The sequence below is a fragment of the Chloroflexota bacterium genome (assembly GCA_026706485.1).
In the GTDB taxonomy this organism is placed as follows: Bacteria; Chloroflexota; UBA11872; order UBA11872; family UBA11872; genus JAJECS01.
The window spans coordinates 1-57671 of the sequence record JAPOYR010000010.1; the positions used below are offsets into that span (position 1 = coordinate 1).

53 protein-coding genes, 2 tRNA genes and 2 rRNA genes (1 of these 57 running past the window's edge) are annotated in these 57671 nt (G+C 65.6%); 18 read left to right on the forward strand and 39 right to left on the reverse strand.

Annotated features, from left to right (window positions below):
- Positions 1-271, reverse strand: a 271-nt coding sequence (locus tag OXG79_07645) for a hypothetical protein (GenBank protein MCY3783645.1), incomplete at its 3' end; no start/stop codon positions are given.
- A gap of 255 nt (positions 272-526) precedes the next feature.
- On the opposite strand from OXG79_07645, the gene OXG79_07650 reads away from it, so the two are divergent.
- The 4 genes from OXG79_07650 to OXG79_07665 all read left to right on the forward strand — a co-directional run bounded on the left by OXG79_07650 (position 527) and on the right by OXG79_07665 (position 2679).
- On the forward strand, positions 527-1090 hold the full coding sequence (locus tag OXG79_07650; protein ID MCY3783646.1) for a hypothetical protein: 564 nt from the start codon (positions 527-529) through the stop codon (positions 1088-1090).
- A gap of 458 nt (positions 1091-1548) precedes the next feature.
- Complete coding sequence (locus OXG79_07655) at positions 1549-1746, forward strand: type II toxin-antitoxin system VapB family antitoxin (GenBank protein MCY3783647.1); 198 nt, start codon at positions 1549-1551, stop codon at positions 1744-1746.
- Between the two features lie 47 nt (positions 1747-1793).
- On the forward strand, positions 1794-2231 hold the full coding sequence (locus tag OXG79_07660) for a PIN domain-containing protein (protein ID MCY3783648.1): 438 nt from the start codon (positions 1794-1796) through the stop codon (positions 2229-2231).
- 238 nt (positions 2232-2469) lie between these two features.
- The gene (locus OXG79_07665; protein MCY3783649.1) at positions 2470-2679 is read left to right on the forward strand and encodes a hypothetical protein; all 210 of its coding nucleotides are present in this window, start codon (positions 2470-2472) and stop codon (positions 2677-2679) included.
- Positions 2680-2839: 160 nt separating this feature from the next.
- Here the strand turns inward: OXG79_07665 and OXG79_07670 are convergent, their stop codons facing one another.
- Positions 2840-3298 (reverse strand): hypothetical protein, encoded by a 459-nt coding sequence (locus tag OXG79_07670; protein MCY3783650.1) that lies wholly within the window; start codon positions 3296-3298, stop codon positions 2840-2842.
- Between the two features lie 136 nt (positions 3299-3434).
- Here OXG79_07670 and OXG79_07675 point away from each other — a divergent pair, with 136 nt between their 5' ends.
- A complete protein-coding gene (locus OXG79_07675; protein MCY3783651.1) occupies positions 3435-3812 on the forward strand; it encodes a hypothetical protein in 378 nt (125 codons plus the stop codon).
- A 520-nt stretch (positions 3813-4332) separates the two neighbouring features.
- Here OXG79_07675 and OXG79_07680 read toward each other — a convergent pair.
- From OXG79_07680 to OXG79_07690, 3 genes are read right to left on the reverse strand one after another with little or no spacing between them, the layout of a single operon-like run.
- Positions 4333-4629 (reverse strand): helix-turn-helix transcriptional regulator, encoded by a 297-nt coding sequence (locus OXG79_07680; protein ID MCY3783652.1) that lies wholly within the window; start codon positions 4627-4629, stop codon positions 4333-4335.
- Positions 4630-4633: 4 nt separating this feature from the next.
- Positions 4634-4915, reverse strand: a complete 282-nt coding sequence (locus OXG79_07685; protein ID MCY3783653.1) for a hypothetical protein — start codon at positions 4913-4915, stop codon at positions 4634-4636.
- Positions 4905-5150: a helix-turn-helix transcriptional regulator gene (locus tag OXG79_07690; GenBank protein MCY3783654.1), complete on the reverse strand. Its 246-nt coding sequence runs from the start codon at positions 5148-5150 to the stop codon at positions 4905-4907. Before OXG79_07690 ends, OXG79_07685 begins: the two co-directional genes overlap by 11 nt.
- Positions 5151-5532: 382 nt before the next feature.
- On the opposite strand from OXG79_07690, the gene OXG79_07695 reads away from it, so the two are divergent.
- Together OXG79_07695 and OXG79_07700 are read left to right on the forward strand one after the other, a co-directional pair.
- Positions 5533-5934: a helix-turn-helix transcriptional regulator gene (locus OXG79_07695; GenBank protein ID MCY3783655.1), complete on the forward strand. Its 402-nt coding sequence runs from the start codon at positions 5533-5535 to the stop codon at positions 5932-5934.
- Positions 5931-6902 (forward strand): hypothetical protein, encoded by a 972-nt coding sequence (locus tag OXG79_07700; protein ID MCY3783656.1) that lies wholly within the window; start codon positions 5931-5933, stop codon positions 6900-6902. The genes OXG79_07695 and OXG79_07700 overlap by 4 nt, the downstream gene beginning before the upstream one ends.
- A 1573-nt stretch (positions 6903-8475) precedes the next feature.
- Here OXG79_07700 and OXG79_07705 read toward each other — a convergent pair.
- Positions 8476-8552: transfer RNA gene (locus tag OXG79_07705), tRNA-Ile, on the reverse strand.
- Positions 8553-8614: 62 nt separating this feature from the next.
- Here OXG79_07705 and OXG79_07710 point away from each other — a divergent pair.
- A tRNA-Ala gene (locus OXG79_07710) sits at positions 8615-8687 on the forward strand.
- 161 nt (positions 8688-8848) lie between these two features.
- Here OXG79_07710 and OXG79_07715 read toward each other — a convergent pair.
- From OXG79_07715 to OXG79_07735, 5 genes are all read right to left on the reverse strand, one after another.
- Positions 8849-9469 (reverse strand): peptidylprolyl isomerase, encoded by a 621-nt coding sequence (locus tag OXG79_07715; protein MCY3783657.1) that lies wholly within the window; start codon positions 9467-9469, stop codon positions 8849-8851.
- 98 nt (positions 9470-9567) lie between these two features.
- Positions 9568-10188 (reverse strand): peptidylprolyl isomerase, encoded by a 621-nt coding sequence (locus tag OXG79_07720; protein ID MCY3783658.1) that lies wholly within the window; start codon positions 10186-10188, stop codon positions 9568-9570.
- A 211-nt stretch (positions 10189-10399) separates the two neighbouring features.
- Positions 10400-11020, reverse strand: coding sequence for a peptidylprolyl isomerase (locus OXG79_07725; GenBank protein MCY3783659.1), 621 nt, complete (start codon positions 11018-11020; stop codon positions 10400-10402).
- Between the two features lie 208 nt (positions 11021-11228).
- Positions 11229-11849, reverse strand: coding sequence for a peptidylprolyl isomerase (locus OXG79_07730; protein ID MCY3783660.1), 621 nt, complete (start codon positions 11847-11849; stop codon positions 11229-11231).
- A 94-nt stretch (positions 11850-11943) separates the two neighbouring features.
- Entirely contained in the window at positions 11944-13062 is a 1119-nt protein-coding gene (locus OXG79_07735; GenBank protein ID MCY3783661.1) for an NAD-binding protein, read from the reverse strand.
- A gap of 217 nt (positions 13063-13279) precedes the next feature.
- Here OXG79_07735 and OXG79_07740 point away from each other — a divergent pair, with 217 nt between their 5' ends.
- Complete coding sequence (locus tag OXG79_07740) at positions 13280-14902, forward strand: hypothetical protein (GenBank protein MCY3783662.1); 1623 nt, start codon at positions 13280-13282, stop codon at positions 14900-14902.
- 25 nt (positions 14903-14927) lie between these two features.
- Here the strand turns inward: OXG79_07740 and OXG79_07745 are convergent, their stop codons facing one another.
- From OXG79_07745 to OXG79_07755, 3 genes are all read right to left on the reverse strand, one after another.
- Positions 14928-15950, reverse strand: coding sequence for a hypothetical protein (locus tag OXG79_07745; GenBank protein ID MCY3783663.1), 1023 nt, complete (start codon positions 15948-15950; stop codon positions 14928-14930).
- Positions 15951-16157: 207 nt separating this feature from the next.
- Positions 16158-17258, reverse strand: coding sequence for a proline/glycine betaine ABC transporter permease (locus tag OXG79_07750; protein ID MCY3783664.1), 1101 nt, complete (start codon positions 17256-17258; stop codon positions 16158-16160).
- Positions 17259-17268: 10 nt separating this feature from the next.
- On the reverse strand, positions 17269-18462 hold the full coding sequence (locus OXG79_07755) for a glycine betaine/L-proline ABC transporter ATP-binding protein (protein MCY3783665.1): 1194 nt from the start codon (positions 18460-18462) through the stop codon (positions 17269-17271).
- A gap of 408 nt (positions 18463-18870) precedes the next feature.
- Here OXG79_07755 and OXG79_07760 point away from each other — a divergent pair, with 408 nt between their 5' ends.
- The gene (locus OXG79_07760) at positions 18871-19941 is read left to right on the forward strand and encodes a sialidase family protein (GenBank protein MCY3783666.1); all 1071 of its coding nucleotides are present in this window, start codon (positions 18871-18873) and stop codon (positions 19939-19941) included.
- Positions 19942-19947: 6 nt separating this feature from the next.
- On the opposite strand, the gene OXG79_07765 is transcribed toward OXG79_07760, so the two are convergent.
- The 4 genes from OXG79_07765 to OXG79_07780 form a co-directional block, all read right to left on the reverse strand.
- Positions 19948-21600 (reverse strand): family 10 glycosylhydrolase, encoded by a 1653-nt coding sequence (locus OXG79_07765; protein MCY3783667.1) that lies wholly within the window; start codon positions 21598-21600, stop codon positions 19948-19950.
- A gap of 243 nt (positions 21601-21843) precedes the next feature.
- Positions 21844-22779 (reverse strand): family 43 glycosylhydrolase, encoded by a 936-nt coding sequence (locus tag OXG79_07770; GenBank protein ID MCY3783668.1) that lies wholly within the window; start codon positions 22777-22779, stop codon positions 21844-21846.
- Positions 22780-22817: 38 nt separating this feature from the next.
- Positions 22818-23357: a hypothetical protein gene (locus OXG79_07775; GenBank protein MCY3783669.1), complete on the reverse strand. Its 540-nt coding sequence runs from the start codon at positions 23355-23357 to the stop codon at positions 22818-22820.
- Positions 23358-23374: 17 nt separating this feature from the next.
- Positions 23375-24271 (reverse strand): AAC(3) family N-acetyltransferase, encoded by an 897-nt coding sequence (locus OXG79_07780; GenBank protein MCY3783670.1) that lies wholly within the window; start codon positions 24269-24271, stop codon positions 23375-23377.
- A 464-nt stretch (positions 24272-24735) separates the two neighbouring features.
- Between OXG79_07780 and OXG79_07785 the strand changes: the two genes are divergently transcribed.
- The 4 genes from OXG79_07785 (at position 24736) to OXG79_07800 (ending at position 29702) form a co-directional block, all read left to right on the forward strand.
- Positions 24736-27824 (forward strand): 23S ribosomal RNA (locus OXG79_07785).
- 51 nt (positions 27825-27875) lie between these two features.
- Positions 27876-27992: ribosomal RNA gene (rrf, locus tag OXG79_07790) — 5S ribosomal RNA — on the forward strand.
- A 60-nt stretch (positions 27993-28052) separates the two neighbouring features.
- A complete protein-coding gene (locus tag OXG79_07795) occupies positions 28053-28802 on the forward strand; it encodes a YkgJ family cysteine cluster protein (GenBank protein MCY3783671.1) in 750 nt (249 codons plus the stop codon).
- Positions 28803-28892: 90 nt separating this feature from the next.
- Complete coding sequence (locus OXG79_07800; GenBank protein ID MCY3783672.1) at positions 28893-29702, forward strand: YkgJ family cysteine cluster protein; 810 nt, start codon at positions 28893-28895, stop codon at positions 29700-29702.
- A 20-nt stretch (positions 29703-29722) separates the two neighbouring features.
- Here the strand turns inward: OXG79_07800 and OXG79_07805 are convergent, their stop codons facing one another.
- The 6 genes from OXG79_07805 to OXG79_07830 form a co-directional block, all read right to left on the reverse strand.
- On the reverse strand, positions 29723-30010 hold the full coding sequence (locus OXG79_07805; protein ID MCY3783673.1) for a hypothetical protein: 288 nt from the start codon (positions 30008-30010) through the stop codon (positions 29723-29725).
- A gap of 86 nt (positions 30011-30096) precedes the next feature.
- Complete coding sequence (locus OXG79_07810; GenBank protein MCY3783674.1) at positions 30097-31134, reverse strand: zinc-binding dehydrogenase; 1038 nt, start codon at positions 31132-31134, stop codon at positions 30097-30099.
- A gap of 183 nt (positions 31135-31317) precedes the next feature.
- A complete protein-coding gene (locus tag OXG79_07815) occupies positions 31318-32124 on the reverse strand; it encodes a methyltransferase domain-containing protein (GenBank protein ID MCY3783675.1) in 807 nt (268 codons plus the stop codon).
- A gap of 108 nt (positions 32125-32232) precedes the next feature.
- Complete coding sequence (locus tag OXG79_07820; GenBank protein MCY3783676.1) at positions 32233-33972, reverse strand: hypothetical protein; 1740 nt, start codon at positions 33970-33972, stop codon at positions 32233-32235.
- A 240-nt stretch (positions 33973-34212) separates the two neighbouring features.
- On the reverse strand, positions 34213-36312 hold the full coding sequence (locus OXG79_07825) for a von Willebrand factor type A domain-containing protein (protein MCY3783677.1): 2100 nt from the start codon (positions 36310-36312) through the stop codon (positions 34213-34215).
- Complete coding sequence (locus OXG79_07830; GenBank protein ID MCY3783678.1) at positions 36302-36859, reverse strand: sigma-70 family RNA polymerase sigma factor; 558 nt, start codon at positions 36857-36859, stop codon at positions 36302-36304. The genes OXG79_07825 and OXG79_07830 overlap by 11 nt, the downstream gene beginning before the upstream one ends.
- Before the next feature lie 295 nt (positions 36860-37154).
- On the opposite strand from OXG79_07830, the gene OXG79_07835 reads away from it, so the two are divergent.
- Positions 37155-37352, forward strand: coding sequence for a type II toxin-antitoxin system VapB family antitoxin (locus OXG79_07835; protein MCY3783679.1), 198 nt, complete (start codon positions 37155-37157; stop codon positions 37350-37352).
- Between the two features lie 141 nt (positions 37353-37493).
- On the opposite strand, the gene OXG79_07840 is transcribed toward OXG79_07835, so the two are convergent.
- Genes OXG79_07840 through argG form a run of 3 tightly spaced genes read right to left on the reverse strand, consistent with a single transcriptional unit; the run spans position 37494 to position 41430 of the window.
- Complete coding sequence (locus OXG79_07840; protein ID MCY3783680.1) at positions 37494-38243, reverse strand: creatininase family protein; 750 nt, start codon at positions 38241-38243, stop codon at positions 37494-37496.
- 31 nt (positions 38244-38274) lie between these two features.
- Positions 38275-40170: an endonuclease/exonuclease/phosphatase family protein gene (locus OXG79_07845; GenBank protein MCY3783681.1), complete on the reverse strand. Its 1896-nt coding sequence runs from the start codon at positions 40168-40170 to the stop codon at positions 38275-38277.
- Positions 40171-40218: 48 nt separating this feature from the next.
- Positions 40219-41430 carry an argininosuccinate synthase gene (gene argG / locus OXG79_07850; GenBank protein ID MCY3783682.1) on the reverse strand — a complete coding sequence of 404 codons (1212 nt, stop codon included), beginning with the start codon at positions 41428-41430 and terminating at the stop codon, positions 40219-40221.
- A 147-nt stretch (positions 41431-41577) separates the two neighbouring features.
- Here argG and OXG79_07855 point away from each other — a divergent pair, with 147 nt between their 5' ends.
- A complete protein-coding gene (locus tag OXG79_07855) occupies positions 41578-41934 on the forward strand; it encodes a cupin domain-containing protein (GenBank protein ID MCY3783683.1) in 357 nt (118 codons plus the stop codon).
- Between the two features lie 164 nt (positions 41935-42098).
- A complete protein-coding gene (locus OXG79_07860) occupies positions 42099-42947 on the forward strand; it encodes a DegV family protein (protein ID MCY3783684.1) in 849 nt (282 codons plus the stop codon).
- A 42-nt stretch (positions 42948-42989) separates the two neighbouring features.
- On the opposite strand, the gene OXG79_07865 is transcribed toward OXG79_07860, so the two are convergent.
- The 12 genes from OXG79_07865 to OXG79_07920 form a co-directional block, all read right to left on the reverse strand.
- Entirely contained in the window at positions 42990-43904 is a 915-nt protein-coding gene (locus OXG79_07865; protein ID MCY3783685.1) for an ABC transporter permease, read from the reverse strand.
- Between the two features lie 104 nt (positions 43905-44008).
- Positions 44009-44959, reverse strand: coding sequence for an ABC transporter permease (locus OXG79_07870; GenBank protein MCY3783686.1), 951 nt, complete (start codon positions 44957-44959; stop codon positions 44009-44011).
- Between the two features lie 51 nt (positions 44960-45010).
- The gene (locus tag OXG79_07875) at positions 45011-46906 is read right to left on the reverse strand and encodes an ABC transporter substrate-binding protein (protein MCY3783687.1); all 1896 of its coding nucleotides are present in this window, start codon (positions 46904-46906) and stop codon (positions 45011-45013) included.
- Positions 46907-47207: 301 nt separating this feature from the next.
- Complete coding sequence (locus OXG79_07880; protein ID MCY3783688.1) at positions 47208-47633, reverse strand: hypothetical protein; 426 nt, start codon at positions 47631-47633, stop codon at positions 47208-47210.
- 22 nt (positions 47634-47655) lie between these two features.
- On the reverse strand, positions 47656-48222 hold the full coding sequence (gene efp, locus OXG79_07885; protein MCY3783689.1) for an elongation factor P: 567 nt from the start codon (positions 48220-48222) through the stop codon (positions 47656-47658).
- Between the two features lie 30 nt (positions 48223-48252).
- Positions 48253-49335, reverse strand: a complete 1083-nt coding sequence (locus OXG79_07890; GenBank protein MCY3783690.1) for a Xaa-Pro peptidase family protein — start codon at positions 49333-49335, stop codon at positions 48253-48255.
- Complete coding sequence (mltG, locus tag OXG79_07895; protein ID MCY3783691.1) at positions 49332-50387, reverse strand: endolytic transglycosylase MltG; 1056 nt, start codon at positions 50385-50387, stop codon at positions 49332-49334. Before mltG ends, OXG79_07890 begins: the two co-directional genes overlap by 4 nt.
- Positions 50384-50842 carry a Holliday junction resolvase RuvX gene (gene ruvX / locus OXG79_07900; GenBank protein MCY3783692.1) on the reverse strand — a complete coding sequence of 153 codons (459 nt, stop codon included), beginning with the start codon at positions 50840-50842 and terminating at the stop codon, positions 50384-50386. The genes mltG and ruvX overlap by 4 nt, the downstream gene beginning before the upstream one ends.
- Positions 50802-52046, reverse strand: a complete 1245-nt coding sequence (locus OXG79_07905; protein ID MCY3783693.1) for a baseplate J/gp47 family protein — start codon at positions 52044-52046, stop codon at positions 50802-50804. Before OXG79_07905 ends, ruvX begins: the two co-directional genes overlap by 41 nt.
- Before the next feature lie 92 nt (positions 52047-52138).
- The gene (gene alaS, locus OXG79_07910; protein ID MCY3783694.1) at positions 52139-54754 is read right to left on the reverse strand and encodes an alanine--tRNA ligase; all 2616 of its coding nucleotides are present in this window, start codon (positions 54752-54754) and stop codon (positions 52139-52141) included.
- Positions 54755-55066: 312 nt separating this feature from the next.
- Positions 55067-55333 carry a hypothetical protein gene (locus tag OXG79_07915; GenBank protein ID MCY3783695.1) on the reverse strand — a complete coding sequence of 89 codons (267 nt, stop codon included), beginning with the start codon at positions 55331-55333 and terminating at the stop codon, positions 55067-55069.
- 1 nt (position 55334) lies between these two features.
- A complete protein-coding gene (locus tag OXG79_07920; protein ID MCY3783696.1) occupies positions 55335-56519 on the reverse strand; it encodes a cysteine desulfurase family protein in 1185 nt (394 codons plus the stop codon).
- Positions 56520-56759: 240 nt separating this feature from the next.
- On the opposite strand from OXG79_07920, the gene OXG79_07925 reads away from it, so the two are divergent.
- Positions 56760-57671 carry the 5' portion of a hypothetical protein gene (locus OXG79_07925; GenBank protein MCY3783697.1) on the forward strand. 900 nt of this gene lie beyond the right edge of the window, so only the first 912 of its 1812 coding nucleotides appear in the window; the start codon lies at positions 56760-56762; the stop codon falls past the right edge of the window.

Consider the following 57671-nt stretch of genomic DNA (forward strand, 5'->3'; position numbering starts at 1 on the left):
TAATCAGCAAGATCATCACCGTAATCGTGATGATAGTTCGCAGGACATTCAGTAAACCACTATCGCCAGCCCCTATCTCCTCAGCGGGTTGCTCCGCTGCGATGGCGGCGCTGGAGGCAATGGGCGTACGATCTGTCGATTGTTCGGATGTTTGTGTTTCAGTAGTTGGTTCAGGACAGACGCATTCGTCACTTTGAAATACAGCCACAAAGACCGACATGGCGGTAATCACTGCCATGAGGGTGAACAGGACTGTCCAAACTGTCTTCATCTGGCACCTCCCTCTGCGAGAGAATATAGGGTCGGAAGCGGACAGACATTCGCAAGCGCCTAAGCACAGCCCGCTTCAGGCGTAGTATAGTAGCTTTGGGTCGTGGATCGCGTTGACTTGTGATCTGCTATTGCCATGCTGGTACAGGATCGGTGACCGGTGTCGAGTTGACGTGACCGAGCCGCTGGGGTTGACCGCCCAGCGGCTCGGTATGCGCCAATGAAAGTGAGAACGCCACGAGACACAGGAGAGCGCATGGTGCGCATTCTCGTCCCGCTGACCGCCGTCGTGATCGCCGGAGCCCTGTCCGTGACGGCGGCTGTCGCCGTGCTCGACCACCGCCGAACCGCCGAATGGAACACCTTCATCTCGAACGCCATGCGTGCGGACTCGTCTGGACCTATGGTGACTTCGGAGATCGTTCGGGAAGTACCAGTCCATGGGTCGCACCTGAGGTCAGACGCCCCACAGGAATTCCTCTATGTCAACGGTGTCGGCCCTGAGCCGACGTCCCCCATCAACCTGGTGTCCGAGGGGTTGTGGCTTGTCCGGATTCGCTTCGCGGACGACGAGCCGCCGGATGTTGACACGATCCCGAGCGTGAGCCTTACCAGCGTCAGCGGTTCCGGCGGCATCGCGTGGTCGGGAGACTGGTGGAATCACATCTACGTCACGGCTGACAGCGATTGGGCGCTGATCCTGGGCGAGCGGATGGCCGTATTCGCGCCTGGTGAGGTCGTGATGCACATCTCGGACCTCCCCGACGACGTCGCCTGGTGGGCGGAGTTTGAGCGGCTTGGCGAGCTCAAGCCGCCGTAGGCACGTCCGGTCCTCGTCCACCACAGGTCGTAACCGACCGTCGCAGCCCGGCACTTGACGTGCTGGGCCTGGAGGCCTTTCAGCAGCTGCACCTGCTTCGCCGTGTGGCTGGCCAGCGTGCGCATCTTGCTGGGACTCTGGGTCCCGTGGCACGACATGCGGGGAGGTTGCGTGCTGGCGATGCTGGTCGGCGGGCAAGCACGCTCGCCGGCTCGGGTCGTCTACACCATCCGGCCATCGTCACAATCGTCAGAAGCTTAGGAGTTGCACTAAACTCCGTAGGGTACACGGCTGCTCGGACCATGCACAGGGGATAGGCAGGACGACGGTGATGACGCAGACCACTGCAGAATTTGTCATTCTCAAGGTGGCGGGTGACGCTGCGCCAGGCAATGGGAGTCACCACCCGGCTATAATATGGCATGACTGTACAAGGGGATATGGCTGGTAAGGGCAGGATGAAGACGACGATTGACATCCAGGACGAGTTGCTGGCGCGCGCCAAGCGGCACGCGCAACGGACCGGACGCCCGTTGCGTGCCGTGGTTGAAGACGGCCTTCGCCGGGTGCTCTCGACGGCAGCTCCGCGTCAACGCTACTGTCTGCCCGACTACAGCGTAGGCGAAGCCGGGGTGAGTGATCCCTTGGAGGCGTAGTCTTGGCAGGACCTCCGAGAGGTCATTTACTCGGAGCCTGAACGCCGATGATCGCCGTGGACACAAACCGGCTAGTTTATGCGCACCGGCGCGAATCGAGGCACCACGAGGCGGCCTCCTCGTTGCTGCGCGAGTTGGTGCAGGGTGACGATGCTTGGGCCATTCCCTGGCCCTGCTGCTACGAGTTTCTCAACGTGGTGACCAACCCCCGCATCTGGAGGGACAACGCCACCAGCCCGGAGCAGTCGTGGCGTCAACTCGCCGCTTGGACAGCGTCCCCTTCACTGCGGCTGATAGGGGAGACCGAGGACTTTCCGGAGGTATTGGAGAGGTTCGTGCGACGGCCCCGAGTGATAGCCGGAGTTGTCCACGACGCCAGGATCGCGGCCATATGCCTGGCCCATGGAGCCGAAGCGCTACTGACCCGGGACCGCGACGTCTCGCTATTCCCGGAACTCAAGACGCGGGACCCAATCGCCGGGTGAACCCTCGATAGATTGCCGAGAGCAACCTGTAGGGCTGAAACTCTCGAAGAGAACGGACGCACGCCAAGTCCGCGGAGCAACCGTGTTGGGGTGGCAACTCCTAGGCCGACATGGGGATCCAGGTGCTTGTTCGCGACTGGACTTTGCTTGAGGACGAGCAGTTTGCGCAGGCTGGCCACGAGGGCGACCTTGGGCCGCTTGCCCGCCGCGAGAAGCCGCGGTCGTGGTCAACGAACCGATGACGTATTCGCAGCTTATCGGGAGAGCCGCCGAGATGTGGTTGGACCGGCTTGTCTCCGGTCTTCCCCTTCTCATCCTCGCCCTCGTCACCATCGACTGGTGGCTTTCCATCGCCTTCGTTAGTCTGAGTGCGGTAGTCATTGGATCAATTCTCTGCCGGGCATTCCTCAACATCATGGAGCGCCACTACAACGGCCGGAGGTGGTAGTTATATGAATACCGCAGAACTCGCCTGTGCGATTCGGAGCGTCCTTGGGCGCGAGATGCCAACTCGTGACGTGCGGCAATTGCTCCGAGCGCTATTTCCTGCAAGCCGGCCCGGGCGCGGACGGCCCTGGATGCTGAGTAAGCGACAAGTCGACATCGTACTAGCGTGCATGAAGCAGCTCAGAAACTACGAAGACGAAGTGCTGCGCCGCGGGTAGGCGCACTCGACGATGATGGCTACACGGTACGGCATCGGTATCGTGCCCTTGCCGTGTACCGACGGGTTGTTGCCGAACACGTAGCTGACACTTCCGTACACCGTGCTCGCTCCACATCGCCGTCTGACCGGTGTCGTCTCGAAACAGGATGCGATAGGCCGTATCCAACTCGACGACGTGATGCACGGGCTCGCCAGTGAACACCACATCCGTCAACTCGCCCGGCCTGAGGGGCAACGCGTTCCATTCTGGCTCGCCACCTTCGTCGCCATCGGGTGAAACTTCGCCATAGCGCATGAGGATGCCGAATGCCCACACTTGGACGGCAGGGATCCGCTGCCACGGATCCCGGACCATCCCCAGCACGACCAGCAGGCCGATCAGCAGCGCGTTCTCGATCACCTGAAATAGTCGCTCCAGCAAGAAGCCTCCGAGAAGCGCAAAGCTATAGCCCGTTGCTTCCTACATCCAAAGCAGGAGCCGGTCAACCACGCGGGGTTTCGCCTTCACACCACGAATCTATCCCATTGAATCAAGTATGCAGCTGCCGATCGAACTGGGGTTCTTCGCCGATATCCGATCGACCGCGGATGGCGAATTCTCGGTCAAACCAGAGTTTTTCGACGTACCGCTTGCCGAGGCGGTCGTTGTCCCGGTCACTGAGGCTGATCCACGAGTTGTCGTACCCCCTTCGACATTCGGTAGCGACGCTCGTGCGGCGAACTTGGCTTTATGTCAGATGCCAGATTGGCGCGTTTCACCGTCTCTCACAATGGCCCAATATGCCACTTTGACAATAAACGAATCCGATGCTAAATCGGAAATGGCGAGCATGCAATCAAGCTGGACATCGACATCCGTGGTATGTAAGAAATCCGTCAACTTGGAATACGAACGCGCATCAAGTCCGTCCTAACGTCGCTGCGCATCGGTGGGCTTCCCGGTCGTTGCGTTGAGTTCCTCCGGGTGGGGGTTAATCCGGGTAAGGACGCCACTCGCACGCCCACGCTCGCTATTGAACGAGTCACCGAGCGTGACTGTGGTCCGCTTCCGCGTCGCCGGCTTGAATCGGCTGTAGGTGTCGCGGCACGGGATCGCAGTGACGTCTCGCAATGACATCGAGTCCGTGGACGCCGGAGCGCCGTGTTTCGACAGAACGTCCGGGTTCTCGCGGTGCTTGGCTCGGCCGGGAAATCGTCGCGCGAGTTTGATCCGGTCCACGACAATGGACCTAAGCATCCCCTTGCCCGTTTCGAGCGAAGCCTTGAATCGGCCTTCCGGTTCCCCGCAAGCGCGGGGATAACCCCATGATCAGCTCGGCCCAGTTGATGTCCGGCGAAGTTCCCCCGAAGGCGCGGGGTAGACGCCGCCCTGCCGCGCCGTCCCCGGAGACTGACCATAAGCGAGACGGCGCATCCGGCGGACACTGCCGATGGTCAGGGAGCCGGCGGCCCGCCCGGCTCCATCCCGGGGTCTGGCAAGTCCCGCTCGGGACACATCAGCACCTCTATGAGCCCCAACTGGTCGGCAAGGGTCAGCAGGACGAAGAGATGCGGTGCACTCGGCACCGTCCCCCGCCGCCACTCGCGGAGCCGGTAGGGGCTTACCCCGAGGCGGCGCGCGAGGGCGCGCCAGGAAACCCCGCCGGCCGCCTTGAATCGCTCCAGCCGCGCGGGGAAGTCCGGCGGAAAGACCGGGGTGACGGGGCGGTGGATCCGACGCTGGCGGCCCATATCCTCACCTATCCCATGACTGGCCGGCGTCGTTTCCGAGCAGCAGGTCGAGGCCGCCGGGGACGCGTTCCGCCAGTCGGAAGAGCGCGAACAGCGCGCCGCCGCAGGGTTCCGTGCCTCGCCGCCAGCGCTGCACCTGGCGCACGTCCACGCCGAGGCACATGGCCACGCCCTCCCAGGAGAGGCCCATGGTCTGCTTGAGCCGCTCCAGTCGCTGGGGGAAGTCCTCTGGCAGGAAGGGCCAGCCCAACATGAGATGGGACGGCGGGGCCGACCTATGGCGCATCGCCGTTCTCCACGATGAACAGGTCATCGAAGCGAGCGATGTCGAGGCCCCGCTGCAGCCGCCGCCGCATCCGGGGCGAGGGACAGCGCTGGCCGGTGATGAGTTGTGACAGGTAGCCGGAGCTGATGCCCATCTGGCGGGCGAGGTCGTTCTGGGAGCGGTTGGTCCGATTGAGCCGGTCCCACACGGCGTAGGGGTTTAGGCGGACCTTGGGCCGGGGGCGCTTACCGGGCACGCTGGTCGGCCTCCCGCGACGACGCCGGCTCGACGTCGGATGGTGCGGCATCACGACCAGGCCCGGTGGCGGCCGCGCGATCCTTCAGGTAGGCGCGGACGATCAGCCGCGCCAGGAGACGGAGCCCCTGGCGCCGGAGCGCGTCCTGCGCCGGGGGAAGCCGCAGCTGGCCGGTGGTCGTGGGCAATGGGTGCGACCTTCCGCGGAGACGCCACGGTGCGCGCGGAGGCCGGGCACACGGACGCCGGATAGAGGACTGGTACTTCTGCTATGCAGAAGTATAGCAACAGGATAGGGACGTGAAAACGCCAGTCGGCGTAGACCGAGTACTTCAGGCGGCATATGCTTGCTTTCGTCTAGCAAAACACCGTATGCTTTGGATATGACGCATGACGAGCGGACCGACACCGACATTGGTGCCTACCTGCGCCAGCTGCGCGGGACCCGGAGCCTGCGCGAGGTCTACCGCCGCACCGGCATCTCCGACCCCTACCTCTCCAACATCGAGAAGGGGCACCGGCGTCCCGGTCCGCGGGTCCTCCAAAAGCTGGCTGCCTTCTACGGGGTGTCGCTGCAGGACTTGCTCAAGCGCGCCGGGCACTTGGACGCCGGTGATGACGCAGGGGCCGACGCGGAGGCGAACGTCGACCGGGCCTTCGACTTCGTCCTGGCCGACCCCAAGTTTCGGTTCGGCACCCGTCCCGACGGACCAATGAGCCTGGCGGCCAAGCGGTTCATCGTGGAGATGTACGAGACGCTGACCGGGAAGCGCCTGCTGGAATGACGCGCACGCTCGACGACTTCTGCGACAGTCTCGTGGACCAGGGCCCCGACCAGTGGCGGCCGGCCCCGGCCGCGCTGGCCGACGCCTTCGTCAGGTACTTCCGCCTCTCGGGGCGTCCAACCCTCGACGAGGTGATCCGGGTCCTGCGAGACGCCGGGATCGCCGCCGTCGTCGCCACCCACCTGCCCGGCGGCCTGCGGGGCTTCCACTGCGGCCTGGCACCCGGCGCGTACGCCATTCACTACTCGACCGATCAGTGGGCGGGCGCCTGGGAACACACGGTGCTTCACGAGACCTACGAGATCATTGACGAGATGCTCCAAGACCGCGCCGCGGACCCCGCCCCCGTCCGGAATCTCTGTCGCGAAGCCGACCAGTTTGCCGCGGCGGTCCTCATGCAGCCGGCAGCGTTCACCGGGCTGGCCGTGGCGACCGGGCTCGACGTGCTGGCCTTGCGGCAGCGCTACCGCCGGTCCTATGCCTCGGTGACCCTGCGGCTCGCCGAAGTGCTGCGCCAGCAGCCGTTGCTGGCGGTGCTGTATGAGCGCAGGGAATCCGGCGTACCCGCCGCGTGGACTGAGCGGCCGGCGCCCGGCGCGTTTCGAGCCACGGTCGTGGCGCGCACGCCCGGGTTTGGGGCGCGCAACGCCGGCCTCCTCAGCGGCACGCGGGGCGGCATGCCCCGGCGGGGCCGCCCGCCAGCCGCGGACGCGTTGGTGGCGCAGGTCGTGCGGAGCGGCCGGGCGAGCTATGCCGAGGAAGAGCCGGCGGGCAATGATCTTGGCACGGGCGACGTCGCCGTCGTCGTAAGGCCCGTCGTCTGGCACCGACGACTGGCCAAGATCGCGCTCGTCGCCGTGCCGTATCGCGACCGAAGCGCCCTTCAGCCACAGCTCGCCAGCGCCGATTTCGCTGATACGAGTGGCCGCAACCTCGCGACAGCGCAGCACGAAAGGACATCCGCATGACGCAGCCGCCTGACGTCCGACTGGTGGCCCTCTACGCCCGCGTCTCCAGCGACCGTCAGGACGTGGACCTGTCCGTCGCGGCCCAACTTCGGGCGCTCCGCGACTACGCCGCGAAACACGGCTACGTCGTGGCGCGGGAGTACGTCGACGAGGCCGAGAGCGGCCGCGTCGCCGATCGGCCGCAGTTTCGCCGGATGCTGGAAGCGGCCAGCCAGCCGGACGCCCCGTTCCAGGAAATCCTGGTCTGGAAGTTCTCCCGCTTCACCCGCAAGCGCGAGCACGCCGTGGCCTTCAAGTCCATGCTCCGCCGACGTGGCGTGCGGGTCGTCTCCATCACCGAGCACGCCGACGACTCCCCCACCGGCAAACTCATGGAGGCCATCATCGAGAGCGTGGACGAGTTCTACAGCGAGAACCTGGCGCAGGAGGTCACCCGCGGGATGCGGGAGGCCGCCGCCCGGGGCTTCTGGATACCCACCTACGCGCCCTACGGCTACCGCAAGGTCTATGTCCAGGACGGCGCCAAGCAGCGCCCGAAGCTCGCGCTGGCCCCGCCCGCCGACGCCGTGGTTCGGCGCATCTTCGAGCTGGCGCGCAGCGGCCAGAGCGTGCTTGGCATTACCCGGATCCTCAACGCGGAGGGCATCCCAACCACGAACGGCAAGCGCTGGCTAAAGACCACGATCCACCAGATGCTGACCAATGAGGCCTACGCTGGCACGTTGATCTGGGGGCGCAACGCCAAGGACGGCGGACCGCCGATCCGGGTCGAGGCCGCCGTTCCCGCCATTGTGTCCCGCGCAGCGTTCGACCACGTCCAGCGGCTGCTCAAGTCGCGGGCGCCCAAGCAGGTGAATCCGCGCCGCATCGCCAGCCGCTACCTCCTCAGCGGGTTGGTCCGCTGCGCGCCCTGCGGCACGTCGCTCACCGCCTCGGAGGCGAAGAGTGGCAGGTACACCTACTACGTCTGCCAATCGAAGATCAAACGAGGTGCCGAGACCTGCACGACGCCGAGGCTCAACGCGCCCAGGTTCGAGCAGTTGATCATCGAGCAGCTGCGCGATCACATCCTCACCGAGCGCAACATCCGCGCGTTGGTCGCGCTCGTCGACGAGGAGATGGATGGGCTCGCCCGCGAGCAGCGCGACAAGCTGGCGACGATCGAGCAGGAACTCGATGAGCTCAACCGCGCGCTCGACCGTATCTGGCGAGTGATCGAGACCACCGACCTAGAGGTTGCCGACGCCGCCGAGCGGATCCGTGAACACCAGCAGCGCAAGGATCAGCTGGAGCTGGCGGCTGACGACACTCGCCGAGCGCTCGCCGAGCGGCGGCAGCTGCTGGACAGTGCCGACGTGATCGCCGAGTTCGCCAAGGACATGAGCCGGTTCCTCCTGACCAGCGACATCATGGAGACGAAGGCGTTCATCCGCTCCTTTGTGAAGCGCATCACGGTGCGACCTGGCCGGGCCGTCATCCGCTACACCATCCCGATGCCAGACGACAGTCCAGTCGGGCGCACAGACGCCTCCGAGGTGGCCCTCGACGGCGACTTTATGAGTTCGGTACGTGCTGGTGGGCCCTCGTGGATTCGAACCACGGACCTCGCCCTTATCAGAGGCGCGCTCTAACCGACTGAGCTAAGAGCCCGGAGCCCTGGGGATGGTATCAGAGCCCCGCGCCGGTCCGGCGCTAGCCTAGAATCTGGCAACGGGGATGTAGCTCAATTGGTAGAGCACTGCCTTTGCAAGGCAGGGGTTAGGGGTTCGAGTCCCCTCATCTCCACCCACAAACGGTGGTGGCAGCCCGCGCCACGCATACGCAGGGATCGGCTTGAGGATCCTTCACGGTCAAGCCACCCCCGGCGCCCAGTTTTCGTCAGCGGCCGGTCCCGGCAAGCGGCCTGGGCGCCTAGCTGTCGACTCCACGGGTGGCGCACAGCGGCATCAGCACCGGCCGAAGCCCATCCACGCGGGCAGGCAGCCTTCCGTCGCGACCGTCGACAGAATGGTGACTTCTTCCTCCGCGGCCTCGATCTTGTCCAACGTCGCCCAAGACACCGCATGGTTTTCCCTGACATAGCCGAAGATCGTGTACTCGTGCGGCGCCTCGGCGCTTCCGGCCAGATCGCCCAGGATGAAGAAGAACCGCGATCCGTTGGAGTTCGGCGTCCCGTCGTTGGCCAGGGCAATCAGTCCCCGCGCGTACGGCCGCTGCGGCGGCTCGATTTCAAAGGTGTAGCCCGCGTTGCCGGTGCCCGTGCCTGTCACGTCGCCGGATTCGGCGAGCACACCGGGAACAACCCGGTGAAACGCCAGGCCGTCGTAGTAGCCCTCGTTGATCAGGAAGATGAAGCTGTTGACCGCCAGCAGTGCTTCCTGCGGCAACATCACGAATCGGATGCGCCCGACGCTGGTGGTGAAGGTGACGCTATAGCCCCGCTGATCTTCAACCTCCATCGGCGGATAGGCGTCGTAGACAGGAGGCCCTTCCGGCTCCGACTCGCCGCACGCGGCCACGACGATGAGCATGAGGGCAGCTAGCCCAAGGATTGTCACTCGCCGCATGGCGCCCCCCGTCGGCCCCTGGGTCCGCCTGACATTCTGCCGCACCTACCCTGGAATAGGCTAGACCGAGCGGACCACCCAAGTAGTCCCAGCACGCGTCATGAGCACTGGAAGGGACCGCCGCTCGGCAGGCAGCCCTCCGTCGCCTTCACCGACTCGATGATGACCTCTTCCTGCGCGGACTCGATCTTGTCGAGCGTTGTCACCGACGGCGCGTGATTCGGCTTCAAATGGCCGAATACCGTGTACTCGTGCGGGGCCTCGGCGCTTCCCGCGAGGTCGCCCAGAATGAAGAAGAACCGCGAGCCGTTGGAGTTCGGCGTCCCATCGTTGGCCATGGCGATGCCGCCGCGCTCGTACGGTCGCTGCGGCGGCTCCACCTCAAAGGTGTAGCCCGGATTGCCGGTGCCCGTACCCGTGGCATCGCCCGTCTCGGCGAGCACTCCGGGCACCACCCGATGAAACGCGACGCCGTCGTAGTAGCCCTCGTTGGCGAGGAAAATGAAGCTGTTGACCGCCAGCGGGGCCTCTTCCGGCAGCAGCTGGAAGGTGAGGCGCCCGACACTGGTGGTGAAGATGACGCTGTAGGACCGGCGCAGGTCGATCTCCATCGATGGGGAGGCCTCATAGACCGGCGGCCCTTCCGGCTCCGCCTCACCGCACGCCGCTACGACGATGAGCAGTAGGGCAGCCAGCCCAAGGAGTGTCACTCGCCGCATCATGCGCTTCTCCCTCTCCATCAGCCCCCGGGTCCACCTGTCATTCTGCCGCACCCGACAGGGGCATAGTGAACCTACCGCATCCGACATGCGGGTCGAAGCCCCCTCATCCGCGGCCGTCCGATCCATCGGCTCAACTCGCCGACGCCACGCGCCCATTCGGATGGCGCCTGCACCCATGACGCGAGCTACGCGTTGGCCGAAGTCGGCCCTAGCATGCCCCGTAGTTGCCCCGACTCGGCAGACATCCCTCGGTGACCTGCAGCGACCGGATGATGACCGCTTCCTGGGCGGCCTCGATCTTGTCGAGCGTCGCTACGGACGGCGGGTGATTCGGCTTCAGATGGCCGAATATCGTGTACGCGTGCGGCGCCTCGGCGCTTCCGGCGAGATCGCCGAGGATGAAGAAGAACCGTGAGCCGTTGGAGTTCGGCGCCCCGTCGTTAGCTAAGGCGATGCCGCCGCGTTCATAGGGCCGCTGCGTCGGCTCCACCTCGAATGTGTAGCCCGGGTTGCCGGTGCCCGTGCCCGTGGCGTCGCCCGTTTCGGCAAGCACACCCGGAACGATGCGATGAAACGTCACGCCGTCGAAGTAACCCTCCCTTGCCAAGAAAATGAAGCTGTTGACCGCCAGCGGCACCTCTTGCGGAAGCAGTTGGAAGGTGAGGCGTCCGACGCTGGTGGTGAAGACGACGCTGTAGGACCGGAGCGGATCAATCCCCATCGGAGGGTAGGCCTCATAGACCGGCGGCCCTTCCGGCTCCGCCTCGCCGCACGCCGCCACCGCGATGAGCAGTAGGGCAGCCAGCCCAAGGAGTGTCACTCGCCGCATCATGCGCTCCTCACCGTCAGCCCCTCGGTGTGTCAAGCATTCTGCCGCACTTGCCATGGAACCTGCTAGACCACTCGCAACCGACATGCGGGTCGAGGATCCGTCATCTACGGCCGTCCAGCCCACTGGCTGAACTCACCGGTGCCGTGCGCCCATTCGGACGGCGCGTGCGCCGACGAAACGAGCTAGACGCCGCCCCCAATCGGTCCTAGCACGGGCCGTAGCCGCCCCAGCTCGGCAGGCAGCCTTCCGTGGCCTTCAGCGACAAGATCGTGACTTCTTCCTGGGCAGCTTCGATCTTGTCGAGCGTGGCCAACGACGGCGCGTGGTCTTCCTTGTAGTGGCCGAAGACCGTGTATTCATGCGGCGCTTCGGCACTTCCCGCAAGGTCGCCGAGGATGAAGAAGAAGCGCGATCCGTTGGAGTTCGGCGTCCCGTCGTTGGCCAAGGCAATGCCTCCGCGCTGGTAGGGCCGCTGCGGCGGCTCGACTTCGAAGGTATAGCCGGGGTTGCCGGTGCCCGTTCCGGTGGCGTCGCCCGTTTCGGCAAGCACGCCGGGGACGATGCGATGAAACGCCACACCGTCGTAGTAGCCGCTGTTGGCGAGGAAAATAAAGCTGTTGACCGCCAGCGGCGCCTCTTCGGGATTCAGGACGAAGCTGATGCGTCCGACGCTGGTGGTGAAGGTGACGCTGTAGGGCCGCAGCGGATCAATCTCCATCTCCGGGTAGGCGTCATAGACCGGAGGCCCTTCCGGCTCCTCCTCCCCGCAGCCCGCCACGACAATGAGAAACAGGGCCGACAGCCCGACCAGGATCGCTTGCCGCATCACGATCATCTCCCCGACCGCATGACGTTCTGGCAACCATTCTGCCGCACGCGCGAGCGGGGCTTCCACCAAACGCGCCAACGCTTGATGAGTTCTACTTCGAGCCTGTGCGCTGTTTGGAGGGCACGGGCAGCGCATCGACCAGTTCATAACGCTCGAACAGTCGCTGCAACGCTTCAGGGACGCCCACGACCACGAAAACATCGCGGGCCTCGAGCACACGGTCCGTCGCCGGCGCCATCTCCGTGCGCCCCTGCCGGACGAGGGCCAACATCGAAACCCCAAACTCCTGGAGCGACAATGTGTTCACGGTTTCGCCAATCAGCCGGGATCCGTCCGGAACGGCCATTTCGCGGATGTCCAGGCCAGGCGCGTGGGGATCAAGCAGCTGGTCGAGCACGTCGCGCACGTTGGGCCGCCGGATAAAGTCCACCATGCTCAGCGCGCCCTCGATCGGCGGCGAAAACACACGCAGGGCGCCGGCCGATTGCAACCGCCGGACCGCCTCGTCCGATGCGGCGCGCGCGATGACCGGCACCTCTGGCGCCAGCACGCGAGCCGCCAGCACCGCGTAGACGTTTTCGGCGTCGTCGTCGGTGGCGACGACGAAGGCGGCGGCGCGCTCGATACCCGCCTCGGTGAGCGCCGCATCCGACGAGGCGCGATCGGCAATGCTCACCAGACCGTCATCGGCGGCCGTCTGGACCCGTGCCGGGTCGACGTCAATGACCACGACTTCGCAGCCGTCGTTGCGCAACTCTTGCGCGATGCGCGCGCCGACGCGGCCATACGACCCGACAATGTAGTGACCCTGCATGTGCGAAAGGAACCTCGCGCGTCGGCGGCGCGCAAAGTGTGCACCCAGATGGCCTTCGGCGAGATACTCGATATAGTTCGCCGCCGTCCAGGCAAGTGTACCGACGCCGGCCACGATCAAGACCGATGTGAACACGCGCCCCGCCGTGGACAACGTGTGCACCTCCGCGAAGCCCACGGTGCTGAGGGTGATGACGACCATGTAGAGGGCGTCCACCGGAGCCATCCCCTCAATCGCGATGAATCCGACCACCCCGACGACGGAAACCACAGCCAGAAAGAGGAAGCCCGGAATCAGCCGGCGCCGCCAGTAGAACTGCGCAATGCTCGCGGCCTTGCCGGATGGCCGAGACGGGACGAATCGCCGGGCGCCCGGTCGGGTCTCCGTGTGCTTCACCTGGCGGAAATCTCGGGTTTAGCGGCTGTGCGTATCTTGCAACGGCGCCTGCCGTCCGTCACACCATTGACCAGGTGTTACAGCGGCGGACCGCGCCGGGTGGAATAGCGCCGCCCCCCGCGAACAGGCATCATCCGGCCGTGCAATCGGCCCGCCCGAGCGGTTTCCGGCAGGCGCCGCCGGGCCGCGGCGGGCGCAGGCCGAGCCTGGAGGGACCTTGAGCCAGCTCGACGCCACGCAACTGATCATCGGCGACACGCCGCAATATTTCTTCGACGACGGTCTAATCGAAGAGGTGCAGCACGTTACGCGCCGCCTCCATCGACCGGTGAGCGTCGACGGCAGCCCCTTCATCCAGCGCGACCGCCCCTGGGAGCATGTGCCCTACTTCAGCAGCGTGGATTGGAGCTTGTGGCGAGACCCCGAGACGCAGCGCCTCCACTGCACCTACACCGATCTCAACGTGAATCGCGAGCGGCTGGCGCGCAAGGGCGGCGCCTTCATCGACTGGGCCAACGGCCGCCTGCGTGTCTGCTACGCCTACTCGGACGACGGCTTCGAATGGGTCAAACCCCCGCTCGGCCTGGTGCGCGAAAACGGCCACGACACCAACATCATCCTGGGCAGCGAGGCCTACGGGAGCGTGTGGGGCTTGTCCGTGTTCGATGACCCGCTGGAAGACGATCCCAACCGGCGCTACAAGGGCTTTCACGTCATGGTGCCGCCGGGATATGCCGTGGCCAGCGACGAGCCGGGCGCGCACGTCCGCGTGGGCTATTCGGCCGACGGCATTCGCTGGACCGTGGGCGACGACCGTCCGACCGTTGGCCGCACCGGCACCCGCATCGGAGATTCGGCGCAGCCCGCATTCGATCCCGGCACGGGCACCTATCTGCTCTTCACCCGGCATCCCTGGATGAGCCTGGCGCCGCGTGCTCGTCCGCTGCACGCCACCGAGTTGGGCGGCCATCCGACCTGGGACGCGGCTGCCGGTGCGCCGAACCGCCGCGGGCGCCGCCGCATCTACCTCTCGGAAAGCCGCGACTACCTGCACTGGAGCGAACCGCGGCTGATCCTGGCGCCCGACTCGCTGCTCGACAACATTGATGACTCGTTTTACAGCATGAGCGCGATGTGGCTCGGCGGCCAATGGATCGGTTTCGTGCAGGTGTTCCACATGGTCGAAAACACGCTCGACGTGCAGCTGGTGCACAGCCGCGACGGACGCGATTGGCAGCGGCTCTTTCCGGGGCAAGCCTGGCTGCCGCTGGGACCGCCGGGTTCGTGGAACCAGTTCTACACCAGCCTGCCCCGGTTTCCCGACGTCGACGGACCGGAGTGGTTGGTGTTCCACGGCGGGTCCAAGTCCCATCACGACTGGTGGATCCACGGCCAGGAAGAGGGCCTGGACGCCCCTGAGGCTTGGGACATGAACCTGGTGGGATTCGGCCTGGGCCTGGCGAAGCTGAGGAAGTTCGGCTTCGTGTCGCTCGACGCCGACCGCATGCGCGAGGGCATGATTCTGACCCAGCCGTGGGTCGCGCCGGGCCAGCGACTGGTGATCAACGCCGCCTGCGGCCCCGAGGGCTACATCAAGGTCGAGGCGCTGGACGTGCACGATCGCGTCCTCGACGGCTGTGGCCGCGACGACTGCGACGTCTTCACCGGCGACGCCATCGAGCATACGGTGACGTGGAATGGCGACCCGAGTCTCCCCCTCGACGTCCCGTCATCGGGCGGCGAGGTCTATACCCACCGCCTGCCGCACCGGCGGCTGCGCTTCATCCTGCGCGACGCGCAGCTCTATTCGTTCCGGGTCGAGCAGGCGGCGACGGCCTAGAAGAACCGCCGCCGCCTACGTCCGACTAGGAGGCCGTGGGCCAGCCGTCCGGAATCTCGTCGGCGTCAAGGGCTGCTTGAATGGCCTCGGCGGCCTCTGGCGTCACCCACGCGCCCCAAATGTCGGGGTTGCTCTTCAGCCACCAGATCGCGGCGTCGTTCGTGCCGGCGTCGGGATTGTCGAGCAGCCACTGAGCGATCGGCTTGTAGACCTCGATGTTGAGGTCCCAGGCCCGCAGCATCTGGACGACGTCAGGCGCCGTGGTCAGCAGGTCGGGGTGCACTGCGATCAGGATGGTCGCGTCTTCAAATCCGCACGCCTTGGTGGTCAACCAGCATTCGTCGCTGTACGCCGGCTCTTCGAGTCGAACCACGTCCAGCACCAACGCCGGTTCGTTGGTTCCCCACTGGTACCCGAGCCATGGCTCGCCTTTCTCATAGGCGCCGTACAGATCGGCGTTGAGTGCGGCGCCGTCGCCGGGGTTGATGACCTCCACGTGATCGGCAAGCCCGTAGGCTTCGATCTGGGCCGCCACGTTCTCTTCGCAGGCCCAGCCAATGACGCACGACACCAGCCGCGCCTTGCCGCCGCTGGCCGCCGTCGCGAAGATCTGCTTGAACTGCTCGTCCTTCAAGTCTTCGACGTTATCGAGCTCGGGATATTGCTCCTGGAGATAGGCCGGGATCACAAACCCGGACTGCCAGTCGTTGCCCAAACTCTTACCAACGGAAACGACTTCGCCGTTGGCAATCGCCTCGTCCCAAGCCTCCTGTTGGTTGGGTAGCCAGATTTCAAGCGTGATGTGGCTGTCGCCGTTCCGCAGGCCCTGGAAGAGCGGCAGCGTGCTGCCGAAGACAACGTCCGTGGAATAGCCATAGCCTTTTTCGACGATGTACTGCGCGATGCGGTTTTGCAGTTGCGCGCTGTCCCAGTTCAGATCGCTGAACACCAGCGTCGGCTGTGGCTCGTCGGACTCCCCGCAGGCAGCGACCCCCATGACCGCGAGCACCGCGAGTACAAGCATGAGCCGCATGTAGCGAGTCAACATGATTGACGCCCTCCCCATAACCGTTAAACCGAATACCGTCGCGGTAGCACCTTAGCTCGCGGTGCAACGATGCGCGAGCGCCGGCAACCAGGGCGCCCAGGAATCGCGCCGCCCGCGCCACCCTGACGGTCCAATCGCCCAGTGATTGGTCCGCATCGCACGCGCAAGAAGCACCGTTGGGCGGGACGGGCGGTGGGACCGCGACGACTATCCGGCGCGGCGAATCTCATGCCGGCCGCGGGACACGGCCTGGGTGAATCGGTCGAAAATGATGGCCAGAAATACGATGGCGAGACCCGCGATGAGTCCATTGCCGGGCTGGTTCTTTTGCAGCGCGCGCAGCACGTCGTCGCCGAGGCCGCCGGCAGCCACCATGCTGGCGATGGTGACCATACCCAGGGCCATGAGGGTGGTTTGGTTGACGCCGGCCATGATGGTGGGCAGCGCCATGGGAATCTGCACCTTCGCCAGGATTTGCAGCGGAGACGCGCCAAACGAGCGGACGGCTTCGATGGTCTCCGGCGACACCTGGCGGATGCCCAGATTGGTGAGCCGGATCAACGGCGGAACCGCATAGATAATGGTGGCGAAGATTCCGGCGGGTTTCCCCAGGCCAAAGAACAGGATGCCCGGCAGCAGGTAGACGAAGCTGGGCATGGTCTGCATGGCGTCGAGGATGGGCCGCAAGATGTTGTCGGCGATCCGGCTGCGCGACGCCAGCACGCCCACCGGCAGGCCGATGAGCACCGCCACCGCCACCGCCACGATCATTAGCGCCACGGTATCGATGGTGTTCTCCCAGAGGTCCATAAAGCCGATGAAAAGCAGCGCCAGCACGGTGAAGCCCAGCAGACGCCAGCGCCCGGCGGCGAAGGACACAAGGGCCAGACCGAGAATGACCGCGGGCCACGGCAGCCAGCTCAACACATCCTCGATGCGCACCAGGGCCACATCGACAGCCGAGCTGAGGCTGTCGAAGAGCCAGCTGACCTCAATATTGAGCCAGTCGACGGCGTCATCAATGGCCGTCCCGGTAACCTCCCGCACGGTGCGTTCAATCGTCGTCACGCCACCGCCCGATGTCTCGACCTGGGACTCGGACACGGTGGTCGGAAAGTCCATCTCCGTGCCCCAAACGGCCAGGCAGACAACCACGGCGATGGCGACCACCACGGCGCCGGCAATCCAACGGCCATAGCGCGGAAGCGCCCCAATCCCGCCGGCGAGTTGACGGTGCGGCTCCCGAACCAGGCGAGCGAGCCTGGATTTGGGTGGGTCGACTGGGGGCCGGGAGTTCGGTCGATCCATGCGAGTTTCTCTAGCCAGCCTGCGCCACGGTCTCTAACAGCACGGCCCGGCGTATCTCGCCCAGCAGGCTGCCGTTATCGCTGACGACGGCCACGGCATGTTTGCTGTGGGCGGCGATTGGAATCACGTCGGCGATGAACGCGTCGGGCGACGTGGTGACGGCCTGATCGACCGGCGCCCCATGGAGCGATCTGGCGCCTTGGGCGGCCAGGGCCGTCGCCTGCTCCGTGGTGAGGACGCCGCGCAGGGTGAACGAGCGACTGATCAGGAACACGGCGTCGAGCTTGTGCTGCTGCATGGCGTGCAGCGCCGCGCGGGGCCCCTGCCGCTCGTAGATGACCACGTCGGGCTCACCCATGATTGCCCGAGCCTGCACCACCTTGGCCCGCGAGACGTCTTGCACGAAGTCGGTCACATAGTCATCGCTGGGCAAGGTGACGATCTCCTCCGGCGACCCCTGCTGAACGATCTGTCCGTCGCGCATGATGGCGACGCGGTCACCGAGCTTGAGGGCTTCGTCGAGGTCGTGGGTGATGAACACGATGGTCTTGTGCAATTCGGTCTGCAGCGAAACCAGCTCGTCCTGCATTTCGCGGCGGATGAGGGGATCAAGTCCGCTGAACGGCTCGTCCATCAGCAGCACGTCGGGATCGACTGCCAGGGCCCTCGCCAGCCCCACGCGCTGTTGCATGCCACCGCTCATTTCGTGCGGGCGATAGTTTTCCCATCCCTTCAGCCCCACCGTTTCGATAGTCTCGGCCGCCATCCGATAGCGAGTGGGCTTGTCGATCCCGCGAATCTCAAGGCCGACGGCGACGTTATCGATGACGCTGCGGTGCGGGAGCAGCCCGTAATGCTGAAACACCATCGCCGTCTTTCGCCGGCGAAACTCGATGAGCTGGGCTTGGGTATAGCCGAGAATGTCCTCGCCGTCGAAATAGACTTGCCCCCTGGTGGCTTCGATCAGCCGGATGAGGCAACGCACCAGTGTCGATTTGCCGCTGCCGGATAGCCCCATGACCACGAAGACTGCACCCTTCTCCACCGTGAATGACACGTCTCGAAGTCCGGTGACCAGCCCCAGTTCGTCCTGAAGCTCCGCGCGGCTCTTGGAGGCATGCTCAGGCTGAAAGACGCGGTCGGGCCGAGCGCCAAAGACCTTCCACAGGCCATCGACGACGATTTGCGACTCTTGCGCGGCCATAGGGGCGAGTGCCTTCAACCCTGCGGCGCCCGCCATCTTCGCATGCGCGCGCTTGCGGCGCGCCGCGTAGGTAGCGGGCGACCTTAGATCCGTCATTCCCGCGAAGGGAGACCCTTGCGCAATCCTTCGTCACTCCCGCGAAGGCGGGAATCCACCCCTCGGGCCAATCGACGATTCAAGGATGGCCACCGCGGCGCTGGACACCAGGTTGCACGAGGGCGCCGATTTCGCCCACTACCGCCGCGTAGCTGCGCCGGCGCGGCACTCGAGCTAAATCCGCACAAGCACAGGCGCGCCTATCGTGCCGGCATCTGAAGTCTACGTAGCGAAATACCATGGTTCGGCCACGGACCCATGTAGGCGTAGTCCCATTACGCGGATCAGAACGCCGCATGAGGAACAGATTTGATGACGCCCGGCGATCCCGACCTTCCCACAGACGCGCCGATCGCCGTCAACGACGCGCGCAAGCTGTTTCCCTCCGACGAGCCGCACATCCACCACATGGCCAGCCTGGCGCGCTTGCCGGGCGGCCGGCTCGTGCTCAGCTTCAGCCGCATCGAGGGAGCCCGCCGGCTCAACAACGGCGTGTTGATGGTCTCGCGATCCGACGACAACGGGAGGACTTGGACCACCCCCGCAGCAATCCACGCGAAAGCCGGCTGGGACTGCCTCAACATGGGTGGGCTCATGCCGTTCAGCGACACGAGGTTGCTGCTGGCGCTGGGCCGGCTGCAGATCGATCCGACCCTGCCTGGCGACGAGCCGTGCACCGGCTGGCACATGGCCACACGGACATCGACCGACGGTGGAGAAACCTGGTCATCCATCAGCCCTGAAGTCCGCATGTTCCCAGGGTGGACGGAGCTCTACGGCGCCAGCAATCCGCATCGACTGGCCGACGGCCGCCACATGCTCGCCGTTATCGGCACGACCGGACGCGATGTCGGCTGGCGTGCCGGCGTAACCTTCACCGACAACCTCGGCGCAACCTTTTCGCCACCCGTGGTCGTCGCCGAACACCCAAAGCTCGGCTTCGGCGACATGGATATCGTGCGGCTGGTCGATGGGCGCTTCCTCGCCGTGGCGCGGGTGTTCGGCGGTCACGACAGCGTGTTCGCCCACTCCGCCGACGACGGCCAAACCTGGAGCGAGCCGCGCCCAGCCGATTTCGCCGGCGCCAACATCAAGCTGCACCGCCTCCGGTCGGGCGCGGTGCTCTGCGCCTATCGCGACGAGCGCGGCAATCGATCGGGCGTGGCGTGCAGCGTCAGCGCGGACGACGGTGAGACCTGGCGGCGCCTGGGATGGCTGGCCGCGCCGTCGCCCGGCCCGCCTCCGAGAGCGGACGGCGTGCGCTGCGGCTATCCCGACATTGCCGCCACCGGCGGCCGGGAGCTCGTCTGCGTCCTGCATCCCACGGCCGACGCCGCGGGCTGCGTCGACCTGCGCTGGCTGCGACTCGAAGACCGAACCTAACGCGGCCTACCCGGGCGTTTGGTAACTCAGATCCCAGTCGCCCAGGAGATTGAGCTTGTGGGTCGGCGTGACCAGCTCCGCCTCACCGGCCTCCCGCCAGGCGGCAATCTCCTCGCGATGCCCCAGCCGCCGCAGCGCCGTCCACATGTCTTGGTAATTGGCTCGGCCCGCGGGACCGGCGCAATCCCAAAAAAACAGGTGTGGCACGCCTGTCCCATAGAGGCCGTCGGCACGGCGGCGAAACTCCTCCGGCGAAAGGTGCCGCGGCATGATGTTGGGCGCAACCGTGCAGGGCGTGCCCTCGGTCAGGTCCAGCAGCCACCTGGCGGCTTCCGGATCGGTCCACGCCTCCAGTGAGCTGTCCATGCCCAGCTCCGACGAGTACGGAATCAGCGTGTCGACCAGGCCCTCGTCCACCCAAGCGCGCAGGTCAATCGCGATCTGCAAGTTCTCCTGCTCGGTGGCGCCGACGATGGCCGAAACCTGAATTCGGCTCGACCGGCCCTGCTTCTCCGCCTCCTCATCCATCGCCTCGCGGACCTCGCGCATGAACTGGGTCAGCGTTTGCGCCCGGTAGCGCAGCCAGGTGGGATCGTCCGGCGGCAGGAGTCGTGGGAAGCCCCCATGCGTCCGGGTGAATCCCTCGACGATCGGGCGCTCGTACTCAACCAGCGGCGGGCGCCGGTTGTATAGCAGGCAAACGCCGTCGATCGGATGCTGCGCCACTTCGCGGAGCAGGTCCACGGCATGGGCGCGAACCTCGGGGAAGCTGTAGGCCATGCGCGGCGTGCGCACGCCGTTTCGGTCCTCGCCGCGCCACTCGGGATGCCGCTTGTAGATGCCGTCGCCGTGGTCGAAGTGGTCGTGCGGCGGCGGAAAGTGGAATCCGGCCACCCGCCAACTGGCATGGAACTCCATGCCGATCTCATGGCAATAGTCCAGCGCGACTCGAAGTGGATCGATGCCCTGCGCGGCAAAGGCCCGCCAGCTCTCCGCGTGCAGGCGGTCGCCGACGCGGTCGAAATCGTCCAGCCCGTCGAACGTGCAGCGCCGCCCGATGTTGGTGAGGTTGTACATCAGGTCGCCCTGGCCGCATTCCCAATACATGCGCGAGAAGTCGGTATCGCGGTAGGGCTCCAGCTCGCGTCGGACCTCGTCCGCCGTCGTCATGCGCCACAACCAGTGGGGTCCGTGCGCGTCCTGGTGCGCGAAGAGCGTTCGGTTCCGAACGTCCGTCCTATCGGCGCGCGTCGCTTCGACCTCGGCCTCGGTGAGCGGCACGACCTTGATGTAGGCGATTCGCGCGTGCATGCAGCGCACCGCGCCAATGCCGTCCCCCGGGGCCTCCTGCCAGGCAACCTGGCCGATGTGGAGGTCCTGGCCGGTCAGATCCGCCACCTTCCAGAACATCTCCACGATCGCCTTGTCGTGGATGCGGGCCGACGTGGCGCTTGCGGAGTTGAGCATCGTTTCGACCGCGTCGTCACTGAGCCGCACGCGCACCGCGTGACCGTCGCTCTCGCCGGGTCGCGACGGCAAGACGCCGATTGACACCGCGTGCCAACCCTGCACGTCCAGCGGATAGCGCACCGTGGGCGCCGCCGTGTTCGGGCCGGCCAAGAGCATCGTGCCGGAGAGGTCGTCAGTCGCGTACGCCATTGCACGCCACCGGCGATGCTGTGGGTCTGCGCCTAACGCGTCCGACGGCTCACACCGATCCATATCGGTCCGAAAGATCGCCTCGTTGGTGAAGCCACGATCGGCAAAGTAGTCAACGGTTGTCTGCGCCACAGGACCCTTACCCTCTCCAACCTCGATGGTCGGTGGACTCGCCGCCATGGCCGGCAATGTACAGAACAATCCGCCAATTCGGTCCGAGCTCGAGCGCGCGGGTGCTGCCGGTCAAGCGGCCCGGATGCCGGTGTCGGTGGCAACCACCGGGATCGGGTCGCAGACGCAGCGCGTGCTGTCGACGGTGGCTGTGCCGAGCATCACCCAGCGGCCCTCCCACCAGATGAGACGGCTGGCGTAGGGCTGCACCGGCGCGTCCGGTGGCAGCACCTCGCCGGTGCCGTGAACGCGAAACGGGCCCAGCGGCGACGCGCCGACCATCGAAAAGTCGGCGCTCCGAAAGGGATGCCCGGGAAACCGGCGCCTGAACCAGGGGACGATGCGGTCGGCCGAGGTGCAAAACAACAGGTAGTACCGCCCGTCGATGCGGTACACCTGCGGAACCTCGATCTCGGTGGCGATGGGGTCCACGTCCAACGGCGGCTCCACCTGCCACGCCTGCATGTCCCGGCTGGTGGCCAATCCAACCGCGCCCCGGCGGCTCCGATCCGGGTGCTTGCTCCGGGCGCACACGAGCTGATGGACGCGGCCCTCGACCTCGAAGATGAACGGATCGCGCCATTGGCCGTACGCCCGGTGAACGGGGCCGAGGCGCTCGTAGAGCCCGGGATCGCGTTCATTGACCGGATTGCTCTCGCATTTGGTCCAGCTATACAAATCGTCCGACACGGCCAGTCCCACGCGATGCACCTTGCGCGTGGGCGGGTTCTCACCTCGGCGCAGCGCGCTATATGCCATCCAGTAGCGCCCCTTCCAGGTGAGGACTGAACCGGTGGACAGGGTCTGGCTGTCCCAGGATTCACCGCCGCCGCGCTCCAAGGCGAAACCGAGGAAATCCCAGTGCACCAGGTCGCGGCTGACCGCGTGGCCGATATCCCAGTTCCAGGAAGGGCGCGGCTCCGGCGAGGTGCAGAAAAAGCCGTGGGCCACGCCATCACTGACGACAAACCATGAGTCGCCGATGGTGAAGCCGGGCAGGCTAAACATGCTGCCCGTTCAACACCGACCGTCCCGCCACCCGCGCCTCACTTATCCGCGGCGCCGCTCCAAAGATAGAAGCCGGTGTTGCCCACGACCCACGTGAAGAGCACGTCGACCCAGGGGAAATGATTGATGTGGGACTGCGCCGCCAGACCAGTCTCGTTTTCCGGCCAGAAGGTCCACAGCCAGCCCCAGTAGAACAGGATGACGAGGGCGATCGATCCATACAGCACCGCGGTGGCCGACAGATACTCGCGGGTGACCGTGTCGCCGCCACTGCCGCTTACAGTCCGCTTCCGCAGCACGCTCACCACCACGGCAATCGGCACCGCGACCGCCATGAACCAGTTGACGACCTGCCACACCGGATATGTAGGGCCGCCGTCGTGGTAGACCGGCGTGAGGATGAGGTTCAGCCCGACGACGAACGTAATCGCCACAAGCGCAACCGCCACCAGCCGTTTCACCATGACCATGAAATCGCTTCCTTCCCACGTGGCCTCGGTCCGCCCGGCGACCACCACCTGATGCGCACCGCGCAGCGCGATCTTACGCCCGGTCGTCGCTGCGACGCGCCCTCGCACGCGGTCGGCGCGACGACCTAGGGCGACGTCAGACTCCGGAGATACGCCTGACGCTTGGCGAGCGCGTCGAACGCCGTCGTGCCGGGGGTGTCGTAGTCCGACGCCAGCATGGCCGTCGAGTCTTTGCGAATGAGCTCTCGCGCCACGCGGATGGTGTCTGCCGCGGGCATCGCCAGGCACCGCGCGTCGCCGATCCGCGTTTCTCGCTGGATGCCCCGTAGGTGCGGCTCGATAGTCGGGAAGCCTGATGAGGAGCCGCCAACGTCGCGCACCGCCGTCCAGCCACGCGGATCGTCGGCGACACGTGCAAACCGCGTGAATCCGCCGCGGTGCTCCAGGTTTTCCGCCACGTGAATCGTCGTGTTCGATTCGTGCCCCACGCCGAGTAGAAGGATCCACGCACCCTGCTTCGCGGCAACCTCGAGGACGGCGAGCGGTCGGTCGGCGCTCCCTTGGGCCAGCAGCTCGCGCGCCCGCGGCCCGACACCTGAAAAACTGCAAATCGGCGCTGGGCTCCGCGTCGCTTCCGGCTCGGCGGCCAGCGCCGTCGCGATGGCGCCCATGCTGCGATTGATCGGGCTATCCGTGCGCTGAACCGGCGTTTGACGCACGGCCTCGTTGAATTCCTGCCAGGTCGCCGCGGGGGTGTCGGCGTTGAAGGGAATGTCGTTGTCCGGCGGCGACGGCAACCGGGCCACATAGGTAAATGCGGGCGCGATGACCGTGGGGACCACGGATCGCACGGCGGCAACCACCGTGTCGGCGCCGCCCGCTACCCAGCCAAAGGCGCTCAGCGACGAGTGGACCACGACGATTTCGACGCCGGCGAGCCCCAGCGCGCGCAGACCGTCGGCAATGTCGTCGTGGGTCACGACCGGCCGGGAGGCGTCGGCGGAGTCTGGCTGGTCGTTCACGGCGGTGCGCCCCCGTCGCTCACGGGGTCCGATGGTTGCAGCCTGTAGATGGGCTGTCTATTTCGACGGTGGCGCTGGACCGGCCGCCAGGTCCGCGCGGCCGAGCCTCGAAGAAGTCGGGCTGTAGACGCCCCCACCAATCGACCCGGCATTTATGTCAAGTCCACACGCAACTTGAGCTGGCGCGGCACACCAAGATTCGAAGCCGAAGAAAACGCCCGAACATGTACATAAGGACCCCGCGCCGGCACGCTGCGGTCGGCAGCTGCGGGCCGCTTTGCGAGTCGGACGGACACGACCTTGCCGCAATTGGCGTTGACGGCACCATGCGGCGTGCGTATCCTAGTCGTTCTGGGCGCAAGCTATGCCTTGCGTCACTGTGCCTCGGGCGCCGACGGGCGGTGCGCGGGTGAACCTTGACAACTGAAGAGCACGCAAAGCTGCAGTTTTGCCGGTCTAACGATTACTAAGCTACGAAGGGCGCTCGGCGGATGCCTTGGCGCCAAGGGCCGACGAAGGGCGTAGCAGGCTGCGATAAGCCACGGGGAGCCGCGAGCAGGCGCTGATCCGTGGATTCCCGAATGGGGAAACCCGGCGGGGGTAATACCTCGTCACGATGCGATGAAGGCCTTCGGGCCGTAGTAGCCGCATCGAGGGCACCGGGGGAACTGAAACCTCTAAGTACCCCGAGGAAGCAAAATCAAACGAGATTCCCGAAGTAGTGGCGAGCGAAACGGGAACAGTCCAAATCCGGTCGGTGTGATAGGCCCACGCCGTTGCCGACCGGGCGTTGCAGGAGCCGGAGCCGTGTGTGGGCACGGCACCCAGTTACCAAATCGTCCGTTAGCCGAAGGGGCTGGAACGCCCCACCAGAGACGGTGAGAGTCCGGTAGGCGAAAACGGAACGATCTGGGCCGGATTTCCTGAGTACCACGGGACACGTGAAACCCTGTGGGAACCTGGGAGGACCACCTTCCAAGACTAAATACCCTTGGCGACCGATAGCGAACAAGTACCGTGAGGGAAAGGTGAAAAGAACCCCGGGAGGGGAGTGAAATAGAACCTGAAACCGAGCGCTTACAGACAGTCAGAGCGCTATGCCGTGTGAGGCGCGGACCGGTGGGGCGAGGCCCCGGCGGCCATCTTCGGATGGCCAAACGGGCAGCAAGCCACCGGATAAGTGCCTCGTCAGCACGGAATGCGTGATGGCGTGCCTTTTGGAGTATGAACCGGCGAGTTACTTTGCATGGCAAGGTTAAGGGCCTCAGGTCCGGAGCCGTAGGGAAACCGAGTCTGAATAGGGCGCTGAGTCATGCGGAGTAGACCCGAAACCAGGTGAGCTACCCCTGGCCAGGGTGAAGCGGAAGTAACATTCCGTGGAGGCCCGAACTCACCAGAGTCTCAAATCTGGGGGATGAGCTGGGGGTAGAGGTGAAATGCCAATCGTACCTGGAGATAGCTGGTTCTCCCCGAAATAGCTTTAGGGCTAGCGTCGGGCTATGGTGTCGTGGAGGTAGAGCACTGACTGGGTACGGACCCTAACGGGTACCAAGTCCTATCAAACTCCGAATGCTGCGACATCGGCCCGGCAGTCAGACTGTGGGGGCTAATCTCCATGGTCAAAAGGGAAACAGCCCAGACCGTCGGCTAAGGTCCCTAAGTTCTTGCTAAGTGGGAAAGGATGTGGGGTCGCACAGACAGCCAGGATGTTGGCTTAGAAGCAGCCATCATTTAAAGAATGCGTAACAGCTCACTGGTTCAGGGGCCCTGCGCCGAAAATGTAACGGGGCTCAAGCAAGACACCGAAGCCACGGGTCGGCGGCTTATGCCGCCGGCGGTAGGGGAGCGTTCTGCGGGCCGCGAAGGTCGAGCGTGAGCACGGCTGGAGCGCGCAGAAGAGAGAATGCCGGTATGAGTAGCGTCAATGCAGGTGAGAATCCTGCACCCCGAAAGCCCAAGGGTTCCTGAGGAAGGATACTCCGCTCAGGGTTAGTCGGGCCTAAGCCGAGGCCGAAGGGCGTAGGCGAAGGGCAACGGGTTTATATTCCCGTACCACCTCGAATGCGATATCAGCGAAGGGGGGACCCGGGACGGTAGGTCGAGCGTACTTATGGCTATGTACGTCCAAGCGTGTAGGAAGGCGCCGCAGGCAAATCCACGGCGCTAGTTTCGAGACGCGATGGGAAGCTCAAGGTCACCCGCGAGCAACTCGATTGATCCGACCTGGCTAGAAAAGCCTCGTAGCGAGCACTTGAGGTGTCCGTACCGCAAACCGACACTGGTGGGCACCGGCGAAAACCGGAAGGGGATCGGGACACGGTCTGCTAAGGAACTCGGCAAATTAGCCCCGTAACTTCGGGAGAAGGGGTGCCTCGGTAGAGTGATGGTGCTGCGCGCACCTGAGCTCGAGGAGGTCGCAGTGCACAGGCTCAATCGACTGTTTATCAAAAACACAGGTCCCTGCGAAACCGAAAGGTGATGTATAGGGGCTGACACCTGCCCAGTGCCGGAAGGTTAAGGCGACGGGTTCACGCTCGGAACCGAAGCCCCGGTGAACGGCGGCCGTAACTCTAACGGTCCTAAGGTAGCGAAATTCCTTGTCGGGTAAGTTCCGACCCGCACGAATGGCGTAACGACTTGAGCACTGTCTCGGCAGACTACCCGGCGAAATTGCATTGCCCGTGAAGATGCGGGCGACCTGCGGCAGGACAAAAAGACCCCGTGGAGCTTTACTGCATCTTGGGATTGAGCCGCGTCTGTGCATGTGAAGGATAGGTGGGAGACGGTGAATCCGGGGCGCTAGCCTCGGTGGAGTCACCCTTGGGATACCACCCTTGTACAGCTGCGTCCCTAACTTGCGACCGTTATCCGGCGCAAGGACAGTCTCAGGTGGGCAGTTTGACTGGGGCGGTCGCCTCCCAAAATGTAACGGAGGCGCCCAAAGGTTCCCTCAGGCTGGATGGCAATCAGCCGTAGAGTGCAAAGGTACAAGGGAGCTTGACTGCGAGACATACACGTCGAGCAGAGACGAAAGTCGGGCTTAGCGACCCTGCGGTTCCGAGTGGAAGGGCCGTGGTCAGCGGATAAAAGTTACCCCGGGGATAACAGGCTAGTTGCGCCCAATAGTTCACATAGACGGCGCAGTTCGGCACCTCGATGTCGGCTCGTCACATCCTGGGGCTGAAGAAGGTCCCAAGGGTTGGGCTGTTCGCCCATTAAAGTGGCACGCGAGCTGGGTTCAGAACGTCGTGAGACAGTTCGGTCTCTATCCGCCGCGGGCGCAGGAGGCTTGAGAGGATCTGATCGAAGTACGAGAGGAGCCGGTTGGACGGACCTCTAGTGCACGAGTTGTCGCGCCAGCGGCATTGCTCGGTAGCTATGTCCGGATGGGATAAGCGCTGAAAGCATCTAAGTGCGAAGCCCACCTCAAGATGAGGCCTCCCACTGGAACAACCAGGTAAGACCCCAGCGAGATGAGCTGGTTGATAGGCGGCATGTGTAAGCGGTGAGAGCCGTTGAGCAGAGCCGTACTAACGGTCGAGGGCTTAGACTTTCGTTAGGCCGGCAACACTGCAGCTTTGCGTACCCTTCCGGAGTTCGGTTTCCCGGTGACTCGAGCGACGAGGCCACACCTGTTCCCATCCCGAACACAGTCGTTAAGCTCGTCAGCGGCGACAATACTGCCGGGGCAACCTGGTGGGAAGATAGCTCGTTGCCGGGAAATCCAACGCCGCAAGGCCCCGCCGTCCAGTCGCAACGACGGCACACTTAGGTAGGTGGTGTGCCACAGCCACGAACCGTCGGCCTCGGGCAGTTTCACGCCCGCATAGTGCGCAGCGCCCGCACCTTGGACGAGTTCTATGCCGCCATGGAGTCGTGGACTGCCGCCATCGTCGCAGCCAGCCCCATCCTGGTCTGCCAGGAGGGGTGCGCCCGCTGCTGCAAGCACCAGGTCCTGGTGGGCGAGCCCGAATGGGCGCATATCTTGCGCTGGATGCACGCCAATCTCACGCCCGAGCATCGCCGGCGCATTGTCCGCCGTACGCAGGACCAGCTCGTCCAGCCAGGCAATCCGCTTTCACGCTGGCTTGGCATGCGCGGCCGGTCCACCCGCGTCTTGATGCGCTCGGTGGCCCGCGGCGCGGCCGTCGAGGCCACGCGCTGCCCAATGCTCGACGACGACAATCGCTGCGCGATCTATCCAGCCCGCCCATTCGTCTGCCGCGCCTACGGTCGGTCGGCGCTAGCCAACGGCTCCCTCATGCTGTGCGACATCTTCGCCGGCCGGATTCGCCAGACGCCAGGGGTGGAGCACACGCTCAACCTCGCGCCCATGCCGCTGACGTCACAGGCCTACCTGGCCCTCAACCGGGGGGCATCAACCGACCAGCCCGGCCAGTTCACCCTCATGTCGGCGCACGTGCTGCGTCACGCCACCGGCGACGATGACCTAGCGGCAGATCCCCTTCCCTTGGCCGCCGAGACCTGCTTCCCGGTCGTCGCGGAGGACGCCTTTGACAGCGGGCACTAGTCGGTCAGAGCAGGCAGCCGAGCCGGGCGCGGTTGTCGCGCCGGGTTTGCGCCGCGATACTTAGACATCCGCAAGACCTGATGAGCGGCTGTGGCACGCAAGCCCACGAAGGCCCAGGCCGTCGACCTGCACGACTTTCACGAGCGCATGGTCAAATCCGCGCGCACGTTGCCGGAGATGTACGCCGCACTCGAGGGTTGGTCGGAGCTGGTGGTCAAGGAAAACCCCATCATCACCTGCCAGGATGGATGCGCACGGTGCTGCAAGCATCAGGTCCTGGTGGGTGAGCAGGAGTGGCGACTGATCCACAACTGGATGCGCCAAAACCTATCCAAGGAGCACCGCCAGCGAATCATGGGGCGTGTGCACGCCCAGGTCGAGCAGCCGGGGAACCCGCTGGGGCGCTGGCTCGGCATGGGTTCGAAGCCAGCGCGGGTCTTCGTGCGCGCCGTCGGACGCGGCTTCGTCACGGAGTCCACCCGTTGCCCGATGCTCGGCGACGACAACCGGTGCGAAATCTATCCGGTGCGCCCGTTCGTCTGCCGCGCCTATGGCCGGGCACAACTGGCCAGCGGCACCAACATGTTTTGCGAGGTCTTCCTGGGACGGCTCCGCCACGAGCCGGAGGCCGGCGAGGACATGAAGCTGGAGAATATGAGCGTGATGTCGCGCAAGTACTTCGAGTTGAACGATGGTCGCGCCTCGGGCGGCGGCCTCTTCACCATCATGTCCGCCCACTTGCTGCGCAACGCCACAGGCGACCGCGACCTCGTCAAGCAGCCCGTGCCGCTGCGGCAGGAAACGACGCTTCCCGTTGTCCGCCAGGCCGACTTTCCCGAGCGGCGCGTGGGCGGGGCCAAGGAAACCACGACAACGGTTTCGGTGGTGTCCGCGCCCTAACGGTCCGCTCGCGCCCCGACCTACTCGCCGGCGGCCTGTTCGCGCGCCAGGCGTTCGAAGGCATCCGCGTCGAGCCCGATAATCCGATCATCGCCATGGACCACGATCGGCCGCCGCACCATCACGTTGTTCTCACGCATGATGCGGGTTGCCGACGCGTCGTCGAGATCCTGGTGCGAAATGCCGAGCTTTCGGAACGCCGGACTGCGCGGATTGACGAATGCGGCCGCCGATCCGCTGCCGACGATATCGTCAAGTTCCTCGACAGTCAGCGGCCGCCGGGCATAGTCATGCGGCTCGTAGACCACCCCTGCTTCATCCAAGGCCGCACGGGCCTTGCGACAGGAGTCTCAGGTGCTGCGAAAGTAGAACCGTGTCGTCATGTCACCTCCGGTCACGACGCATCCGTCCAATCGAGGACGATCGCCAGCCAGCCAGTCGGTCCTTGCTCGATCAGGCCATACATTTCCGCAGCGCCGGTAAATGGCACTCGATGTGAAATCAGATGATCGACGCGCAATTCGCCGCGGGCCATCAACTCGATCACGTATTCCCGATTGCGTGGGCGCGGCCACTGGAACCGGTGATACGGCTCGTGGGGGTAGAAGGCCTGATACGTGCCGAAGATCGTGAGCTCGCGCCGCAACAGGTCAACCTGCAGCTCGATTCCGACGGGGCCGGGAGCGCTCCCGGTGACCGCGATCACGCCGCCGTTGTCGGCGGCGCGAATGCAATCGGGCAGCACGAGCGGCGTGCGCGTCGCCATGAACACGGCGCGCGCGCCGTTGCCGTATGACACGTCCCGGATGGCCGCCGGCGCGTCTTCGCGGCCGGCGTTCACCACGTGCGTCGCGCCGCTGGCGAGCGCGATCTCCAGGCGTCGGTCGTCGAGGTCCACGGCAACCACCGGGTAGGCCCCGGCCATGCGTGCAAACTGCACGATCAGCTGACCAACCACCCCGACCCCAAACACGGCGACGGCATCACCAATGGACGGCTGCGCACGTCGCACGGCATGCAGAGCGACATCGGCCAGCGATACGAACGTGGCGGCGTCATCGGAAACCGCGTCGGGCAGCAACTGCGGCCTCTCGAGCCTGGTCATGGCGCGGTCGGTCGGCGGTACCAATGCGGCGCTCACGTGCTGCAGCGAGGCCACGATTCGATCGCCCGCGGCGAATCCGTCCGCCTCGTCGCCGGCCTCAACCACGCGTCCGACCCACGAATAGCCTGGCCGCAAGGCGTCCGGCGCCTCGGTCAGGCCCGCGGCCCGGTGGTCGCCTTCGAGAAGATTCTGCTCGGTGCCGGCGCTGATCAGCGTGCGGGTGGCCTCCACCAAGAGCTGCGAGGACGCGGGCTCGGCGACCGGCGTCTCGGCAATCCTCACCTCACTCGGTGAGGGAAACTCGATCTGTCGGGCAATACGCGGCACGGCTTCAGCCAACTGGAAACGTCTGCCGGCAAGGATGCCGCACCCGTCACGCCCTGTCAGGCACGACGATCCAGGGTCGCGGCACGGCGCTCGCGCGCGAGGGCTCGCGGCCGGATCGCCGGCAGTCGCCCGCGCACCGCCCACACGGCAACTGTCCGACGGAAGCGATGCGCGTCGACTCGTTCAGGGCTTGACGGCAGTCGCCTCGCCAAACGCCAGGGCCCCAACCGCGCCGACGTGTTTCATCCATTCGTCGTGCTCGAGACGCCAGTGATCGAACTGCTCCTGCGTGGCCAGCCCGTGCTTCGTCGCCGCCGCGATCACGTCCGCCGAGTAGAACCAGTCGCCAATGAAGGCGTGAAGAAACGCGATGTCCGCGGGCGCGCTGAAGATATCGAAGGAAGCCGTCGCGTTGATGTCGGAAAACCCCGCCTCGATGAGCTTGGTCTTCAACTCCTTGCCCATCTGGGGATGGCCGCCGTTCGCCTCGAGCAGCTTGCCAAACGTGGCCCACGCGTCCGCCGTGTATTCGGTGTCGGGTTCCAGGAACGACGAACCAAGGATGAATTCACGGCTGGCGATGATGCCGCCCGGCTTCAGAACCCGCTTCACCTCGGACAGCGTTCCGGTTGTGTCCGGAACGTGCATGAGCACGGCGTGGCAGTGGGCGACATCGAATGATTTGTCGTCGAACGGCAGCTCGGTTACGTCGCCGACGTGGAAGGTCGCGTTGCGGTGGCCGCCGGCTTTGGCGGCCGCTCGCGCCAGCTCGATCTGCGATTCCTCGATGTCGATGCCGTGGACCTCACCCGGATCCACGGCGCTGGCCAGTCCGACGGATATGGTGCCGGGGCCGCAGCCAAAGTCGAGCACACGCATGCCGGGCTTTAGCAGCGGCATCAGGTGCGCGGCATGGGATTCCGCGCTCCGTCGATTGAGCATCTGCCGAAACTCTTCGCTGTAGCCCATTGTGTAGCCGGTCTCGGTCATTTCAGCGCTCCGTTCGCCATCCGCTCTGTCCCAGCCAAGCCTCGTCCCACGAACCAATCGAGCACATTCGCATTGAATTGCAAGGCCGCAAGTGTCCCTGCCGCAGGGTTAGTTCGTCCGCCCGACGCGCACGGTGATGATGTCGACGCCGTGATACTTCTGGTGCTGCACCGACGAGGCGTAGTGCCACAGCAGGCGAAACGATACCTCGCGTTCATCGGGCACCGGAGGCAATTCGCTCAGGTAGGCCAAGCGGTCTTCCATATTCTCGCCCTCCAACGCCGTCAAGAATTCCACGTCCACCGACTGGCCCTCCGAGCGCGCCGACACGGTCAGTTGGCGCTCCACGCCGGCAGCGGCGTCCTGGCTTCCCTGCAGCAAGATCGCCAGCGTCTCTTCACCGGCCGAGGCCAGCCGGTCCGCCGACGCCTCGTTCCAGCCATGCTTGGACGCGTAGGCGCGCAGAAACTCTTCGATTCGCGGAAGGGCGGCGATGTCCAGGGCTGCCTTCAGCCGCCGGCGCCGCGGGCTGGTCAACTCCATGAACAGCATCATGATGATGGCGGCGAGCGCGCCCGACGTCATGCCGTTGCCGAGAAATACGCCGATGAAGCCGTCACCCAGTTGATCGGCGAAGATCACCTGGTTCTGGAATCCCACGCCGATCCAGAACGACAATCCGGCAATGGCGGCGGTGCGGTGGTCGACCCCGTCCTGGACGATGATCTTCATCCCCTGCACAAAGAGCACGCCAATGAGCACGGTGATGTAGGCCGCCGCCACCGGACCCGGAATGGCGATCAACAAGGCCGCAACCTTGGGAAAGAACGCCAATATGATGAAGATGACGCCGATCGCGCCCCCCACGCGGCGAGCGGCGATTCCCGTGACCCCGGAGAGCGGCACGCTGCTCGAATAGGTGGTGTTGGGCAACGTCCCGGCGAGGCCGGAGAGTAGATTGCCCATGCCGTCGGCATTGAGCGCGCCCTGCACCAATCGAAAATCGGTTGCCCGGGGCTTGCGGCGGGAAACCTGCTGGATGGCCACGCTGTCGCCAATGGTCTCAATCGCACCGACGATGGTGACCACGATGAACGCCGGCAGAAGCGCCCAAAACTCAACGCCTGGCGTCAGATCGAATCCCGGCCAACCATCCAGTGGGATTCCAACCCAGGGCGCATCAAGAATGGGCTGGGCGTCATAGAGGCCGAACGGCGCGGCGACGACACAGCCCGCCACGATGCCGATGAGCGGCGACCACAGCCGCCATTTGGGTGCAGCGCGCAGCACCAGCGCCGCGACCGTCGCCAAAGTGATCACCGCGGCAATCGGCGCCGCCACCGGTGACGTGTCTTCAGGAACCTGCGTCAGCGCGTCGAATACAAGCGGCATCACCGTCACCGCGATCAGCATGATCACCGTGCCACTGACGACCGGTGTGAAGATCCGCCTGAACAGCTGGAGACGTGCGGCCAACAGGAACTGAAACAGCGCCGAGACGACGACCAAGCTCGCCATCGTCGATGGACCGCCCTCCACCAGCGCCGCAACGCAGACCGCGATGAAGGCTCCCGACGTCCCCATGAATAGCACGTGTCCCGCCCCGATTCGCCCGACGCGGACAGCCTGGAGGATTGTGGTGAAGCCGCTAATCAGGAGCGCCGCGAATACCGCCCACGACAAGTAACCGGCGGACTGGCCGGCGATCTGGACCACAATGACGACGGTCAGGATGACCGGCGCCAGCATGATCATGGCGGCCTGAAAACCGGCGCCGCCGGCTAGCAACCATGGGGGACGCTCGTCCGGCTCGTAGCGGATGTTGTCGTTGGGCTGCGCTTCAGCCATCAATGCCCCCTGGGGCGGCTCGGCAACGTTGCAAACTTCGCCAGCCCAATTGCTGGGTCGGATGCCAACCGAGGCATCCGGTCCAGGTGCAGATTAGTCCCACCCGACGAGCGGGCTTCAGAATAGCCTGCTCGTTGAGGGTCTGTCGCTTCTGGGCCAGCGCATCGCCATCGGGTCGCACCGCGCTTCCGGCAATCCCTGGCGCCCGCCGGTCGGGGCGGCCGGCAGGCGCCGATTGGGCTAGCGGCTGTAGCCGGAGGGGGATTCCGGCGGGGCCTCCGCGAAGGCCCGCTCCGCCATGCGCTCCAGGAGGAAGCGGAAGTCGCGGTAGGCGTCCAAGCCGCCCAGCTGCCCGGCCAGCGCCCCCAGCTCCTCTTGCAGGATGGCCAGGTCGGTAGACACGCCCGCGGCACCCTCGTCCGCGCCCCGCGGCAGGCTGCCGTAGCGGTCGGCGGAAAGCGCCACGATGGCTCCCAGCCGCAGCAGCGGGTCCGCCTCAGCGCTGCCAAAGCTCAGGTTGCTCCGACCCATCACCTCGACCTGCTGGCTGCGCGACTGGCCCGTGTCGGGCACCACCCAGCGCAACTCCACCCGCCCGAGTTTGAGGTCGTCGCCACCGCGCACGCCGTCATGCAGCTCAATTTCGTAGAACACGGTCGTGGCTGCGCCCGACGGCAGCTCCGCAAACTCCTTGCGGTCCTCCGCGAAGCTCGCGTCCGAGGTCACCCGGTTCTCGTAGCCAATGATCCGCCAGGACTTGACCACGTCCGGGTCCCAGGTCACCTGGGCCCGGGTCTGGTCGGCGAAGGGCGTCGACAGCGCCAGCCAGTTCGCCCGGCTGAAAGTCGCCCGTGCCTGGTTCGGATCGTTGAGATAGCGGTACCAGCCGTTGCCGTGCTGCGCCAGCTGCTCCAGCAACACGTCGTTGTAGTTGTTGATGCCCACGCCGATGGTGATCAGCCGCAGCGGGTTGCTGGCGTCCCGGTCGTAGGCCGACTCCAGGATCGCGAACGGGTTGGTGGCGTCCACGTTGGCCACGCCGTCCGACATCAGGATGACGTAGTTGTTGGCTTCGGGTCGCTCCAACCGCGCTCGGTTGGCCAGCTGCACGCCCAGGTTGAGTCCCGCCTGCACGTTGGTGCTGCCGTGCGGCGCCAACTGCGCAATCGAGGACTCCACCGAGTAGGCGTCCGGCGCCGAGTGCTCCACGGTGAGGTGATGAATCACATCCGTGGTGAAGTGCACCACCGCCACTCGGTCCTGCGGGCGCAGGCTTTGCCGGATGGTCTCTGCCGCCGCGCGCGCGATGTCCACCCGGTTGCCGTCACCCATCGAGCCCGAGGCGTCGAGCACCAGCGTGACGTTGAGCGGGCGGTCGTCGGCGACTTCCGCCGCCTGGAACCCAATCCGGACCAGGTGCCGGCGCTCGTCTAGCGGGTGCGCCACCAGGTCGCTGGTGATCGCAAAGCCCCAGTCGTCCGGCGGCGGGGCGTATTGGTAGTTGAAGGCGTTGATCCATTCTTCGGCCCGCACCGAGTCCGGCTCGATGTCGTAGCCCTGTTGCGCCCAAGTGAGCGCCAAGTGGTACGACGTGCGGTCGGTATCCAGGCTGAAGGTCGACACCGCGTCGTCGACGGTGGCGACGAACGGCTGGCGCCCGTAGTCTTGGAAGGTCGTGTCGGCCGGCCGTGCGGTGGGCGCGGGAGCAGCCTCAGCGGCAGCCGGCGGCGCTGCCGTTGCGGCGGCTGTCGGGGCCGGCATCATCGCTTCTGCCCTTGGCTGGGTGACGACTTTCTCAACCACAACTTCCTTTTCGACGACTTTCTCGACCGCGACCTCCTTGATGACCTCGACTTCTTTGATCACCTCCTGCGTCACGACTTTCTCGACCGCGACTTCCCTAATGGTCTCGACCGGGACTTCCTTGATTACCTCTCGCGTCACGACGGTCTCGACCGGCACCTCCTTGATGACTTCCTTAGTCACAACCGACTCGACCGGAACCTCCTTGATCACCTCCCTGACTTCGGTAACTACCACGGTCTTTTCGACAACCTCCGTAGCCTGCATCCCCTGCCCAAGATTGCCGGCCACCAAGACCGCCGAGGCGGCAACGGCGACGGCGCCTCCCGCAACCATGACCGGCAGCCAGTTTTGCTTGGCGGCCGCCAGGATCTTGCGGCGAATGCGCGTGACGGGATTCGGCGCCGGGTGCGGTTCGAGACGGTGTTCCAGCGATTCCCAAAGGTCCGTTGGAGCGCGAAGGTCGTCGGCTTCCGCCGCGAAGTGCCGGCGCAGCGTGCCTTCCACGTCTTGATTCGAGGGGTGGTTACTGGCCATCGCCGTACGCCTCTCTGGCATCGCCCGTCGTCAGTTGATCTCGGAGCTGTCCCAGTGCGCGGTGCAGTCGCGATTTGACGGTTCCCTCGCGCACGCCAATGGCTTCGGCTAGCTGGGGAACCGTGAGGCCGGCGAAAAAGCGCAGCACCACCACCTGCCGCTGCTCCGGATTCAGTCCGGCCAGCGCTTGACGGATCACCAAGCGATCGTGCTGCGCCTCGATCTCCTCGGCCGGTCGCGCGGCGTCTTCGGCCTCACTCTCGTATTCGAGGGAAACCGTGGAAACCACACGCCGTCTGCGCTGAGACATGACGGTGTTCACGAGGATTCGCATGAGCCAGGGCTTCACCGGGCGCTCGCTGTGGAAGCCCGGCATGCCTCGCCAGGCGGCGAGAAAGGCCTCCTGCACGTGCTCCTCGGCCTGCGCCCGGTCCCCGGTCATCAGGACCGCCGTGCCGTAGAGAACATCCTGATACCGCTCGACCAGATGGCGGAAGGCTTCCCGCTCGCCGTCCTGGCAACGCAGGACCGCTTGCTCATCGGTCATGTGCCGCCCTCATGGCCGGTGCTCCGAAGGTATTCCACTAGACACTACGCGCGTTCGGGCCGAAACGTTCCATGCCTGCAAAGAACTTTCTTGTTCGACCGCCTTGACGCACCGCGACGAGCATCCCCACGCGCTCGCTCCGATTCCCTTCGAATAGGGGCCCGTTAGCTTAGGTACTAAAGTACCGCGCCTGCGCCTCGCGCGGGCCGATGACGACCTGACGCCGGGCGTGCCAACGTGGACATCAATTGGCGAATAGCATGGTGCAGGACTCGATTCGGAGTTGGAGTTTCACGTGAGAACGACGCTGAATCTCGACGAGCGCCTGTTGCGAGACGCGCAACGCCTCACCGGCATCGACGGAATTTCGGCGCTGGTCCACGAAGGGCTGCGAGCCCTGATCGAGCGCGAAAGCGCTCGGCACCTGGCGAGGCTAGGTGGAAGTGAGCCGCGGCTACAGGCCTGCCCACGACGCAGAACATTGCCCGAATGACGCTGGTCGACTCTCGACTTAAGTCTCGCCCATCACGCCCCGGCTAAGCCGCAGCTGTGGCGAGGCACCGGCACGCTCTCAGCCCCTTAGAGACTCAGGCTGTGGCGGGCTGATCCGCGCAAATCGCGGGGGCATGAAGCCCTACGAGTCACCGAGCGCCGGGGATGACAACGCGATGTTCCGCAGGGTGTCGGCGACACTATCGACAGCGGCCTCCCATAGCCGGGCGCCCAGCTCGGCGCTGGCATGGGTTGGGTCGCCAATCACCCCCGTGGACGAATAGTGCGCGAAGTCTAAGTCCGGATCCTGCCAGTCAACCGGCCCATGAGCGGGATCGATAATCTTGTCCCGGCGGACGGATGCCGGGCGCAGATGGAGCGCAATCGAGGTCGAGAAGCTGTCGGCGTGACCACCGGACACCGTTGGATCGCCAATGCGGCGCCAAATGTCATTGAACGGATGCCGGGGCAAGAACGCCGCCGATTCGCTCCGGTGCAGCCGGTTGAACTCCCGGACTGTGTCACCCAGGTCGTGGCCGCCGCACCCGTGCCAAACGACGATTCGCCCAAACCCCTGCTCGGCGAGGGATTCCAGTGCGGCACGAACGATGTCGCCGTGCAGCTTGCGCGGAATATCGATATAGCCCGCGCCGTAGTTTCGATGCTCCGGCGTCGGCCCAAAGGGAATGGCTGGCAGTACCAGCGAATTGACACGAAAGCTGCTTGAGGCTCGTTCAGACGCCGCCTCGCAAAGCTCTTCGGCAAACCAGGTATCGAAGTCCACGGGGAGATGCGGCCCCTGCTGCTCGGTGCAACCGGTTGGAAGAATTGCCAGGCAGCCCCCACGCGCGAGCTCCCGGATCTCTTCGTAGGTGTGATCGCCGAAGCGCATGGAATGGCCACGCTGCGTGAAGGGGCTTGCGCTAGCGAGAAGCGACGTCCGCCAGGGTGTGCGACGTCAGCTTCACCCACACCGGCTCGTGGTCGGAGGCAGCGGTGATCGGCCGGCGGACCTCAACCACCGCAAGGTCGGGGGTGTGCAGCACATAGTCGATGCGCTCAGCGTCCGCGGGAAACGTTGGCGGTCCGCCGGCGTCAGGGTCGAGGAATCCAACCTGCCAGAGCAACTGCATCGACCGTGCGTCCGCCTCCGCGTTCAAATCCCCCGCCAGCACCGTATGCGTCCGGCCGCCCCAGATGTCGAGCAGCGTCCGAGCCTGCGCCTCGCGCGTCGGGCCGCCGTCTATCGCGTGATCCAAGTGCGAGTTGATGACGGTGTACGTCTGGCCGGAGGCGTCAATCTCAGATTCCACGGCGCCGCGTGGAATCCGTCCCGGATTGTCGAAATGATGGACGGTACCGCGTATTGGCAGCCGGGTGAGGGTGGCGTTGCCCCAGAGATCGCCCGCACCCGCGCCATACACGTAGGGCATGTCAAGCCGCTGCGACAGCCAGGTGAGCGTGTCCGCGGAGCCGGAAATCACCCAGCCCCGACCCACCTCTTGCAGCGCGATCACGTCGGCCGGGTTTTCCTCCAGCGTTTGCGCCACGGCCTCGAGATCGAAGCGGCCTTCCACGCCAAATCCCTGGCGGATGTTGTACGTGACCACGCGAAGACCGTCGGAATCGGCGTTTCCAGTGTCCGGCGGCGCTGCCGTGCCGGCGACCGCCGCTGCCGGCAGCAACACCAAGCCGGCGGCAACCAGCGGGGCCGGCCAGCGGCGCCGGCGCGCCCGTCTCTCGTCCTCCACGTCCGGCGACCGCCGCAACGAGCCGCCGACTCCCAGGAGGACCGTGGCAATGACCGCGGCCCACATCACCCACCCAGGTCCGTAGAAGGAATAGAACACGAACAGCAGCATCACCAGCAGAAGAAGTCCAATGGTCATCGATACCACGCTGGGCGCCACACGGTCGGAGCCGTCCGTCCGCGGCACGAGGGGAACCAGCACCACCGGCAGCGCGGCGCCGACGGCCGCGGCTCCCAGCCCCGCCACCGTCCCGGCGTCAAGGAGAACAAAACCCGCGATGAGCACGACGGCAGCCACGCCAAGCAGAACTCGTGCGCGAGCCGGCCCGGCTCGAATCAGCGCCGAGGTCCAAACGATGCCCACGGCGGCGCCGGCAGCCAGAGCAAGTCCCGCAGCGCGGAAATCAAGATCCGCGCTCACGATGACCTGGCCCAGGTTTCCACTGAGGATCAGAAAGACCACCAGCCCGGGACCGAGACCAATGAGCGGCCAGGCATCGCGCCACGCTGGCAGTCGCGTTGCTTGACGAGCAACCGCCGGGGCGCCAAGCGCAACGATGGCGACGGCGATGGCTACCACCGCCGACGCGGCCGGGTGGTGCGCAAACGGCGCGTCCACGGTGATGAAACCGATGCGAACGGTCAGATCGAGCGCCAGCGCCAGGGCAAGAGCCATGGGCGCCGCCAATCCCAGCGCGGGCAGCATCGCCAGGAACCAGCCGAGCGCAATCGTGCCGGCGAGGCCCGCCGCGAAGTCGAGTCCTGGAACGGCGGAGATCTGTCCCACCGCCGCCCCGGCCGCCAGCAATCGCAGCGACCATAGGCTCGCCGCTTGCACGCCGATAACGCGGACGAGCGGCCAGGCCAGGATGGCGGCGGCAAAGCCGCCGAGCACCACGATTGCCAGAACCTCTCGGCTGGACGTCTCCCCGATCAGCCAAACCGTGTGAGTCGTGAAGACTCGAATCGCCTGGAGGCCAAGCAGCAGGGCGCAAGCGATGGCCAGCAACCCCGCCGACGGCGCGCGCCGAGCCGCGTCCAACGCCGTCGCGGCGTGCGCTACGGCCACGGTTTCCTCTGAGGGAGGCAGACGTTGCTCACGTGCGTCTCACCGGCCTCATTCGTCCGAGTCGATGTGGCCCTGGGTGCTCAGCGCGCGAGCGCTCACGCCCAGCACGCCGAGAAAACCTTCCGAGTCGCGGTGATCGAAATCGCCCACGCCTTCCATGCTCGAGGCGTCGCTGTAGAGCGAGTGCGGCACATCGTGCGCGCTGGCGTAGGCGACGTGGCCCCGATAGACGTCGACGACGATCGTGCCCGTCGTCAGCTTCGTGAACGTCTCCACGGATCGACGCATGGCGCTGCTGGCGAGGTCGAACCAGTAGCCCTCGTACACCTGTCGCGCAAGCTGCGCCGACGCCTGGTCGAAGACGGACCGCGCGCGCCGGTCCAGGATGAGCTGCTGGAGATAGGCGTAACACGTGCCGAGCAGCTCCATCGCCGGCGCCTCATAGACGCCGCGTGACTTGATGCCGACGAAGCGGTTCTCCACCACATGCAGACCTATGCCCACGCCATGGCGGCCGCCGATGGCATTGGCCTGCTCGATGGCTTCACGCGGCGTCACCGGCCGACCGTCGATAGCCGTGGGAACGCCCTGCTCGAAGCGAATCGCGACTCGCTCACCATCCTCCGGTGCTTCGTGGGGAAAGACGCCCATCTCCGGGCGCACGAATTGGGCTGGGGTTTCCAACTCCTCAAGCTGGCCGGCCTCGTGAGTCAGGCCAAGGAGATTCGCGTCGGTTGAGTAGGGCTTGTCGAGCGTCGCGCGGATCGGGATTTCCTCCCGCTCGCAGTAGACGATCATCTCCCGACGACCCGGAAACTGCTCCAGGAACTCCGTGTCGCGCCACGGGGCATAGACCTGAATCCCGGGCGCGAGCATGTTGGTGACCAGCTGAAACCGCACCTGGTCATTGCCGCGGCCGGTGGCGCCGTGGCCGAACACGGTGATATCGCGCCGCTGGACCTCGGGCAGCAGGGCCTGCACCGTGACATGCCGCGCGATGCCGGTCGTGTTCCAATAGCCACCTTCGTACTTGGCTTGCGTTTGGATGACCTCCAGACCGGCCCGGGCCAACGCGTCGCGGGCATCGACCAGAACCGCGTCCTCGGCGCCCGCGGCTCGCATGCGCTCGGGGATGTCGTCGATGTTCGCCTCATCCGGCTGGCCCAGATCGGCCGTGAGGGAAACGACTCCCACTCCCTCCTCGACCAACCAACGCGTGATGGTGCAACTGTCCAGCCCGCCGGACGCGGCCAGCGCCATGCGCTTGCCTATGAGATCTCCGACAACCACCGCTCACCCCGCTAAGACGGACCAATCGCTTGTAGAGTACCGTTCGCACGCCAGCGTGCGACCGTCGACGCCCTCGCGGCGTGCAGTTCGGGCGGTCCTTCGCCCCGGAGTTCACCCATGCCATTCGTTGACCCCGCCGATCATCCCGAAATCGAGCTTGCCCCGGGCGCACGGGCGCGCACACCGTATGGCGAGCGGGTGATGCTGTCGCGCCTGGAGCTGGACGAAGGCAGCGTGGTGCCGTTGCATCAGCATCCGCACGAGCAGGCCGGCATGCTGCTCGAAGGCGAGATGGAGCTGACCATCGGCGACGAGACCCGGCTTTGCCGCCCTGGGGACATGTTCATCATCCCCGGCGGCGTGCTGCACCGCGCGCGCACGGTGAAGGGCCCCGCACTGGTTCTCGACATCTTCAGTCCGCCGCGCGAAGATTATGTCGAGTTGGCCAACCGATACATACCCCCGAGCGACTAATCCGAACTGCCTCAGGCTCGCCCACACGGGTCACTGCCCTGACGAGTCGCTTGTTCGGACGGAGTACTATTTCCCCGGCGGCTGGATAGCGCTTGGCCCGGTGGCAACAATGCACCCGGCGGCGGAACCAAGGCCAAGCGCTGAGGTTGGACTGGAGTATTCGCATGGCAGTCAAGATCGTGACCGACAGCACGGCGTATTTGCCGCGGAGCCTCCTCGACGAGCACGGCATCGAAGTGGTGCCGCTGCACGTGCACTTCGGCACCGATGACTTCACCGACGGCGTCGACATCACGCCGACCGAATTCTTCACCATGCTGGAGAGCCGGCCCGAGCATCCAACCACCTCGCAGCCGGCGCCGGCCGCCGTCATGGATATCTATGAACGCTGTGGGGCGGACGGCAGCGCCATTGTGTCCATCCATCTATCGGCCAAGCTGAGCGGCACGCTCGAATCGGCACGCTTGGCTTCAGATCAGCTGCCCGACGTGGATGTGCACTTGGTCCGCAACGATCTACCGCCGATTGGCGTCGGCTTGCTGGCGGTGGAGGCGGCGCAGGCCGCCAACAGCGGCGCCAGCGCCGAGGCGGTGGTGGAGCTTGTGAACGAACTGGGCGCGCGCACGCATGTGGCGTTCGTGGTCCCCACGTTGGAGTACCTGCGCCGGGGCGGCCGCATTGGCGGAGCTCAGGCCTTTGTGGGTTCCATCCTGAGCTTCAAGCCGGTGCTGCACGTGGAGGACGGAGAGGTGCAACCCGTCATCCGGGTGCGGTCCTTCACCAAGGCTCGACGCGCGCTGGTGGACTACGTGCGGGAACGTGCGCCAAACGGCCTGCAGGCCATCTCGGTGATGCACGTGGGGGCTGACGACATGTACGCCGCGCTGGAAGCCGACATCCAACGCGAGTTCGACGTGTCGGCGGCACTGCTGCCGGGAATCGAGATGGGACCGGTGATCGCCACGCACACGGGCCGCGGCGCATTCGGCGTCGCGTTCATCGCCAACCCGTAGCCAACCCGAGGCGTCGCGGCGACGGGGACGGGCGCCGGTCGATCAGTTGGTCCAGGCGCTGGCCTGTGGGTCGAGGGCCTCTCGGAGTCCGTCGCCCAGCAGATTCAGCGACATGACGGTGATGAATATCGCAATGCCGTGGGGCATCGGCACCCACGGCGCCGTGCGGAGGTAGCGGCGACCCTCGGCGAGCTCCAGACCCCATTCGGGCGTCGGCGGCTCGGCGCCGAGGCCGAGAAAGCTCAACCCGGCGGCGGCGATAATCGCCGACGCCAGGCCAAGCGTGGCCATGATGATGATGGGGCTCACCACGTTGGGGAGCACGTGGCGCAGCATGATGCGCGCCTCGCGCATACCCACGGCTCGCGCCGCGCGCACATACACCAGCTCGCGCGCGGAAAGCGTGGCGCCGCGCACGACCCGCGCGTAGTAGGGAATGGCCGCGATCCCCAACGCGATCAGCGCGTTGTTGAGGCCGGGCCCCAGCGTGGAGACGATGACGATGGCCAGCAGGATGCCGGGAAACGCCAGCATCACGTCCAGCACGCGACTGATCGCCCAGTCGACCTTGCCGCCCACGAATCCGGCGACCAAGCCCACCAGCGTGCCGCCGGAGGCGGCTATGGCTACCGCCAGGAATCCAATGCGCAGCGAGATGCGCGGCGCGTGCACCACGCGAGTGAACACGTCGCGTCCCACTCGGTCCGTGCCCAGGAGGTGCCCGCCCTCACCCGGCGGGGAATTGAACAGCTCCGGGTTGTAGTAGTTCAGCGAATGGGGCGCGATGATATCGGCCAGGATCGCGACGATGGCAATGGCGATGAGCACCACGCCGCCGGCGATGGCCGCCTTGTTGCGAATGAATCGCCGCCACGCGAGGCCCCACTCGCTGCGCGCGGCCCCCGGATCGCCGCCCTCAAGGGCTTCTTTGACGGTCGGGGTGTCAGCCGTCGCCACGGCTGCAAACTCCTCGCACGCCCGTCGACGCCATCGAGCCGGGAACGGCTGGGCACGCTGCCCGATCAACGTCGCGCCGCGCGGCGCCCTGTTTTCGCCTCACGCTACGTCTGAAGCCGCACGCGCGGATCGATATAGGTATAGAGCACGTCGACGATGATGTTGACGGCGACATAGACCAGCGACGCCAACATGACCAGCGCTTGCACCACCGGATAGTTCCGGCGCTGCACAGCCTCCACCAACTCGAAGCCGAGGCCCTGGCGGGTGAACACGACCTCGACGACGATTGCACCCGTCAGTAGGCTCCCGAACTGCAAGCCGACGATGGTGATGACCGGAATCAGGCTGTTCTTGAGTGCATGCCGGATCACGACCGCCGATTCACGCAGCCCCTTGGCGCGAGCCGTCCGCACAAAGTCGCGGCTCATGACGTCGAGCATGGACGAGCGAGTCATCCGGGCAATGATCGCGGCGGCGCTGACGCCGAGCGTGATCGCCGGCATGATCATCCCTTCGGGCCTATCCTGCCCCAAGGCCGGCAGCCAACGAAGATTGACGCTGAATATGTAAATCAGGACGAGACCGAAAAAGAAGTCCGGCACCGAGACGCCAAACACGGCCACGACCTGTCCCGAATAATCAACCCAGGTGTGGTGTCGGATCGCCGACACTATTCCCGAGACCAGCCCCACCAGCAGGGCGACGCCCATCCCGGCCATCGTGAGCTTCAACGTCTCGGGGAATAGCTCCTTGATGAGGTCCCCGACCTGCTGATTCGTCTGGAACGAGCGGCCGAAATCACCCACCACCACATCCCGGGCATACAGCGCGAACTGCACCGGAATGGGGTCGTTGAGGTGGTAGGAATCTCGGAGCTGCTCGACCGCTTCGAGCGGAATGCGGCTGGTGAAGATCGACGATTCGCCGCGCGACTCGAGCAGCAGCGACACCGGATCGCCGGGGATCAGGCGCAGGAGGACAAATACGATTACCAATACTCCGATGAGCACCGGCACCGCGGCCAGCACCCGGATTGCAATGTATTTGCCCATTCCTGCGCCAGATCAGCGTCCGGCGATCACGCCCTCCTTATGGCCTCGCTCCTAGCCCTCGGTCGAGTAGAGGTCGAAGGGGTACGGCGAGGTCAGGATCGTGTGGAACACGCGTCCGCCGACCTTGGCCGTGTTGGCCGGGAATAGCGAACCCCACTCGACCAGCGGAATACCGACGGCCTGCTCCATCAGAATCGTGTGCACACGATTCGTCATCTGCGCGCGCTTGGCCTGGTCGGGCTCGGTGCGCACAGCGTCGAGCAAGCTGTCGATCTCCTCGTCGACGAGCCAGGTGTAGGCCCGGTTGCCCGGCACCCCGAAGTTTCGCGAGTGATAGACCGTGTCAAGCACCAAGCCGCCCTCAAGCCCCACGCCGCCCTGCCACTTGTGGGTGTGCATCTTTTGCAGGTATTGCTCGACGGCGGTGCCCCACTCCATGTTGGGCGTGGCCACCGAAATGCCGATCGCGTTCTCGATGTTGAGCTTGTAGGGCTGCGAGAACGGATTCGGCGTGTCGGGGAATGAGACTTCCAAGAGTTGACCACCGGAGTCGTAGCGGAAGCCGCCATCCCCGCGCGCGTAGCCGGCCTCATCGAGGATCTGGTTGGCCTTCTCGATGTTGAAGTCGTAGTAGCCATCCAGGTCCGGGTTATAGCCGACGGTTCCCGGCGTGAGCAGGCTGCCCGCCAGCGCGCCGAAGCCCAGCGTGACGCTGCGCGTCACCGTGCCGCGGTCGGTGGCGTGGATCAGCGCCTTGCGAACCGCCAAGTCATCAGTCGGGAAGTTAATGGTGTTGGTCTGCAAGTACCACGGCTGTCCCGGACCAAGCCCGATGAAGACCTGGTGCGCCGGACTCCCGAAGAAGGGCTGCAGCTCGGTGAGGCTGTAGTGGTGCATCCAGCTCAGCTCTTCAGCCTCGTAAGCCGCCACCTTGGCCGACACGTCGGTCAGCTCGAACGACGTCCACTCATCGGCAAAGGCCGGACCTTGGTTGAGCGCCCACGGCGGACCCCAGTTGTAGTCGTCGTTCCGGACCATGGTGAGGGAAATGTTCTCTTTCCACTCCTTGAACTTGTACGGTCCGGTACTTACGGGGTTTCGCGTGAGGTCTTCACCGTATTCCGCCACGGCTTTCGGCGATGCAAACACGGCGGAGCCGCCGGCCAGGAGGTCCAGGAAGAAGACGTTGACCTCGTTGAGCGTCATCTCGAGCGTAAAGTCACCCGGCGCCGACACGCTGGCCAGCTGGTTGCCAATGTTGGCGTTCCAGCCGGGGTTCATGTCCGGGTCCATCCACAGCTCGAAGTTGAACTTGGCGGCCTCGGCGTTGAACGGCGTCCCGTCGTGGAACTGCACGTCGTTGCGAAGCTGGAAGGTGTAGGTCAGCAAGTCGTCCGAGACTGTCCAGTCCGTCGCCAGCCACGGCGCCAGCTGCCCGCCTGGACCATGGGCGATCAGCGCGTCGAAGAGCGGCTGACCGCCGCCCATGAGCGACCACGCGTCAGGAAAGTGCAGCGGGTCGAGGTTGTTGATCGCGCCCGGCGCCGCGTGGGTGATCTTGCCACCGTACTGCGGGTTGTAGGGCGTGAGGTCGCGGTAGTTGCCGAATCGCACCGCCTTGACGGGGCCGATTTCGAAGACGCCGGCGACCTGCGTCTCCTGCGGCACCTCTACGACCTTCTCGACGATCTTCTCCCGCTCGACGACCCTCTCAACCTCTTGAGTCACGACCTTCTGGACTTCGACTTCCTTGACGACTTCCTTTTCGACCACCGTTTCGACCGGGACTTCTTTGATCTCGGTGACGGTGACGATCTTCTCTACCTCAACCGTGCGGATCTCGACCTCGCCCTCGCCGCACGCGGCCAGCGCCGCGGCGCCGACGCCACCTGCGAGACCAAGCGCTCCGAGGCGCATCACGTCACGCCTGCTTAAAGATTTCGCCATGGGTTCCTCCCCTCCCGCGACTAGAGTCGCACCCGGACCCGGCACGCCCGGCCACTGCCGACGCACACCCGAATACCTGTCGAATTCATGGGTCCGTCCCGAGTTTGACTTTACCACTCAGAGATTCTTGACGATGCGAAGCTCGTGGACGTGCCAATTCGTTGCCGAAGTTCGACGCGGCGCCTCGAAATTCCTTCGGTCACGCGGGATGCGAGGTCCGCCGGCGACTACGGAACGGACGACCGCGCACAGAACTCGACAGTCCGGAGCCGCCGACAACCGGACCTCCGAGGTAGGAGCGCTACTCGGCTGGCGTCAAACGGGCGATGGGCTGACCGTATTCGACCGGCTGGCCGTCGGGGACCAGAAATGCCTCGAGCGTTCCGTCAAACGGCGCCGGCACCTCGTGGGACACGCCGAGCACGTCCACGAAGCCAAGCGGGGCTCCTTCTTCCAGCGCGTCGCCCGGCTCAGCGATCGGATCGGCGCCGTCTTCGGTCCGCCGATGGAAGATGCCGACGTGCACGGCTCGGGCAACCGGCGGCTCGGCAGCCTCGACATCCGTGGACTCGACGACGGCTGAGACATCAGCGGCTGGCTCCGCGAGCCGCAGGCGAATCGTGTGGTGTTCGTCGGCGACTTCGATCTCCTCGAGCCGCTCATTGCGAGCGGTTTCCACAAGATCGGGGAGCACTTCGGAGAGCGCGCGATCCCACTCGTCAGTCAAGGCAATCCTCACTCAGTCCTGGTCACGCCTGCCCGACGCGCGTGCTGTATTCGCCGGTACGGGTATCCACGCGAATGACGTCGCCGGTGCTGATGAAGAGCGGCACATCAATTTGCAGGCCAGTGCTCATGGTGGCCGGCTTCGACGCCGCCGTCGCGGTGTCCCCGCGGACGCCAGGCTCCGTGTGCGCAACCGCCATATCAACAGCCACCGGCAGCTCGAGCCCGATGGTGCGGCCTTCGAACGTCGTCAGCTCGAGCTCCAATCCGTCGACCAGATAGTCCGCGGCGGATCCGACCTCGGCGGCGCTGAGCGCGACCTCCTCGTACGTCTCCATGTTCATGAAGTGAAAGGCGTCGGAACTCCGGTACAGGAACTGTGCCGGATCAACATCCAGCCGCACGCGCTCGAAGCGCTGACTCGCTTGAAACACGCGATCGGAGGTCGTCTGGTTGACGATGTCGCGCAGCCTGAGCTTGGTCTGCGCGCTGCCGCGGCCGATCTTCTGATGCTGGTGCTCGACGACCTCCAAGAGCTTCCCGTCGATCCGCACGACATTGCCGCGACGCAACTCGCCAGGGTCAACCATCGGACGGCTCCACGACTCTCGCAGCGGTGGTCATTTTGCCGTCTGCGTCAGCACTTCGACACCGTCGTCTTGCACGAGCACGAGATCCTCAATCCTCACACCACCCCACTCCGGCAGATAGATACCCGGTTCCACCGACGTGACCATGCCGGTCGCCAGCGTATCGTCCGATCGCGTCGAGAGTCGCGGGGACTCGTGAATCTCCAGGCCCACGCCGTGCCCCGTGCCATGGCCGAAGTCACCGCCGTGGCCCGCCGCCGCGATCGGGTCCCGGGCCAACGCGTCGGCGTCCCGTCCCGACATGCCGGCACGGATTCCGGCTTCCGCGGCCAGCTGCGCCTCCAGCACAAGATCGTAGATTCGCCGAAACGTCTCGTCCGCCGGGCCGGCGATGAACGTTCGCGTGATGTCCGAGCAGTAGCCCCTGAGTCGCGCTCCAAGGTCGACAATCACGGGCTCACCTGCGGCGATGGGGTGGTTCCCCGGCTGGTGGTGGGCCATGGCCGCGTTCGGCCCGGCGGCAACGATCGTGTCGAAGGCCGGGCCCTGGGCGCCGAGGTCGCGCATGGCGGCCTCGAGTCGATTCGCCAGCGCGCGTTCGGTCACGCCCGGCTCGATCCACGCCGCGGCCCGCGCCATCACCTCGTCGGCGATGCGCACGGCTTCGCGAATCACGTCGAGTTCACCCGCATCCTTGATCACGCGAAGCTGCTCCGCGACAGCCTCAACGGGCACGAGGCGCACCGGAGGCGTGAGCTCGGCGAGTCGCGCCTCCAGCTTCTGAAACCCGGCATAGGTGACGTGCTCGGGCTCGAAGCCGACGCGCGTCGCGCCGGAGGCCGCCACGGCGTCCGCCAGGCCCTCGAGAGGCTCGGCCGCTTCGACCACGCTGAACGCCGGGGCTTGGTCGCGCGCCTGCACCGTGTAGCGAAAGTCGGTCACGAGCACACGATGATCCGCGCCGATAAGCAAGACGCCGGCGCTGCCGGTGAATCCGCTGAGATAACGACGATTGGCGGCGCCGTGAACGAGCAGCACGTCCACGTCCAAGCCGGCGAGTCGCGACTGCACCCTCGCCGCTCGGTCTCCATCCACCGGTTCACCTCCGCTCACGGCAGAGCTCGATACTGGGCGATGTTGCGCTCGTGTTCCTCGAGCGTCACGGAAAACGCATGCGATCCATCGCCCTTGGCGACGAAGAAGATATACGGCGTTTCGGCCGGGTTGGCGGTGGCGGCAATCGACTTGAGTCCGGGGTTGGCAATCGGCCCCGGCATCAGCCCGGAGTGGAGGTAGGTGTTGTACAGCGAGTCCACGCGAAAATCGGCGGTGGTGAGGTCGGGTTTCCACCATCCGCGCCCACCTTCGGTGCGTCCCAGGGCGTATTGCACCGTGGGGTCCGCCTGGAGCGGGATCCCCGTCGCCAGTCGATTGGCGAAGACGCCGGCCACCAACGCGTACTCCTCATCGATTCGCGCCTCGCGCTCCACGACCGACGCGACGGTGATGAGGGCGTGCAAATCCCAGCCGCGGGCCGCCGCCGACGATCGCATGTCGACGGTCACGATGTCATCGAAGCGCCGCAGCATGGTGCGGACCAAATCGCCGGCAGTGGTCCCGGCGTTGATCTGGTAGGTATCGGGAAACAGATAGCCTTCGAGCGACACTCCGGGTGGGATGCCGCGCAGGAAGGGAAACTCGTTCGCAAGCTCGGCAACCTGGTTGCGCGCGATCCCCAAGAAATCCTGGCCGGCAATGTGGGTTTGCTCGTCGAGCCGATCCGCCATTTCCTCAATGCGAAAGCCTTCCGGAAACGTCACCGTCTGCTCCGCGGGCTGCCCGGCCTCGAACAAGGTCAGAATCTCGTCCAACGACATGTCCTGCCGCAGGAGATATACGCCCTGTCGCAAGCGCCCATCGAGGCCCCGCCGATCGACCAGGAGACGAAACAGCAGATCGCTGCGGATCAGGCCGTCGCGCTGCAGCGCGCGGCCGATGTCGCTGGTCGTGGCCCCCGGCGGAATGGTGAACTGCACCGTTTGCGCCGCCACCGGGGCCGGCGACTCCGCGAACCGGCTCACGACGTTGAAGCCCAAATAAGCCACCGCGCCAATCGACAGCAGCACGACGACAAACGCCTGAATGAGCAGCCCAATGGCTCTCACCAGGCTCCCCGATCATTGAGAAAGTCCTGCACCAGCACCTCGGCGGCCACGGCATCGATGGGACGCTCGCCCGACCGCTCCCGCGCGGCGGCCGTGGTGAGCCGCTCGTCGCGCAGCACGACCGAGTCCCACTGATCCGCAAGCAGTTGGCGGGCCCACCGGCGCGTCCGCGCCGCCTGAGGCCCATCGCTTCCATCCAACGATAACGGCAGACCGACCAGAATCGTAGCGTTGGGATAGTCATCCGTGATTGTCGTCACGGCGGCCCGATCGCGCGCCAGATCCCGCCGCTCGATGACACGCCGATGGGCCACGAATCCACCCGCCGCGTCGGAAATCGCCACGCCTATGCGGCGCGATCCCAGGTCAAGGCCAATGATGCGCCGGTTGCGCGGTGGCGGCGGCTCGGCAGGCTCAGCCCGCCGGGATGGCCGTCGGCTCCGTGACCTGGACATCGATGCGCCAGCCCCAACGTGGGAAGTTTTCGGTGTCAGGTGGATCATGCGACATCCGCCAGGCGGCAATCTGCGACTGCCGATTCAGAGCCACCGCCCCGTCGTCGAGGCTCGTGCCGGCCAACGTGCCGCGAATGGCGTTGGTATCGAGTTTCGCCACCGATTCGCCAACCGCCTCGATGCGCATGTGCAGCCAGCCAAATGACTCGTCGAGGATTTCGGTTCGCAGGACATGGATCTCGTCGAATTCGACATCCGCGCCACCGCTCGCGAGGCCGTTGACAATAATCCGCTCCAAGTCATCGTTGGCGAAAAGCGTCCCGCTCGCGCGCACTTCCAGGTCCAACTGCAGCACCGCCGCGAGCTGATCCACGTCGGCGCTGAAGTCCTTCCGCACCACCTCGGGATTGCCGGCTTCCGGCGACCATACAACGAGCGTGTGTTGCTCGGGGCGGTCGCGTCGAAGCTCCTCCACCGCCGCGCTTTGCAGCCGCTCCACCAAGACACGGTCGAGTTCGTCGATGTCCCGCTGGGAAACCAGCGCGATCTCCCGCTCCGCCGCCCCCGAAATCGGCTGCGAATTGAAGACATCAAGCGTCTCCGCCTCCAGTCCATCGACGGCCACAATCGCCAGCGCGCGCACGTTGCCCGTCGTGCCGGGGTTTTCCGCCGTCACGCTCACGGTCGCCTCACCGGGAACCGTCTGGCCGACGATTTCCACCGTCGGCGGCACGAGCACTTCGGCGTCCGTGAGAAAGCTCGTGCCCTGCTGGGTTCGAACTCGAGTATTGCGAGGAGCGACAACGGCTTCGCGGGTGCGATTCCTCAAGGTGATGCGCCCACGAGCGAACTCCACGGGCTCCCGGCGCCTGCCGGTGGTGGGCATGGACATGGAGCCGTCGCTGACGGCGGACACGATCGTGCCGGGAATGGCGCGCGCCTCGACGTCAACCTCGGACAGCTCGGGATCGATGCGCACGTCAACGGTGATCGGCACGTGCGTCGCCAGCGGAGACACCACAACGGTCGACGAGGGCCAGATCCAAAAGGCCATGACGATCCAAACCGCGGCGACGCCAACCACCGCCGCGGCCGCGGGCGCCAGCAGACGCAGGGGATGGTCGTTGCGCTCCCAGTGGCGATACGTGCGCACCGGCCGCGCGCCGTCGAGCTCGTCGAGGCGCTCGAACACGGGTTCGCGCATCGTCGGCGCACGGCGGCGCGAATGCGCCTGACGCCGCGGGCGGCGCCGTGGGCGCGGCGGGAGCCGCTCGAGCGTGGGGCCCTGGCGAATACTCATGACGGCCTCCGAATGGCGGCCACATAGCTGCGCCCGGCGTCCAATGCCTCGTCGATCTTTGCGGCGTCCGTGCCGCCCGACATCGCGAGTTCCGGCCGCCCGCCGCCGCTTCCGCCCGTGAGCTTGGCGACGGTTCGAGCCAGGTCGCCGGCATGCACGCCCGCATCCACGGCCTGAGCCGAAGCGGCCGCCACGAAGGCGGGCTTCGCCGTGACGCTCGTGGCCAGGAGAATGACCCAAGGCTCCTCGAGCTGGTCGCGCAACGACTCGGTGACCTGCCGCAGCGCGTCACGGTTGGCGACGCTGACGCGCCCGGCGACCAGCGTGAGGCCATCCACCTGCTCGCGACCCGCCAGCAGCGCCGCCGCGGACCGTCGCGCCTCCGCGCGTTCGGCAGCGGCGACCTGACGACGGGCCTGGGCAAGCTCAGTCTTGAGTCGACGGATGCGTTCCGCCGACTCGCCCGGCGATACGCCGGCTTCCTCGGCCACCTCGTTGAGGATGTCCTGCTGGCGCTCGACGAACTCGGCGGCTCCGTGGCCGGTCAGCGCCTCGATGCGGCGCACGCCGGCGGCGATGCCGCCTTCGCTGGCGATGGCGAACATGCCGATCTGGCTCGTCGCGGTGCAGTGCGTGCCCCCGCAGAGCTCCAACGATTGGTCGCCCATGGCAACCACCCGCACGACCTCGCCATACTTTTCGCCGAAGAGCGCCATGGCGCCCCGTTCGACCGCCTCCCGCACCTCCGCCGTTTCAGTCGCGACCGGCAAGTCTTCGAGCACGCGGCCATTGACCCACTGTTGGATGGCGCGCAGCTGCGCCCGATCAACCGGGTTGGGATGCGTGAAGTCAAAGCGAAGGCGATCGGGAGCTACCAGCGATCCCGCCTGCTGCACGTGGGCGCCCAGCGTGTGGCGGAGCGCCGCGTGCAACAGGTGGGTCGCCGAGTGATTGCGCATGATGTCTTGCCGACGCGAGCCATCGACCTCCGCCCGCACGACGTCGCCGACCCGCAGAACGCCTTCCGTGACGTCAACCAGATGGACGTGGGTTCCCTCGGGCGCACTCTGCGTATCTCGAACCCGCGCCACGAGTCCGTCGCGTCGGAGAGCGCCGGTGTCGCCGACCTGGCCGCCGGCCTCGGCGTAGAAGGGCGTTTGGTCGAGCACGACCATGGCCCGGCCCGGCGCATTCACCGACTCGTGCAGGGTGCCGTCGATGTCGACGGCGACGACGGTGCCTTCGCCCGCAACTTGCCCGCCGTACCCGAGAAATGCCGTTTCGCCGAATCCAGCGGGAAGACGCGCGCTGCGATCGCCACGCTGTGCCGCGCGGCTACGCTCACGCTGCTCGGCCAGCGCCGCCGCGAAACCCTCATCATCCAGGGCGACGCCGCGCGCTTCCGCCACCTCGTGGGTGACGTCGCGCGGGAACCCGTAGGTGTCGTAGAGAAGAAACGCGCGGGCGCCCGGCAGGGTGCCGCCGCGGGGAATGTCGGTCAGCATCTCGTCGAGCAGGGCCATCCCCGTCACCAGCGTTCGGCGGAAGCGGGCTTCCTCATCACGGATGGCGTCGCAAATGAACGTGTACCGTCGCTCCAGCTCCGGATACGCCTCGCCGAAAATCTCGACGGTTAGGTCGGCAAGGGGCGACAGCGCGTCATCACCCATTCGCAGCAGGTCGGCGTGGCGCACGGCATGGCGCAGGCTGCGCCGCAACACATAGCCCCGGCCTTCATTGCCGGGCATCACCCCGTCGGCAATCAGAAACGCCGCCGCGCGCGAATGCTGCGCCACGATGCGCATAGAGCGCCCGGCCGCGTCATCGGGTGCATAGGCGCGACCGGCGCGCCCGCTCACAAGGCTGAGCATCGGCCTCCACACGTCGGTGTCATAGGTAGACGGCACGCCCTGGAGCACCCAGGCCCAACGTTCGAGCCCGGCGCCCGTGTCCACGCCGGGATTCGAGGGGCTGAGCGCACCTTCCGTGTCCTGGAGATACTGGTTGAATACGAGGTTCCAGATTTCGAGGTAGCGGTCCGGCGCCACCGCCGGACCTACGTCTGGCTCGTCGGGTTGAAGGTTGACGAAGATTTCGGTGCAGGGACCACAGGGCCCGCTATCGCCGGTCGGGTCCCAAAAGTTGTCATCGCCCAAGAAGGCGATGCGCTCGCGCGGATGACCGGCATCCGTCCAGATTTCGGCCGATTCGTCGTCGCGGGGCACGCCCTCGCGGCCCTCGAAGACCGTCACCCAGAGATGGGCCGGATCGATGCCGGCGACCTCCAGCACCAATTCGCGGGCGTACGCGATCGCTTCCTCTTTGAAGTAGTCGTTGAAGCTAAAATTGCCCAGCATTTCGAAGAAGGTCAGGTGGCTCAGGTCGCCGACCTCATCGAAGTCGGTGGTGCGGAAGGACTTCTGCACCGTGGCCACACGTGGATAGGGCGCCGGGCGTTCGCCGCTGAAATAGGCTTTGAACTGCTGCATACCCGCTGTCGTGAGCAGGACGCTCGGATCGCCCGTGGGAATCAGGGACGAGCCTGGAAGCACGACGTGCCCGCGGTCGGCGAAGAACGCGAGAAACATCTCGCGAATCTTGTCGGTCTGCATGGCTCAGGCAGTCTCCTCACTCATGGGACATAGCAAAAGACCGCCGGAGATTGCCTCCCCAGCAGTCCCTTAAGTTCGCGTCAGATCCGGCTCTCTAGCCGGTTCGGCCTCGTGTGGTGCTCGTCACTCCCTGCGGACGGTTAAGCATCCTCCGCCGCGCCCGACGATCGAGTCGAGCGCAGCGCCAGTCCGAGGAAGATTCCAACCGCCAAGCCAAGGGCAAACTTGACGAGGCGTCCAAGCATCAGCCCGGGGAAACCTCCTCGCCGGAACCTACCATGACCATTATGTTAGGTCAACGACTCCAACGGGCTACGACAACAGAACGTGCGCAATGGCGACGCCGAGAATGCATCCGAGCAGCGCCGCAAGCACCGGCAGTCCGCCGATCATGAGATAGGTCGCGCCCAGCGGCGCCGCCATGAGCGCGCCGGCGGCGAATCCGCCAACCCCGAACGGCCAGTACAAGATTCCCGACCGCTGCCGGCGTCCAACGAACGCGTGGAAGAGAAACGCCACGATCGTGGCCAGCACGAGACCCAAATACACGTGCGGCGGGATGAGCAGAAAGACTTCCACGCTAGCGTGCCCCCAGGCGTGCCGCGGCTGGCTGAGGCGCGGCGTGCAGACGATTCGCGTGCCGGGCAATCACATTCGCGGCCTGCAGCACGTGCGCACGGGTCGTATCCCGGCCAAGGCTAAGCCGCAGCGGTCCCCGGCGGTAGGCGGGCGGCAGCCCGAGCGCCTCGATGACGTGGGATGGTTCCAGGGAGCCGGCCTCGCACGCGGCCCCCGATGAGGCGTCGATGCCGTCCAGGTCGAGATTGATCAACAGGGGCTCGGCGTCCACGTCGGCAAACACGAAGCTGGCAATGGACGGCAACCGAGCTGTCGGGTGCCCAGTCACTTGTGCGTGCGGCACCTTTCTCAGAACGGCGTCGATCAATTCTCCCGACAACTCGGCCAGCCGCGCATTCGTGGCGCGCCACGACGCGCAGGCCGCGGTGACCGCGTGCGCCAAGCCGACGGCTGCCGGAATGTTTTCCGTTCCCGCCCGACGACCCATCTCCTGCGCACCACCCCAAACTAGCGGTTCCAACTTCACGCCATCTCGCACGTAGAGCGCGCCGATGCCCTTAGGCCCGTAAATCTTGTGGCCAGACAGTGATAGCAGATCGACACCCAGTCGATCAACATTTATGTCGAGTTGCCCTACCGCCTGAACGGCGTCGGTGTGAAACAGCGCACCGGCCGCGCGCGCCGTCCGGGCGAGCGCCGCGATGTCTTGCACCGTGCCAATCTCGTTGTTGGCCAGAGCGATGCTGACCAGCGCGGTGTCGGGCCGCAGGTGTTCCGCCAGCATGTCCGGCGTCACACGGCCGTGGGCGTCCACTGGAACCTCGGAAACGGGGAGCCCACGGTCACGCAGCGTCCAGGCCGCGCGCAGCACGGCGTGATGCTCGATGGCGCTCACCGCCGTGTGCCTGCGGCCGCTCCGGCGAGCTAGCCCCGCGATGGCCAGGTTGCTGGCCTCGGTGCCGCCGGAGGTGAAGACGATCTCGTGCGGCTGCGCACCGAGAGCGTCCGCCACCTGTCGCCGTGCGCGGTCGAGCGCGGCGCGCGCGAGACGGCCCGACGCGTGCACGCTCGAGGGGTTGCCGAAGGGTCCGTCCAAGACTTCGACCATGGCCCGGCGGACAGCCGGATCGAGCGGCGTGGTAGCCGCGTGGTCCAGATAGATGCGATCGCGCGTGGGTGTGGTCATCACCCGTCAGGATAGGTGCGCCGGAGTGCTGGACGTGTCAATCGGTCGTGGCTTCCGTCACATCGATGTGGCGCAACGGTTGGTTTCGACGCAACGTTTCCCACAAGCACCGGCCCTGCCGAGCCCTGCTGTGATACCTTCCTATTGTCCATCACGCTTCACAATTCGCACGCCAGCGCTGCACGCGCGGCCACGTGATGTGCGCCCCCTTCTATGAGCTGCACTCGATCTATCGCTCGAATGCGTGTCTCTCGTCGGGCCGTGCTGTATACCGCGGTAACGGCCGCGGCGGCGGGCATGGCGCCGTGGAATGCCGGGGCGTTCGCTCAGCAAGCGGCAATCGCGGTCGATTCGCTGTTCCAGGACTTTTATGACCGCATGGGCGGCGTCGACGTCTTCGGCGAGCCCCTCACCGCGCGCTATGAGCTGGACGGGCGCCAGGTGCAGCTCTTCGAGAACTTTCTGCTCGAATACTGGCCCGAGCACAGCGGGACCGACTACGAAGTGCAGCCGGGATTGCTCGGCGTGAAGGTTTCGGGAAACCGCTACTTCGGGCAGGCGCAACCGTTCCGCGACAGCAGCCAAATAATCTACGTGCCGGAGACGCGCCAGTCCCTCAGGCTGGGCTTTCTCAGCTTTTGGCGCGACAGGGGAGGCGTCGATCTGTTTGGCTATCCGGTTTCCGAGGAGGTGGTTGACGACGGAGTCACGGCGCAGTGGTTTCAGCGCGGCAAGCTCACGTACGACGCCAACCGCACGCCCGAAATCCAGATTGCCGATCTGGGCCGCACGTGGCTGAGCCAGGCGCAAGACGATCTGGCCGCGACCTACGAAGTGAACGCGCCGCCCGCAACAGTGCCGAGCGGATCGACTCCGCTACGCCTGGTCATCACGAATTCGGGCACGGACACTTGGGCATCTGGCGGCGACCAGGCCGTGACCGTGGGGTTTCGATGGGCCGATCGTCATCCGCCACGCGACCGCGAGCCCCCCACTTCGATTGCGTTGCCAAGCGACGTCGCCGGCGGCGAGCAGGTCGAGGTGAATACGCTGATTTCTCTGCCCGCCGCTCCGGGGCAATACCGCGTCCAGCCCGACCTGCAGCAGAACGGCGAGTGGTTTTCGGCCAAGGGCGTGGCAACGCCCACGGTG

Coding starts and splice junctions, on each gene's coding strand:
- OXG79_07665 (MCY3783649.1), top strand. CDS start 2,470: ATGACGTATTCGCAGCTTATCGGGAGAGCCGCCGAGATGTGGTTGGAC.
- OXG79_07755 (MCY3783665.1), bottom strand. CDS start 18,462: ATGGCCGCGCAAGAGTCGCAAATCGTCGTCGATGGCCTGTGGAAGGTC.
- OXG79_07760 (MCY3783666.1), top strand. CDS start 18,871: ATGACGCCCGGCGATCCCGACCTTCCCACAGACGCGCCGATCGCCGTC.
- OXG79_07870 (MCY3783686.1), bottom strand. CDS start 44,959: ATGGGCAAATACATTGCAATCCGGGTGCTGGCCGCGGTGCCGGTGCTC.
- OXG79_07770 (MCY3783668.1), bottom strand. CDS start 22,779: ATGTTTAGCCTGCCCGGCTTCACCATCGGCGACTCATGGTTTGTCGTC.
- ruvX (MCY3783692.1), bottom strand. CDS start 50,842: ATGTCCAGGTCACGGAGCCGACGGCCATCCCGGCGGGCTGAGCCTGCC.
- OXG79_07840 (MCY3783680.1), bottom strand. CDS start 38,243: ATGCGCTTCGGCGATCACACCTACGAAGAGATCCGGGAGCTCGCGCGT.
- OXG79_07745 (MCY3783663.1), bottom strand. CDS start 15,950: ATGTTGACTCGCTACATGCGGCTCATGCTTGTACTCGCGGTGCTCGCG.
- OXG79_07875 (MCY3783687.1), bottom strand. CDS start 46,906: ATGGCGAAATCTTTAAGCAGGCGTGACGTGATGCGCCTCGGAGCGCTT.
- alaS (MCY3783694.1), bottom strand. CDS start 54,754: ATGCAGACCGACAAGATTCGCGAGATGTTTCTCGCGTTCTTCGCCGAC.
- OXG79_07675 (MCY3783651.1), top strand. CDS start 3,435: ATGCAGCTGCCGATCGAACTGGGGTTCTTCGCCGATATCCGATCGACC.
- OXG79_07920 (MCY3783696.1), bottom strand. CDS start 56,519: ATGACCACACCCACGCGCGATCGCATCTATCTGGACCACGCGGCTACC.
- OXG79_07685 (MCY3783653.1), bottom strand. CDS start 4,915: ATGCGCCATAGGTCGGCCCCGCCGTCCCATCTCATGTTGGGCTGGCCC.
- OXG79_07680 (MCY3783652.1), bottom strand. CDS start 4,629: ATGGGCCGCCAGCGTCGGATCCACCGCCCCGTCACCCCGGTCTTTCCG.
- OXG79_07750 (MCY3783664.1), bottom strand. CDS start 17,258: ATGGATCGACCGAACTCCCGGCCCCCAGTCGACCCACCCAAATCCAGG.
- OXG79_07830 (MCY3783678.1), bottom strand. CDS start 36,859: ATGACCGATGAGCAAGCGGTCCTGCGTTGCCAGGACGGCGAGCGGGAA.
- OXG79_07660 (MCY3783648.1), top strand. CDS start 1,794: ATGATCGCCGTGGACACAAACCGGCTAGTTTATGCGCACCGGCGCGAA.
- argG (MCY3783682.1), bottom strand. CDS start 41,430: ATGGCGCTGGCCGCGTCCGGCGGGCTGGACAGTTGCACCATCACGCGT.
- OXG79_07730 (MCY3783660.1), bottom strand. CDS start 11,849: ATGCGGCAAGCGATCCTGGTCGGGCTGTCGGCCCTGTTTCTCATTGTC.
- OXG79_07825 (MCY3783677.1), bottom strand. CDS start 36,312: ATGGCCAGTAACCACCCCTCGAATCAAGACGTGGAAGGCACGCTGCGC.
- OXG79_07725 (MCY3783659.1), bottom strand. CDS start 11,020: ATGCGGCGAGTGACACTCCTTGGGCTGGCTGCCCTACTGCTCATCGCG.
- OXG79_07695 (MCY3783655.1), top strand. CDS start 5,533: ATGACGCATGACGAGCGGACCGACACCGACATTGGTGCCTACCTGCGC.
- OXG79_07720 (MCY3783658.1), bottom strand. CDS start 10,188: ATGCGGCGAGTGACACTCCTTGGGCTGGCTGCCCTACTGCTCATCGTC.
- OXG79_07815 (MCY3783675.1), bottom strand. CDS start 32,124: ATGACCGAGACCGGCTACACAATGGGCTACAGCGAAGAGTTTCGGCAG.
- OXG79_07715 (MCY3783657.1), bottom strand. CDS start 9,469: ATGCGGCGAGTGACAATCCTTGGGCTAGCTGCCCTCATGCTCATCGTC.
- OXG79_07860 (MCY3783684.1), top strand. CDS start 42,099: ATGGCAGTCAAGATCGTGACCGACAGCACGGCGTATTTGCCGCGGAGC.
- OXG79_07700 (MCY3783656.1), top strand. CDS start 5,931: ATGACGCGCACGCTCGACGACTTCTGCGACAGTCTCGTGGACCAGGGC.
- OXG79_07905 (MCY3783693.1), bottom strand. CDS start 52,046: ATGCGCGAACCCGTGTTCGAGCGCCTCGACGAGCTCGACGGCGCGCGG.
- OXG79_07655 (MCY3783647.1), top strand. CDS start 1,549: ATGAAGACGACGATTGACATCCAGGACGAGTTGCTGGCGCGCGCCAAG.
- efp (MCY3783689.1), bottom strand. CDS start 48,222: ATGGTTGACCCTGGCGAGTTGCGTCGCGGCAATGTCGTGCGGATCGAC.
- OXG79_07650 (MCY3783646.1), top strand. CDS start 527: ATGGTGCGCATTCTCGTCCCGCTGACCGCCGTCGTGATCGCCGGAGCC.
- OXG79_07765 (MCY3783667.1), bottom strand. CDS start 21,600: ATGGCGTACGCGACTGACGACCTCTCCGGCACGATGCTCTTGGCCGGC.
- OXG79_07855 (MCY3783683.1), top strand. CDS start 41,578: ATGCCATTCGTTGACCCCGCCGATCATCCCGAAATCGAGCTTGCCCCG.
- OXG79_07820 (MCY3783676.1), bottom strand. CDS start 33,972: ATGGCTGAAGCGCAGCCCAACGACAACATCCGCTACGAGCCGGACGAG.